This is a genomic window from Pseudooceanicola sp. HF7, assembly GCF_011806405.1.
Lineage (GTDB): Bacteria > Pseudomonadota > Alphaproteobacteria > Rhodobacterales > Rhodobacteraceae > Pseudooceanicola.
In genome coordinates, this window is the sequence record NZ_JAATOW010000001.1 from 1 (window position 1) to 57,671 (window position 57,671).

General features: G+C 66.3%; 49 protein-coding genes (1 of these 49 running past the window's edge). 29 read left to right on the forward strand and 20 right to left on the reverse strand.

Annotated elements, in window-relative coordinates; all coding sequences use genetic code 11:
- From HCZ97_RS00005 to HCZ97_RS00050, 10 genes are all read left to right on the forward strand, one after another.
- On the forward strand, positions 1-1,156 hold a 1,156-nt coding region (locus tag HCZ97_RS00005), incomplete at its 5' end, for a TRAP transporter large permease (protein WP_167686604.1).
- 11 nt (positions 1,157-1,167) lie between these two features.
- Positions 1,168-2,223: an L-idonate 5-dehydrogenase gene (locus HCZ97_RS00010; protein WP_167686605.1), complete on the forward strand. Its 1,056-nt coding sequence runs from the start codon at positions 1,168-1,170 to the stop codon at positions 2,221-2,223.
- 135 nt (positions 2,224-2,358) lie between these two features.
- On the forward strand, positions 2,359-3,303 hold the full coding sequence (locus HCZ97_RS00015) for a LysR substrate-binding domain-containing protein (RefSeq protein ID WP_167686606.1): 945 nt from the start codon (positions 2,359-2,361) through the stop codon (positions 3,301-3,303).
- Between the two features lie 225 nt (positions 3,304-3,528).
- Positions 3,529-4,530: a TRAP transporter substrate-binding protein gene (locus HCZ97_RS00020; RefSeq protein ID WP_167686607.1), complete on the forward strand. Its 1,002-nt coding sequence runs from the start codon at positions 3,529-3,531 to the stop codon at positions 4,528-4,530.
- Between the two features lie 35 nt (positions 4,531-4,565).
- Positions 4,566-5,057: a TRAP transporter small permease gene (locus HCZ97_RS00025; protein WP_167686608.1), complete on the forward strand. Its 492-nt coding sequence runs from the start codon at positions 4,566-4,568 to the stop codon at positions 5,055-5,057.
- Positions 5,054-6,346, forward strand: coding sequence for a TRAP transporter large permease (locus HCZ97_RS00030; RefSeq protein WP_167686609.1), 1,293 nt, complete (start codon positions 5,054-5,056; stop codon positions 6,344-6,346). Before HCZ97_RS00025 ends, HCZ97_RS00030 begins: the two co-directional genes overlap by 4 nt.
- Positions 6,347-6,377: 31 nt before the next feature.
- Positions 6,378-7,520, forward strand: a complete 1,143-nt coding sequence (locus HCZ97_RS00035) for an aminotransferase class V-fold PLP-dependent enzyme (RefSeq protein ID WP_167686610.1) — start codon at positions 6,378-6,380, stop codon at positions 7,518-7,520.
- Entirely contained in the window at positions 7,517-8,023 is a 507-nt protein-coding gene (locus HCZ97_RS00040; RefSeq protein ID WP_167686611.1) for a hypothetical protein, read from the forward strand. Before HCZ97_RS00035 ends, HCZ97_RS00040 begins: the two co-directional genes overlap by 4 nt.
- 193 nt (positions 8,024-8,216) lie before the next feature.
- Positions 8,217-9,002 (forward strand): ion transporter, encoded by a 786-nt coding sequence (locus HCZ97_RS00045; protein WP_167686612.1) that lies wholly within the window; start codon positions 8,217-8,219, stop codon positions 9,000-9,002.
- Positions 9,003-9,418: 416 nt separating this feature from the next.
- Positions 9,419-9,964: an RNA polymerase sigma factor gene (locus HCZ97_RS00050; protein ID WP_167686738.1), complete on the forward strand. Its 546-nt coding sequence runs from the start codon at positions 9,419-9,421 to the stop codon at positions 9,962-9,964.
- Between the two features lie 23 nt (positions 9,965-9,987).
- On the opposite strand, the gene HCZ97_RS00055 is transcribed toward HCZ97_RS00050, so the two are convergent.
- Complete coding sequence (locus tag HCZ97_RS00055) at positions 9,988-10,575, reverse strand: hypothetical protein (protein WP_167686613.1); 588 nt, start codon at positions 10,573-10,575, stop codon at positions 9,988-9,990.
- Positions 10,576-10,790: 215 nt separating this feature from the next.
- Here HCZ97_RS00055 and HCZ97_RS00060 point away from each other — a divergent pair, with 215 nt between their 5' ends.
- Positions 10,791-11,957, forward strand: coding sequence for a S8 family serine peptidase (locus HCZ97_RS00060; protein WP_254871260.1), 1,167 nt, complete (start codon positions 10,791-10,793; stop codon positions 11,955-11,957).
- A gap of 25 nt (positions 11,958-11,982) precedes the next feature.
- Here HCZ97_RS00060 and HCZ97_RS00065 read toward each other — a convergent pair whose 3' ends face one another.
- The 4 genes from HCZ97_RS00065 to HCZ97_RS00080 are packed head-to-tail and all read right to left on the reverse strand — an operon-like array spanning position 11,983 to position 16,601.
- Positions 11,983-12,903, reverse strand: coding sequence for an ABC transporter permease (locus tag HCZ97_RS00065; RefSeq protein ID WP_167686614.1), 921 nt, complete (start codon positions 12,901-12,903; stop codon positions 11,983-11,985).
- Entirely contained in the window at positions 12,900-13,961 is a 1,062-nt protein-coding gene (locus tag HCZ97_RS00070; RefSeq protein WP_167686615.1) for an ABC transporter permease, read from the reverse strand. The genes HCZ97_RS00065 and HCZ97_RS00070 overlap by 4 nt, the downstream gene beginning before the upstream one ends.
- Positions 13,954-15,513 carry an ABC transporter ATP-binding protein gene (locus tag HCZ97_RS00075; RefSeq protein WP_167686616.1) on the reverse strand — a complete coding sequence of 520 codons (1,560 nt, stop codon included), beginning with the start codon at positions 15,511-15,513 and terminating at the stop codon, positions 13,954-13,956. Before HCZ97_RS00075 ends, HCZ97_RS00070 begins: the two co-directional genes overlap by 8 nt.
- Positions 15,510-16,601: a BMP family ABC transporter substrate-binding protein gene (locus tag HCZ97_RS00080; RefSeq protein WP_167686617.1), complete on the reverse strand. Its 1,092-nt coding sequence runs from the start codon at positions 16,599-16,601 to the stop codon at positions 15,510-15,512. Before HCZ97_RS00080 ends, HCZ97_RS00075 begins: the two co-directional genes overlap by 4 nt.
- Before the next feature lie 257 nt (positions 16,602-16,858).
- Between HCZ97_RS00080 and HCZ97_RS00085 the strand changes: the two genes are divergently transcribed.
- A complete protein-coding gene (locus tag HCZ97_RS00085) occupies positions 16,859-17,818 on the forward strand; it encodes a LysR family transcriptional regulator (RefSeq protein ID WP_167686618.1) in 960 nt (319 codons plus the stop codon).
- Entirely contained in the window at positions 17,815-18,861 is a 1,047-nt protein-coding gene (locus tag HCZ97_RS00090; protein ID WP_167686619.1) for an isopenicillin N synthase family oxygenase, read from the forward strand. The genes HCZ97_RS00085 and HCZ97_RS00090 overlap by 4 nt, the downstream gene beginning before the upstream one ends.
- A gap of 449 nt (positions 18,862-19,310) precedes the next feature.
- Here HCZ97_RS00090 and HCZ97_RS00095 read toward each other — a convergent pair whose 3' ends face one another.
- Complete coding sequence (locus tag HCZ97_RS00095; protein ID WP_167686620.1) at positions 19,311-20,801, reverse strand: PLP-dependent aminotransferase family protein; 1,491 nt, start codon at positions 20,799-20,801, stop codon at positions 19,311-19,313.
- Positions 20,802-21,279: 478 nt separating this feature from the next.
- On the opposite strand from HCZ97_RS00095, the gene HCZ97_RS00100 reads away from it, so the two are divergent.
- From HCZ97_RS00100 to glpK, 8 genes are all read left to right on the forward strand, one after another.
- Positions 21,280-22,278, forward strand: a complete 999-nt coding sequence (locus HCZ97_RS00100; protein WP_167686621.1) for an ABC transporter substrate-binding protein — start codon at positions 21,280-21,282, stop codon at positions 22,276-22,278.
- A gap of 87 nt (positions 22,279-22,365) precedes the next feature.
- Positions 22,366-23,166, forward strand: coding sequence for a taurine ABC transporter ATP-binding protein (locus tag HCZ97_RS00105; protein ID WP_167686622.1), 801 nt, complete (start codon positions 22,366-22,368; stop codon positions 23,164-23,166).
- A 5-nt stretch (positions 23,167-23,171) separates the two neighbouring features.
- Entirely contained in the window at positions 23,172-24,425 is a 1,254-nt protein-coding gene (locus HCZ97_RS00110) for an ABC transporter permease (protein WP_254871276.1), read from the forward strand.
- A 32-nt stretch (positions 24,426-24,457) separates the two neighbouring features.
- Positions 24,458-24,964 carry a hypothetical protein gene (locus tag HCZ97_RS00115; RefSeq protein ID WP_167686624.1) on the forward strand — a complete coding sequence of 169 codons (507 nt, stop codon included), beginning with the start codon at positions 24,458-24,460 and terminating at the stop codon, positions 24,962-24,964.
- 35 nt (positions 24,965-24,999) lie between these two features.
- Positions 25,000-26,043 (forward strand): peptidoglycan-binding protein, encoded by a 1,044-nt coding sequence (locus tag HCZ97_RS00120; protein ID WP_167686625.1) that lies wholly within the window; start codon positions 25,000-25,002, stop codon positions 26,041-26,043.
- Positions 26,044-26,059: 16 nt separating this feature from the next.
- Entirely contained in the window at positions 26,060-26,428 is a 369-nt protein-coding gene (locus HCZ97_RS00125) for a hypothetical protein (protein WP_167686626.1), read from the forward strand.
- Between the two features lie 6 nt (positions 26,429-26,434).
- A complete protein-coding gene (locus tag HCZ97_RS00130; protein ID WP_167686627.1) occupies positions 26,435-28,147 on the forward strand; it encodes a hypothetical protein in 1,713 nt (570 codons plus the stop codon).
- Positions 28,148-28,267: 120 nt separating this feature from the next.
- Complete coding sequence (glpK, locus tag HCZ97_RS00135; protein WP_167686628.1) at positions 28,268-29,773, forward strand: glycerol kinase GlpK; 1,506 nt, start codon at positions 28,268-28,270, stop codon at positions 29,771-29,773.
- On the opposite strand, the gene HCZ97_RS00140 is transcribed toward glpK, so the two are convergent.
- From HCZ97_RS00140 to HCZ97_RS00170, 7 genes are all read right to left on the reverse strand, one after another.
- Positions 29,761-30,411, reverse strand: a complete 651-nt coding sequence (locus HCZ97_RS00140) for a glutathione S-transferase family protein (RefSeq protein ID WP_167686629.1) — start codon at positions 30,409-30,411, stop codon at positions 29,761-29,763. The genes glpK and HCZ97_RS00140 overlap by 13 nt on opposite strands.
- Before the next feature lie 7 nt (positions 30,412-30,418).
- The gene (locus HCZ97_RS00145) at positions 30,419-32,107 is read right to left on the reverse strand and encodes a Rieske 2Fe-2S domain-containing protein (RefSeq protein WP_167686630.1); all 1,689 of its coding nucleotides are present in this window, start codon (positions 32,105-32,107) and stop codon (positions 30,419-30,421) included.
- Between the two features lie 342 nt (positions 32,108-32,449).
- A complete protein-coding gene (locus HCZ97_RS00150; RefSeq protein WP_167686631.1) occupies positions 32,450-33,175 on the reverse strand; it encodes a gamma-glutamyl-gamma-aminobutyrate hydrolase family protein in 726 nt (241 codons plus the stop codon).
- Positions 33,172-34,173, reverse strand: a complete 1,002-nt coding sequence (locus tag HCZ97_RS00155; protein WP_167686632.1) for an amidoligase family protein — start codon at positions 34,171-34,173, stop codon at positions 33,172-33,174. Before HCZ97_RS00155 ends, HCZ97_RS00150 begins: the two co-directional genes overlap by 4 nt.
- Before the next feature lie 94 nt (positions 34,174-34,267).
- Positions 34,268-35,986: a sensor histidine kinase gene (locus HCZ97_RS00160; protein ID WP_167686633.1), complete on the reverse strand. Its 1,719-nt coding sequence runs from the start codon at positions 35,984-35,986 to the stop codon at positions 34,268-34,270.
- A gap of 12 nt (positions 35,987-35,998) precedes the next feature.
- Positions 35,999-36,553, reverse strand: coding sequence for an RNA polymerase sigma factor (locus HCZ97_RS00165; RefSeq protein WP_167686634.1), 555 nt, complete (start codon positions 36,551-36,553; stop codon positions 35,999-36,001).
- On the reverse strand, positions 36,550-36,711 hold the full coding sequence (locus HCZ97_RS00170) for a NepR family anti-sigma factor (RefSeq protein ID WP_167686635.1): 162 nt from the start codon (positions 36,709-36,711) through the stop codon (positions 36,550-36,552). Before HCZ97_RS00170 ends, HCZ97_RS00165 begins: the two co-directional genes overlap by 4 nt.
- A 104-nt stretch (positions 36,712-36,815) precedes the next feature.
- Here HCZ97_RS00170 and HCZ97_RS00175 point away from each other — a divergent pair, with 104 nt between their 5' ends.
- Positions 36,816-37,628: a response regulator gene (locus tag HCZ97_RS00175; RefSeq protein WP_167686636.1), complete on the forward strand. Its 813-nt coding sequence runs from the start codon at positions 36,816-36,818 to the stop codon at positions 37,626-37,628.
- Positions 37,629-37,711: 83 nt separating this feature from the next.
- Here the strand turns inward: HCZ97_RS00175 and HCZ97_RS00180 are convergent, their stop codons facing one another.
- From HCZ97_RS00180 to HCZ97_RS00190, 3 genes are all read right to left on the reverse strand, one after another.
- Positions 37,712-37,912: a DUF1328 domain-containing protein gene (locus HCZ97_RS00180; RefSeq protein ID WP_167686637.1), complete on the reverse strand. Its 201-nt coding sequence runs from the start codon at positions 37,910-37,912 to the stop codon at positions 37,712-37,714.
- 264 nt (positions 37,913-38,176) lie between these two features.
- Complete coding sequence (locus tag HCZ97_RS00185) at positions 38,177-39,193, reverse strand: biotin-dependent carboxyltransferase family protein (protein WP_167686638.1); 1,017 nt, start codon at positions 39,191-39,193, stop codon at positions 38,177-38,179.
- Positions 39,190-39,930, reverse strand: a complete 741-nt coding sequence (locus HCZ97_RS00190) for an allophanate hydrolase subunit 1 (RefSeq protein WP_303048685.1) — start codon at positions 39,928-39,930, stop codon at positions 39,190-39,192. Before HCZ97_RS00190 ends, HCZ97_RS00185 begins: the two co-directional genes overlap by 4 nt.
- 135 nt (positions 39,931-40,065) lie before the next feature.
- Here HCZ97_RS00190 and HCZ97_RS00195 point away from each other — a divergent pair, with 135 nt between their 5' ends.
- From HCZ97_RS00195 to HCZ97_RS00205, 3 genes are all read left to right on the forward strand, one after another.
- The gene (locus tag HCZ97_RS00195; protein WP_167686640.1) at positions 40,066-41,031 is read left to right on the forward strand and encodes a TRAP transporter substrate-binding protein; all 966 of its coding nucleotides are present in this window, start codon (positions 40,066-40,068) and stop codon (positions 41,029-41,031) included.
- Between the two features lie 61 nt (positions 41,032-41,092).
- The gene (locus tag HCZ97_RS00200; protein WP_167686641.1) at positions 41,093-41,620 is read left to right on the forward strand and encodes a TRAP transporter small permease; all 528 of its coding nucleotides are present in this window, start codon (positions 41,093-41,095) and stop codon (positions 41,618-41,620) included.
- Positions 41,620-42,921 carry a TRAP transporter large permease gene (locus HCZ97_RS00205; protein ID WP_167686642.1) on the forward strand — a complete coding sequence of 434 codons (1,302 nt, stop codon included), beginning with the start codon at positions 41,620-41,622 and terminating at the stop codon, positions 42,919-42,921. Before HCZ97_RS00200 ends, HCZ97_RS00205 begins: the two co-directional genes overlap by 1 nt.
- Before the next feature lie 149 nt (positions 42,922-43,070).
- On the opposite strand, the gene HCZ97_RS00210 is transcribed toward HCZ97_RS00205, so the two are convergent.
- Positions 43,071-43,583, reverse strand: coding sequence for a winged helix DNA-binding protein (locus tag HCZ97_RS00210; protein ID WP_167686643.1), 513 nt, complete (start codon positions 43,581-43,583; stop codon positions 43,071-43,073).
- Positions 43,584-43,745: 162 nt separating this feature from the next.
- On the opposite strand from HCZ97_RS00210, the gene HCZ97_RS00215 reads away from it, so the two are divergent.
- The 3 genes from HCZ97_RS00215 (at position 43,746) to prfB (ending at position 48,784) form a co-directional block, all read left to right on the forward strand.
- A complete protein-coding gene (locus tag HCZ97_RS00215; protein ID WP_368484296.1) occupies positions 43,746-44,939 on the forward strand; it encodes an N-acetylmuramoyl-L-alanine amidase in 1,194 nt (397 codons plus the stop codon).
- A gap of 108 nt (positions 44,940-45,047) precedes the next feature.
- Positions 45,048-47,573 (forward strand): PBP1A family penicillin-binding protein, encoded by a 2,526-nt coding sequence (locus HCZ97_RS00220; protein WP_167686644.1) that lies wholly within the window; start codon positions 45,048-45,050, stop codon positions 47,571-47,573.
- Between the two features lie 89 nt (positions 47,574-47,662).
- Positions 47,663-48,784, forward strand: a complete 1,122-nt coding sequence (gene prfB / locus HCZ97_RS00225; RefSeq protein WP_167686645.1) for a peptide chain release factor 2 — start codon at positions 47,663-47,665, stop codon at positions 48,782-48,784.
- Between the two features lie 143 nt (positions 48,785-48,927).
- Here the strand turns inward: prfB and HCZ97_RS00230 are convergent, their stop codons facing one another.
- The 3 genes from HCZ97_RS00230 to HCZ97_RS00240 form a co-directional block, all read right to left on the reverse strand.
- Entirely contained in the window at positions 48,928-50,178 is a 1,251-nt protein-coding gene (locus HCZ97_RS00230) for a nitrate/nitrite transporter (RefSeq protein WP_167686646.1), read from the reverse strand.
- 101 nt (positions 50,179-50,279) lie between these two features.
- Entirely contained in the window at positions 50,280-54,431 is a 4,152-nt protein-coding gene (locus HCZ97_RS00235; protein WP_167686647.1) for a translocation/assembly module TamB domain-containing protein, read from the reverse strand.
- Between the two features lie 13 nt (positions 54,432-54,444).
- Positions 54,445-56,259, reverse strand: a complete 1,815-nt coding sequence (locus HCZ97_RS00240) for an autotransporter assembly complex family protein (RefSeq protein WP_167686648.1) — start codon at positions 56,257-56,259, stop codon at positions 54,445-54,447.
- Positions 56,260-56,925: 666 nt separating this feature from the next.
- On the opposite strand from HCZ97_RS00240, the gene HCZ97_RS00245 reads away from it, so the two are divergent.
- On the forward strand, positions 56,926-57,671 hold the 5' portion of the coding sequence (locus HCZ97_RS00245) for a circularly permuted type 2 ATP-grasp protein (protein ID WP_167686649.1). The gene runs 682 nt beyond the window's last position; 746 of the gene's 1,428 nt are visible here — the first part of the coding sequence; its start codon is at positions 56,926-56,928; its stop codon lies off the right edge, out of view.

Below are 57,671 nucleotides of genomic sequence, written 5' to 3' on the forward strand. Positions count from 1 at the left end.
GGTGATCCCGCAGAAGATGTACGCCGGCATGGACAGTTTCGTGCTGCTTTGCATCCCGGGATTCATCCTTGCGGGGAACCTGATGAATGCGGGGGGCATCACCGCGCGGATCGTGCGGCTGGCGCAGGCGCTGGTGGGCTGGATGCGCGGCGGGCTTGGCCTGACGAACGTCGCGGCTTCCATGCTGTTCGGGGGTATTTCCGGCACCGCTGCGGCCGATGCGGCCTCGATCGGGGGGATGATGATCCCCGGCATGAAGAAGGCGGGCTACCCCGCGGACTTCTCCGCTGCGATCACCGCGGCCTCGTCGACCGTCGGCCCGATCATTCCGCCCTCAGTCCCGATGATCATCGTCGGCACCCTGTCGGGCATCTCCGTCGGCAAGATGTTCATCGCCGGCGCCTTGCCCGGCATCCTGATGGGGGTCGCCATGATGATCACGGCCTGGATCATCGCCCGCAAAAAGAACTTCCCCAGGCAGGACTGGCAGGGCTTCGGTGAGCTGGGCCGCGCCTTCCTGGGCGCCTTCTGGGCCGTCGCCATGACCACCTTCATCGTCGGCGGCCTTCTGATCGGCTTCGCCACTCCGACCGAGACTGCCGTCGTCGCCTCCGTCTATGCCTTCGTCGTGGGGGCCTTCGTCTACAAGGGGCTGAAGCTGCGGGACGTGCCGCGCATCGTCGTCGACAGCGCCATTTCCGCCGCCGCGATCCTTGCGCTGGTGGGCTTGGCGAATGTGTTCGGCTGGATCCTCGTGTCAGAGCGCATCCCCCAGACCATCGCCGATGGCGTCCTTTCGATCACCGACAACAAGTTCCTCGTGATCCTGCTGATCAACCTGGTGCTGCTCTTCGTCGGCATGTTCATGGAGACGATCGCCGCGCTCATTATCCTCTTCGCACCGCTGCTGGCGCTTGCGGTGGGCGTGGGCGTGGATCCGCTGCACTTTGCCGTCTTCGCCGTGCTGAACCTGATGATCGGCCTCACCACGCCGCCGGTGGGTGTCTGCCTGTTCATCTGCGCCGACATCGGTCGCGTCTCTCTCTGGCAGGTGACCCGGGCCATCGGCCCCTTCATCCTGACCAACTTCATCGTCCTGATGCTGGTGTCCTACGTGCCGTTCTTCAGCACCTGGCTGCCCTCGCTGCTCAACTGACAGGAGCCCCCATGTCCATTCGTATCGCCCGCCTGCATGGTCAACAGGACCTTCGCGTCGAAACCCTGCCTGATCCCGAACCCGCCGCCGGCGAGGTTGTCGTGGCGATCGGGGCAGGGGGCATCTGTGGGTCGGACATCCATTACTACACCCATGGCGGGATCGGAGAGATGATCCGCGTCCAGGAGCCGATCATCATCGGGCACGAGGCCGCCGGCACGATCACCGCGATCGGTGAGGGCGTGCAGGGGCTTTCCGTCGGGCAACGCGTTGCGCTGAACCCCTCGCATCCCTGCGGGACCTGTACCTTCTGTGAAAGAGGCCAGCACCAGCACTGCCTCAACATGCGCTTCAAAGGCTCTGCCATGTTCATGCCGCATGAGCAGGGCTTCTTCCGGGATCGCGTCGCCATCGGGGCCGCGCAATGCCATCCCATCGCCGACGGCGTCCCCATGGCCGAAGCCGCCCTGTCAGAGCCGCTGGCCGTTTGCCGCCGCGCAGTCACCCGCGCGCTCGATGTCGCGGGCACGCTTGAGGGCAAGCGCGTGCTTGTCACCGGGGCCGGCCCGATCGGGGCGCTCTGCGTTGCACTGGCAAAGCACTTCGGGGCGTCCGAGATCGTGGTGACCGACCTGCAGGACGCCACGTTGAAAGTCGCGGCAGAGGTCGGCGCCACGCGCACGATCAACGTGGCGACCCACGGCAGTGACCTGAAGGATTACGAGGCAGAGAAAGGCCAGTTCGACATCGCCTTCGAATGCTCCGCCGCAGAACCTGCCTTGCGCTCGGCGATCCTGTGCACCCGGCCCTTGGGCACCATCGTCCAAGTCGGGGTGATGGGGGATACCCCGGTGCCCTTCAACCTGCTGGTCTCTAAGGAGATCAACCTGATCGGCAGCCACCGTTTCGACAAGGAATTCGGCCAGGCGGTGGAGCTGATCAACACCCAGGCCATGGTTCTTGGCCCCATCGTCACCCACAGCCTGCCCATTGCCGAGGCCGTGTCCGCGATGAACCTGGCCACCGATCGCGCCAAGGCCGTGAAGGTGCAGATCACCTTCGATTGATGCGCTTTGGCCCTGTTGCCTGATCAACCGGGACCGTGCAAACGCGGTCCCGGTCGATCAGGCTTGACCGGTCGTCTTGCAGCCCTGAAACCTTTGCGCGGCGCAGACGGTCCGGGCTGAGGAGGCTGATCCCCCATGTATCTCAATCCCCTGAGGATATTTCTGGCCATCGTCGACAGCGGTAGCCAGCACGGCGCAGCGCGGGTGCTGGGGCTTAGCCAGCCTGCCGTGACCAAGGCGCTGAAACGCCTGGAGGCCGACCTGGACGTGCGTCTGTTCGACCGCTCGGTCCATGGGGCGGAACTGACCGAGTTCGGACAGGCGCTGCTTCAGCATGCGCGTCTGGTGGATGCAGAGCTGAAGGCGGGGCTGGACACGCTGAACCACATCAAGGGGGAACGGCAGGGCTCCGTCTCTGTCGCCCTGGCGCATATGCCCGCGACGGTGATCATGCCGCGCGCCCTTCGCGGCTTTCGGCTGGACTGGCCCGACGTCCGCCTGCGCATCGCGGCCAGTGTCTATCCCTTCCTGCTGCCGCAGATCCGTGACGGCGCGCTCGATTTCGCGATCTCGCCCGCGCCGCTGGAAAACTGGCCGGAAGACCTGGTTCGGGTGCCGCTGCTGACCACGACCCTGGTGCCGGTCGTCCGCATTGGGCATCCGCTTGCCAAGGCGACAAAACTGTCGGCGCTTGCAGATGCGGACTGGGTGCTGCCGACCCAGGAATGCGCCACCGCGCAGGCGCTCCGCAAGGCGATGCAGGTGGAAAACCTTCCGCGTCCCTCCTGCCTTGTCACCTGCGAGACCTTCACCGGCCTTGTCACCAATATCTCCGCCAGCGACATGGTCGGGCTTGTCCCCAAAGAGATGCTGCATTCCATCTCCGGCGCAATTGGCGTGGTCGAGGTGCCGGTTGGCGAACGCCTGCAGGGGGCGGACCTCTGCCTGATCCGCCGCCGGGCCGGGGTCCTGACCCCCGCCGCCTCCGCGCTGGCCGACCGGCTGGCACGGGCCGCACGCGCTTTGCCGGGCGGAGTCCTGGAAGAGGGCGGGAGCAGGGGACGGGACCCCTCCGTCTAAGATAACATAGGGTTATTACCCTGATTATTAGTTGGCTTGGCGGGGCCCGCCACCCCCTTAAAGTGCCACGAGCTCATCATCGGATCGGACCAACTTCCCGGGCCGTGGCGCCCAGCAAGGACGCTGGCAGGCATGGGCGCAACCGGGCCCGAACCATGAGACAGGCACCTCAAGAACATCCGAGGCACGGCAAGTGCCCGGGTCCAACACAACACGGAGTTCACCTTGAAAACCATCTTCCGCGCACTCGCCATCGCCGGCGCTCTCGCCACCTCAGCCGCCATCCCGGCCCAGGCCCAGGACATCAAGGTCGGCCTGTCCCTGCCCGAGGGCATGGCGGATTTCGACTTCATCAACGGTATGTATGAAACATTTAAATCCGAGGTCGAGGCGAACTCCGACATGGGTGTGGACATCGTCTACGGCGGCGCGTTGGGGGCGCCGAATGACCGGCTGGCGCAGATGCGTCGCGGCGTGATCCAGATGAGCGACGCTGCCGACGGCAATATCGCCACCATCTTTCCCGACATCCAGATCCTGAACATGCCCTACCTGTTCTCCGGCGTCGAACAGGCGCGCGCGGTGCTGGATGGCCCGTTCGGTGAGAAACTGGCAGAGGCCGTGCGCGAAGAGACGGGCATCAAGGTGCTGGGCTGGTGGGAATCGGGTGGCTTCAAGCATTTCAGCGCCAACACCGCGATTGCCACGCCCGCCGACATGGAGGGCCTTAAGATGCGTGTCCTCGGCTCTCTGGCCACCATCCCTGTCGAGGCCCTCGGTGCCTCTGCCGCGCCCGTGGCCTTCAGCGAGCTCTATACCTCGCTCAAGACCGGCGTGGTCGACGGGCAGGACAATTCGCTGACCGTCTTCAACCTGGTGAAGCTTTACGAGGTGCAGCCGCATCTGTCCCTGACCGCGCACACCTATGCTTTCGGCCCGCTGGGCATCAACGACGCCTTCTTTGAGCGTCTGGACGAAGAGCAACAGGGCGTTCTGATGGCCGCGGCAGAGGCCGCCATTGCCTACAACCGCGAAACCTCCAGCGCCAAGGATGCAGCCGCGGCGGCCTTCGCGCGCGAAAACGGGGTCGAGGTGCTGGAGCTTGACGACACGGCCAAGGCCGCCTTTGCCGAGGTCATGCAACCGGTCGCCATCGACTGGCTGCTTGACAACGTCGACACCCCCGCGCTGATCGACGAGGCGCTTGCGGCTGCGGACGCCAAGTGAGCCGCAGACCATTGTTGCGGCCTATGATGCGGATCGTGAACATCGTTGACGGGGCGCTGCGCGCCCTCGTTACACTTTGCCTGATCGGGCTTACCGTGCTGGTCCTCTTCCAGGTGGTCAGCCGGTATGTCTTTGGCAGCGTCCCGCTCTTTGCCGAGGAAACCGCGCGTTTCGCGATGATCTGGATGGCGATGATGGCGGCCGCCCTGGGTGTCCGCGATGCTGCGAATATCCGTATCGACCTGGTCCCGGCTGCCATCGGGCGCCTGTCGCCGCGCGTCCTGCGCCTGCTTGAAGCTCTGCTGGAGTCCGTCTCTCTGACAGTCTTCCTCGTGCTGGCGTGGTATGGGCTGGATGCCATGCTCTTTGCCCATGGACAGACCAGCCCCGGTATGGGAATCCCGCTGTCCTATCCCTATGCGGTGATGCCCATCGCCTTTGTTTGCGCGGCGGTCTTCTCTGCCCTTCGTATTGTCTATGGGCCTGCCGAGCATAGCCCCGAAAGCCAGGTAGGGGGTGCTGAATGACCCCCTCGCTTTCCGTCCTGATCGCCAGCTTCCTGGCGCTGCTGATCCTTGGCCTGCCGGTGGCATGGTCCATGATCGCCGCGGTCCTTGTCTGGACCGTTTTCACGGACAATTTCTACGTGCTGCCGGTCGTGGCGGAACGGGTCTTCCAAGGGATGGACAGTTTCGTCCTGATGGCCGTGCCGCTGTTCATCCTGGCCGGGGAGCTGATCAACGCCGGCCGCATAACCGAGCGTCTGGTTACCTTTGCTAATGCCGTCTTCGGCTGGATGCGCGGGGGGCTGGCCCAGGTCAACGTCGGCGCATCTATCCTGTTCGCGGGCATCACGGGCGTCGCCCTGGGCGACATCGCCGCCCTTGGCCGGATCTTCATTCCGGCGATGGTGAAGCAGGGCTATTCCTCTGCCTATGCTGCGGCAGTGACGGCCTCTTCTTCCATCATCGGGCCGATGGTGCCGCCCTCTCTGGTCGCCGTGATCTACGGCTCGATGACCGACCTTTCCATAGGCGCGCTGATGGCCGCGACGCTCTTGCCCGGGCTGTTGATCGGCGTGATCCAGATGGGGCTGATCGCCTTTCAAGCCCGCCGTCAGAACTTCCCGAGCGTCCAGATGGATCGCAGGCCGCGCGCCATGGTCAGCGTCACCGGCAAGGCGATCCTGCCGCTGATGCTGCCGGTGATCATCCTGGTGGGGATGCTGGGCGGCCTCATGACCCCGACCGAGGCCGGCGCCGTGGCCGCGCTTTACGCCGCGCTGATCTCTCTTGTGATCTACCGTGCCATCAGGATCCGCGACCTCTGGCCGGTCTTCGGACGTTCGGCCCTGTTCTCCGGCCAGCTCCTGATCATCGTCGGCTGCGGCGCGGCCTTCTCCTGGGTGATGGGCATGGAAAACGTCCCGCGGCTGATCGGGGGCCAGATCGAAGGGCTGGGCCTTGGCTACTTCGGGACGATGCTCATCTTCAACGCGGTGCTGCTGGTGCTTGGCATGGTGATCGACCCCACCACGGTGATCATCCTGTTCGGCCCTCTGCTGTCCACCGCCGCGATGCACGCGGGCATCGATCCGCTCCACTTCGGCGTTGTCGCGATCCTCAACCTGAACGTGGGCCTGCTGACCCCGCCGCTTGGTGTCTGCCTCTTCGCCGCCGAACGGCTGGCCGGCTGCGGTCTTGTGCCCCTGCTGCGGGAAATCCTGCCCTTCCTGCTGGTGTCGCTGGTCACGTTGGCCATCGTCGCGGGCTTCCCCGGCCTCAGCCTCTGGCTGCCCAACCTGATGGGCTTCTGAGCCCAGCCAACCCCATGGAGACGACTTTGCCATGACATCCAACACCGATGGCTCCGGCTATTTCCTGTACCATTCGATCGGCATGTATCCCGGCAAGGCCCAGGCCATGGAGCAGGCGCTTTGCAACTATGCCAAGGTCTGGGGCACGCCTGACGACAGCCAGTGGCCGCAGGTCCTGGGCAACCGGCAGCGCTTCATAGACCTCTGGACCGATCTGATCGGCGCCGATGCGGGCACGCTCACTTCGTCGGAGAACGTGACCACCGCGCTCATGAGCCTGATCGGGGGCCTGCCCGAGGATTGCCTGCGCGGGCGCAGCCTGCTGGTTGCCGGGGATTGCTTCCCCAGCCTGCATTTCCTTCTGGCCGGGTTGGCCCCGCGGCTTGGCTTCACCCTGCGCACGGTCCGCCTGCGGCCGGGCGAAAGCTGGGTGCGCGACGAAGACATGATCGAGGCTTGGGACGAAAGCGTCGGCCTTGCCTTGCTGACCTTCGTGACCTCCACGGCCTCGCACCGCTGCGACCTCGACACCCTGGTCGCCCATGGCCGCAAGATGGGCAGCCTGGTCGGGGTGGACGTGACGCAGGGCATCGGGCTGATCCCCTATGACGTGCAGGCACCGATGGTCGACTTCACCGTATCGAGCAGCCTGAAATGGCTGGGAGGCACCTCCGGGGCCGGGATCCTGCATGTGGCCAGGCCCCTGTTGCAGGCCTGTCGTCCCGAGTTGCGGGGCTGGTTCAGCCAGGAGAATCCGTTTTCCTGGGATCTCGATGCCTTCAGCTTTGCACCAGATGCGCGCCGCTTCGACCACGGCACACCCTCCGTGCTGGCCTGTGTCGGATCGGTGCCGGCGCTGGAATGGAACGCGGCGCAGGACGCGCAGGCGATGCTGGACCATAACCGCAAGCTCTCTGGCATGATCCTTGAGGCCGCGCCGGACCTTGGCCTAACCCCCGTCAGCCCGACTGATGACGCCCGCCGCGGCGGGAGCGTGATGCTGCGTCTGCCCGAGGGGCCGGATCCTGCGCAGACCGTCTCTGCCCCGCGCGACAAGGGCCTGTTCACCGATTGCCGCGGGCGGATCCTGCGCCTGTCGCCGGGGTCTGTCACGACCGAGGACGGGGTGATGCGCCTGCTGGCCGCGCTTGCCGGGACACGGGGGGCAGCATGACCCGCAGCGCTTCGGAGCTTTCCCACTGCGTCACGGCGCGGTTCGATGTTGCGGCGGACACGGCGCTTGCCTTTCTGCGGGATCCGATCGCCCTGGGCGCCTGGTCGCTTGGCTGCATGAACACCCGGCCCGATGAAGAGAGCCGGGGCGTCTACAGGGGCAAATCCCTGTTTGATGGGTCGGAAACCCGGTTCTGCATCGATGCGGATCCGGAGCGGCGGATCGTCGACTACCTGCTGGGCACCCCCGGCGAAATGGTGCCTCGGATCTCGATCCGGGTGGTGCCGGCCGATGTCTGCGATCTTGAGGCCACGCAGTGCTACGTCACCATGACGGCATGGCGACCGCGCACCATGGATGAGCCGCGCTGGCAGCAGCTTTGCGCCTGTCACGAGGCAGAGATCCACCTGATCCGCGCCCAGTGCGAAGCCGCCGCAATGGGCGATCCTGTGCAGCCTTTCTCCGCCGATGGTGACAAGGCGCGGGGCCTGTTCGGCCGCTAGAACGGGGCAAGTGAGCGCGCGAATTATGACGTGATCGCAAAGCCTTGCGCGCTGATCAGGCGTCCCGCTTCCGCCTCTCTGCACCCCGTCATACGGCAAGGTTGCGCATAGGGCATGCCTGGGGCTGCAAGAGAACTTGAATCCCCTTGGCACCTTCCGCATAGAAGAGCCTGGCTGCGAAACGGAGTTGGGCATGTCGATCCGAGAGACTGTTGCCAGGAAGCTTGATCTTCCGGCGACGCGAAACTTCATCACCTGCGTGATCCTGTTCAACGCGGTGGTCCTGGGCCTTGAGACATCCGATTACGTGATGGCGCGGGCCGGGGCGCTGGTGGTCCTGCTGGACAGGCTGTGCCTGTCGATCTTCGTGGTGGAGATCGGGCTGAAGATCTTTGCGCGGGGGCGGGCCTTCTTCCGGTCGGGCTGGAACATCTTTGATTTCGTCATCGTGGGGGTCGCCCTGATCCCGGCGACACAGGGGCTTTCGGTGCTGCGGGCGCTGCGCATTTTGCGGCTGCTCAGGATCATCTCCGTCGCGCCGACATTGCGCCGCGTGGTGGAGGGATTCGTCTCTGCCTTGCCGGGCATGGCGTCGGTCTTCCTATTGATGGCATTGATTTTTTACATCGCGGCGGTGATGGCGACGAAGCTTTTCGGGGATACCTTCCCGGAGTGGTTCGGCACCATTCCCCTGTCGACCTATTCGCTGTTCCAGATCATGACGCTGGAAAGCTGGTCCATGGGGATCGTGCGCCCCGTGATGGAGGTGTCGCCCTATGCCTGGCTGTTCTTCGTGCCCTTCATCCTGGTGACCACCTTCGCGGTTGTGAACCTGGTCGTGGGCCTGATCGTGAACAGCATGCAGGAGGCCCACGCCGAAGAAAGCAACGCGGCGACAGATACTTACCGGGACGAGGTCCTGCGGCGGCTGGAGGCGATCGAACGCCGGCTGGCAGAGGCCGAACAGCGCCGAGACTAGGCGCGCGGTGGCGGATGGCGCGGGCCTCCGGGCGCACCGCAGGCCTTTGCATGACCCGATCCGGGGCAGGGCAGAGCGCGCCGTTTGCCCGTCTTTCCGGCCCGTGCAGCGTGGTCCGAAAAGGGGCGAAATGGGGCGTCGGTGGCACGTCTGTATCGTGTCGGTATCACGTCGGTATTACGTCGGTGCGCTCCGCACGGTGGGCTAACGGGCTTTAGAGGGGTTCATGGTCAACTCCGCGCGCGAAGGGGCGGCAGCCTTGCCCTGGGGCGCGTTGGGCGCAGGCCCCGGAGCGGCGGTATACAGGCGCTTGCCTGTCGCCGGGGTTCTGACGTTAAATAGCGTCGCAGGCGACCGGGCGGGGCATCCCGCAGGGGATCATGCCGAAAGCGATCAGGCCGGAAGTGACCAGCGAAATGGACAGCGACACCGAGAGCGACATGGATCTGCTGGCCCGCGCCGCGCGGGGCGATGCGGAGGCCATGCGCGGGCTTTACGAGCGCCACCACGATGCCCTTTTCGCCTTCATCCGGATGCGCTGCGATGACCCTGCGCTGGCGGGGGACGTGGTGCATGACGCGATGCTGGATGTCTGGCGCACGGCGGGAAAGTTCGCGGGCAAAAGCTCTGTCAGGACCTGGATCTTCACCATCGCGCGCAACAAGCTGGTGGACCGGATCCGCCGGTCCTCTCAGCTGTCCTTCACGGACGAGGTGCCGGAGACCGTGGACGACAGCCCTGATGCGACGCAGGTGATCGCGGCCTCTCAGGATGCGGCGCGGCTGCGCGCCTGCCTCGACAAGCTGAAGAAGGTGCAGCTGGCGGTGATCCGGCTGGCCTTCTACGACGAGCTTCCCTACGAGCAGATCGCCGAGATTGAATCCGTCCCCGTCGGCACGGTCAAGACGCGGATCTTCCACGCCAAGAAGGCGCTGATGCATTGCCTTGGCCAGTCTGCCTGAGCCGGGCGCGCGCCGCGCCTGCCTCAGGGCCGGGTGACGGCGTTCACCAGCGCATCGCGGCTGGCAAGCAGCGCCTCTGCGCTATCGCGGGCCCCGGCATCCGTGAAGGATAGCGTGTAAAGACCCAAGGCAGAGGGGCCCTCGATGATCTGCGCGCCGGTCTCCGCCAGAAGGGCCGTGACCTGGGACAGGGGGGCATCGGGGGCGAAGGCCACGCGCAGGGCAGGGCCGGCGGGGGTCACGCTGGCCGGGCGGAAGCCATCGCCGGGCGACAGGCGCGGCACCACGGCGAGCTGCCAGCAGGTGATCGCCACGGCGGCGATGGCTGCGACCTTCAGCAAGGGCAGGATTCGGTTGGTATTGGCGGGCGTGCCGCGCTGCTCCTGCGCGATGGAGGCCGAAAGGCGCTGCCAGCCCTCGGCACGCGCGCCCTCCGGCACCGGCGTCGCGCCCAGCTGGTCGGCGGCGGCGCGCAGGCTGGCAACTTCGGCCTGAAGGGAGGGGGATTGCGCCAGCTCTTCCTCGAAGGCCGCGCGGTCTTCGGGGGCCAGGCGATCCTGCATGTAGGCCAGCAGCCTGTCGTCCCGGTCGCTGTCGGTGTCCATGGTCATTCCCTTTCCTCCGGGTCCGTTTGTTCCAGACATTGGCCCGGAAAAGAAGCACCTATCCGCCGCTGCCCGCGTGACGGCGGGGCGGGATCATGGTCTTTGTCGTGCGGGGGGCGCTGCGGGTTCAAAAATGGGGCCCAAGGGGCGCAGGGTCCGCGCCTGTGGTCTTTTCGCGCCCCGATTTTGAACCGATCCCGAGGACGGAGCGACGAAGTGACATGAAACACAGATCCGCATATCGCGCGCTGTTCCCGCTCTGCCTGGCCGCGCTGGCGCTGGGGGGATGCGCGGGCGACAGCTTGCAGGTGCCGCCGCCCGCGCAGGTCGCGGCAGATGCGGCAGAGGTGGTCGACCCGCGAGAGATCGTCGCGCTGGTCCCGGACCGTGCCGCCGCCGCCCGGCTTCTGTCCGGCGCCAGGGCCGAGGGGTTCACCCTGCGCGAACAGACCGCCCTGGCCGGGCTGGGGCTTGAGATGCTGCGCCTTGAGATCCCGGGGGCGCTGGGCGGGCCCGGGGCCATCGCGGCGCTGGAACGGATCGAGCCCCTGGCGGTGGCCGGGGTGAACCATGCCTATCGCCCGGCGGCCTCTCACGCGCTGGAGTACGCGGATGCGCTGATCGGCTGGCCGGCTGTGCCCTGTCGTGCGCTGGGGCCGATCGGGATGATCGACACCGGGGTGGATGCGGGCCTGCCGGAGCTGTCGGCTGCCGTGATCCACAGCGCGGGGTTCGCGCGCGGCGCCCCGGCGGGCCGCCTGCATGGATCCGAGGTGGCGAGCCTGCTGGCCGATCCCCGCCGCCTGAGTGGTGTCACGCTTTACGCGGCTTCGGTCGTGGGGATGTCGGCGCGGGGGGAGCAGGAGGCCGGGGTGGACAGCCTGCTTGAGGCGCTCAGCTGGCTGGCGGGGCAGGGCGTGCGGCTGGTGAACATCAGCCTGGCCGGGCCCTACAACAAGCTGCTGGATCGCGGCATCGACCGGGCAGAGGCCCATGGCATGACGATCGTCGCCGCTGTCGGCAATGACGGGGCCGGGGCACCGCCGCGCTACCCGGCGGCGCTGGAGAACGTGATCGGGGTGACGGCGGTGGATGCGGATCGCGCGATCTACCGCGATGCGGTGCAGGGGCGGCAGGTGGATGTGGCCGCGCCGGGTGTGGACGTGCTGCTGAAGCTGGACGGGCGTATGGTCTTTGCCACCGGCACCTCGATCGCCGCGCCCTTCGTCACGGCGCGCATCGCCTCGGACCCTGGGCTTTACGATGCCCCGGCCGCGCGGGTGCGCGCCGGGCTGCGGGGGCTGAGCGATGACCTGGGCGCGCCTGGCCCCGACCCGGTTTTCGGGGCGGGGCTTGTGAAGGCGCCGCCCCGGTGCGCTGCGCCCTGAGCTGAGCTGCGGGCCTCTGCCCCTGTCAGTGTTTGTCCTGGCGCAGGTAGGTCAGGCCAAGGGCCGCCGGGGCCCCGCTGCGCGCGCCGCGCCGCATGGAGGCCAGCGCCAGTACGGCCAGGGTCAGCACGTAGGGCAGCATCGCGCCAAGGTAGACCGGGAAATCCACGCCAAGGGCCTGGAGCCGGGGCATGATCGCCTCGGTCCCGCCGAAGAGCAGCGCGGCCCAGAGGCAGCGCAGGGGCCGCCAGCGGGCAAAGATGACCAGGGCCACCACGACCCAGCCGCGCCCGGCCACCATGCCTTCGACCCAGACATGGGCCGAGGCGACCGAGAGGAAGGCCCCGGCCAGCCCGCCAAGCGCGCCACTGGCCAGCACCGCGCCCAGCTGCACGCGCTGCACGTCCACGCCGGAGATATCGGCGGCGGCGGGATCCTCTCCCACAGCGCGCAGGCGCAGGCCGGCGGGGCTGCGGGCCAGGAACCAGGCGATCAGCGCCAGCAGCAGCAGCGAGAGCGGCAGCAGCATGTTCTGCTGGCCGAGGAGGCGGGGCAGATCCGCGCCCCAGGCGGTTTCGGACAGGCGGGGCAGGCCGGGGAAGGGCTTTTGCACGTGGGAGCGCCCGATCACGCCGGTGATGCCCAGCCCGAGCGCCACGATGGCCAGCCCGGCCAGGGTCTGTTCAACCCGGAAGACCACCACCGCCAGCCCGAAGACCAGCGATAGGCCCAGCCCCGACAGGGTCCCCGCCAGCACGGCGGTCCAGGGATCGTGACCGGCTAGGCACAGCAGCGCGCCGGTCATCGCGCCCACGGCCATGAAGCCTTCGGGGCAGAGGTTCAGGATGCCGGCGCGTTCAGAGAGCAGCACGCCCAGGCTGGCCAGCAGCAGGGGCACCACGTAGCCCGGCAGCACGGTCAGCCATGCCAGGATGAAATCCATCATGCCGCCCTCCGGGTTTCGACGCGGAAATCGGCAAAGAGCTGTGCCGCCAGCACAGAGAGCAGCACCACGCCCTGCACCAGAAGGACCATGGCCTCTGAGATTCCGTAGAAGACCTTGAGCACCCCGCCCGCCGTGTAGAGCCCGCCCAGCAGGAAGCTGACCACCAGCACCGCCAGCGGGTTGGAGCGCGCCAGGTAAGCGATGACGATGCCGCTGAACAGGTAGCCCGCGCCGATCGACTGGCTGAGGCGGAACTCCGTCCCGGTGACGATCACCGCCCCGGCCAGCCCGCAAAGCGCGCCGGCCCCCAGCACGAAGCTGCACACGATCAGCAGCACCGGCAGGCCGGCGGCGCGTGCGGCGCGGCGGTTCTCACCCACCGCGCGGGCATAGAAGCCCAGCCGCGTGACACCGATCACCAGCGCCGCCAGCGCCACCGCGCCAAGCGCCAGCCAAAGCCCGGCATGGACCTGGCCCCAGCCCAGCAGCGGCAGCCGTTCCACCGCGTCCAGCGTGGGAGAAGTGGGAAAGCCCGTCGCGGTATCGCGCCAGGCGCCGAACAGCTGGTGCTGCACCCAGAAGAAGGCGATGGAGCCGAGCAGCAGGGTCGAGATCACCTCGCTCACGCCCCAAAGCAGCTTGAGCGCCAGCGGCAGGGCGATCCAGAAGGCCCCGGCCAGCATCGACAGCGCCAGCATCAGCGGCAGGCGCAGCGCGGCCGGGCCGATGTCATGCAGCGATACCCAGGTCGCCGCCATGGCCCCCAGCCAGAGCTGGCCTTCGATCCCGATGTTCCAGAATTGCACCCGCATGGCCAGCGCCGTGCCCAGGCCCACCAGCACCAGCGGGATCATCGCGGTGACGGTCTGGCCCAGGCCCTGGCTTGTCAGGAAGGTCTGCACCACGAATTCCTGCCAGAGCGCGGGAGCCGGCACGCCCAGCCGCACCAGGATCAGCGCGGCCAGCGCCAGGCCAAACACCAGCCCCGCGGCATAGGTCGCGCCCCATAGCCCCAGCGGCACCCGCTGGCGGCGGATCAGCAGCGCGCCCTCAAGCATGGCCCACCAGAAGCGCGCCCAGGCGCTCCGGGGTGACCTCGGCCACCGGCATGGGCGCGCTGAGGCGCCCGTTGTTGATTGCGCAGACGCGCGACGAAAGAGACATGATTTCCTCTAGATCTTCGCTGATGAGCAGGCAGGCCATGCCCCGGGCCACGCCATCGGCAATTGCCTGGTGCACCGCCTGCGTGGCGCGCAGGTCCAGCCCGCGAGAGGGCGAATGGGCCACCAGCAGCCGCGCGTCCGAAGAGACCTCGCGCGCCAGCAGCAGTTTCTGGGCATTCCCGCCCGAGAGCAGCGCGGCCTTGGTGCCGGGGCCGCCGCCGCGCCCCTCGTTCGCGGCGATCAGGCGCTCTGCCTCGCGGCGCATCCGGGCGCGATCCAGCAGCCAGCGGCTGCCGAAACGGCCCGAGGAGACCCCGGTCAGCGCCAGGTTCTCTGCCAGGGTCAGGCCCGGGGCCATGGCGCTGTCGAAGCGGTCGGCGGGGATCACGCGCAGGCCTTCGGCGCGGCGCCGGGCGGGGCTTGCGCCGACCAGGTCGTGCGGGCCCAGCCGGATCGTGCCGGCATCGGGGCGGCGCAGGCCGCTGAGCAGGTCGACCAGTTCGGATTGCCCGTTGCCGCCGACGCCGGCGATGCCCAGCACCTCGCCCTCGGCCAGGTCGAGCGCCAGCCCGTCAAGCGCCGGGCTGCCATCCGCGCGCCGCGCGCTCAGCCCCGCGATCCGCAGCAGCGGCGCGCCGGGGCGGGCGGTGACACGGGGCGGCGTGGGGGGCATTTCGCCCACCGCCAGCCGCGCCACTTCGCCCATGTCGAGCCCCTCTGAGGGGGCGGCATCCAGCACGGTGCGGCCCTGGCGCATGACCGTGATCCGGTCCGAATATGCCGCGACCTCGCGCAGCTTGTGGGTGATCAGCACCACCGCGTGACCTTCCCGGGCAAGGGCGCGCACCAGGGTCAGCAGCGCGCGGGCCTCTTCCGCGGTGAGCACGGCGGTGGGTTCATCCAGGATCAGGATGCCCGCGCCCAGCAGCAGCACCTTCAGGATCTCTGCCCGCTGGCGTTCGGCGATGGAAAGCTCGTCAATGCGCGCGCCGGCATCCAGCCGGAAGCCCAGCTCATCGGCGCGATCGCTCAGCAGGCGCGCGGCCTCTGGCAGGGTGACGTTGTTGCCGGCACCGCGCAGCGCCAGGGCGACGTTCTCTGCCACGGTGAAACTGCCGACCAGGCGGAAATGCTGGTGCACCATGCCCAGCCCCGCGGCCATGGCATCCGCCGGGCCGCGCAGGGGCACATCGCGGCCATCCACGATGACCTCTCCGGCATCGGCGGCATAGACGGCCGTTGCCACGTTCATGATCGTCGACTTGCCTGCGCCGTTCTCTCCGACCAGGGCATGGACCTCTCCCCAGCCCAGCCGGAAGGAGGCGCCCTGAAGCGCGCGGTGTCCGTCAAAGCTCTTGTCGATGCCGCGCAGCAGCAGGGCCGGGGCCCGCCCCGAAGCGGGATGCGCTCCGGGGCGGGCGATGGGGGTCTTCGGCTTCGGGGTCATTCGCCGCTCGGCATGGTCCCGGTGATACCGTCCACGAAGAAGTCCATCGTCCAGAGCGCATCGTCGGGCAGGACGTCGCCTTCCGCGACCACTTCGGTTCCGTCACGGGCCATGAGGGGGCCGGCGAAGGGCTGGAGCTCTCCGGCGATGATCTGTGCCTTGGCCTCTGCGACCTTGGCGCGGGTCTCTTCGCTGACGGAGGGGCCGAAGGGCGCCAGGTCCACCACGCCAGAGGCAAGACCGGCGAACCAGCCCCATTCCTCGGGCTGCCAGGTGCCGTCGATCACTTCCTGGATGCGCGGGGTCAGGTAGGCCTCCCAGTTGAACACGACGGAGGTCAGGATGCCTTCGGGGGCGGCCGCGGACATGTCGATCTGGTAGCCGATGGCGCCGGCCCCGCGTTCCTCTGCCGCGCTGAGGGCGGAGGCGGCGGACAGGTCGGTGGCGATCACGTCAGCGCCCTGGTCCAGGATCGCTTCGGAGACCTGGCCTTCCTTCACCGGATCCCACCAGGAGTTGGTATAGACCACGGTGGTGTCGATGCCCGGTTTCACCGCCTGGGCGCCGCGGGCGAAGCCGTTGACGTCCCAGTTGACCACGCCCACCGGGAAGCCGGCCAGCATGCCGATCTTGTCCGCCTCCGAGGTATCGGCCGCCGTCATCCCGGCCAGGTACCAGGCTTCGTAGGTGCGGGCGTAGAAGCTTTCCATGTTGGCGCCGTTATGCACGCCGGAGGCGTTGAAGAAGGCGACATGGGGATAGGCCTGCGCGGCCTCGAACATGGCTTCGGAATAGCCGTAGGTGGTGCCCACGATGATGTTGTAGCCGCGCTGGACGTAAAGATCGATCGCCGCCCGCAGGCGCGTTGCCTCTTCGGGGATGTTCTCTGCCACGGCGATATCGAGGTCGAGGTCCTCTGCCAGGGCCGCGCGGCCCTTGTCGATGGCTTCGTTCCAGCCGCCGTCCTGTGCCACGGAGGCATAGATGAAGGCGACCTTCGGTTCCGATGTCAGCTCGAAGGCGCTGGCCGCGACGGGCAGCGAAAGCGCCAGGAGGCCAGCCGGAAGAGCGGCGCGCAATGTGGTCATGAAGAATGTCCTTTCCCTAGGGGGTCCCTGTTTGGTTCGTCTGGCGTCCAGCCCGGGGGATGGTCCGGTGCCGTCTCGGGGCGGTCTTGTGCCGGGCCGCCGGGCTGAGCGCTTTTTGGGCGTTTTGCCGTCCCGCCGGTCGAATCCGGTGGCGGGCAGACAAGGTTTGCTTGCCTGATCCAAAGCCATATGTTCAGAAAAATGGACAGAATTTCCGTCATGAACGGATTAAAAGACAAGAATATGGACGATTGCTGATGAATTTTCAGGCGCTGAGCACCTTCCTGAAGGTGGCGGAGACGGGCTCTGTCTCCGTGGCGTCGCGGCTGCACGGGCAGGCGAAATCCTCCATCAGCCTGAAGCTCAAGCAGCTTGAGGAAGAGGTGGGGGCAGAGCTGTTCACCCGCCGTGGCCGCGCGCTGGAACTGACGGATGCGGGCCGGGTGCTGGTGGAGCGGGGCCAGCATATCCTGTCGCTCTGCGATGACACGGCGGCGGCGGTGGCCTCCATGCAGGACGAGGCGGCGGGGGTGCTGCGGGTCGGCGCCTCTGGCGAATTCGGCACGGCGCTGAATGCGCAGATGCTGCAGGCCTTCCGCGCGGTGCATCCCAAGATCCAGCTGGACCTGGTGTTCTTTTCGCCCTCCGTCTTCCTGGACATGAGCCGGCAGAAGGTCTTTGACGCCGTGCTCTCCTTCGAGGATGTCTCAGGCCCCGGCGCGGAAGAGCTGACGACGCTGCGCTACGCCCTGCACGCCAGCCCCAGCTACCTTGAGGCCCATGGCATGCCCACCGATGTGGCGGACCTGGCGCGCCACAAGGGCGTGATCTACCGCGATGCGGAGGGGCTGCGCCCCTGGCGGCTGAGCGACGGCACCCGCAGCGAAGAGATCCTGCCGCCCGCCGATATCGTCACCAACGATTACTGGACCACCAAGTATTTCGCCGTCGCCGGGGCCGGGCTGGCCCTGCTGCCGGCCTTCTTTACCGAGTTGGAGGTGCGCGAAGGCCACCTGGTGCCGGTGCTGCCGGACTGGCGCAGTGAAGAGCGCAGCATCACCCTGCGCGTGCCGGACCCGCGCTATGTCGCGCCCAAGACCCGTGCCTTCATCGCCTTCTGCAAATCCTACTTCCAGCCCGGCTTCGACTTTGCCGGGCCCCGTTACTTCGTGGAGGCGCTGCGCTTTCCCGACCCGACCAAAGGAGAAAGAGAATGACCTCACTGACCACCGGAAACGGACCGCGCCTGCTGAAGGGCAGTGGCCTGGACGCGGAACGCGTGCCCTTCGACAGCCTGCCCGTGATCGACCTGGCGCCGATCTTCGGCGAGGATCCGGAGGCCAAGCGCGCCCTGGCGGTCGCCCTGCGCCGCGCCTGTTCGGAAGTGGGCTTCTTCTACGTCAAGAACCACGGCGTGCCCCAGGCGGTGATCGAGGGCGCCTTTGCCACCGCGCAGCGCTACTTTGCCCAGAGCACGGAAGAGAAGATGGCGATCCATGTCGCCAAGTCGCGCAACAACCGCGGCTATGCCGCGCTGCTGGAAGAGAACACCGATCCGACAGCGCGCGGCGACCTGCATGAAAGCTGGGATATGGCGCTGGAAGTGCCCGCCGATGACGCCGATGTGCTGGCCGGCAAGGTGCTTTACGGCCCCAACCAGTGGCCCGAGGGCGACGCCGCCTTCCGCGCCGACGTGGAGTCTTACTACGACGAGATGCTGCGCCTGTCGCGCGCGCTGCTGCATGCCTTCGCGCTGTCGCTGGAGCTGGAAGAGGCGCATTTCGATCCGCTGGTCGAAAAGCCCCTGGCGACCCTGCGCCTGCTGCACTACCCGCCCCAGGAAGGCGAGGTGGACGAGCGCCAGATCGGCATCGGCGCGCATTCGGATTACGAGTGTTTCACCATCCTGGCCCAGGACGATATCCGCGCCCTCCAGGTGCTGAATTCCGACGGGGACTGGGTCAGCGCGCCGCCGCTGCCCGGGCATTTCGTGGTCAATATCGGCGACCAGATGGCGCGCTGGACCAATGACCTGTTTGCTTCCACCGTGCACCGGGCGATCAACCGCTCCGGGGTCGAGCGGTATTCCATCCCGTTCTTCTTCGGCCCCAGCTACGATTCCGTGATTGAGCCGCTGGAGAGCTGCGTAGACGACGCGCATCCGGCAAAATATGCCGCCGTCACATCGGGCGCCTATATCAACGGGCGCTTCGCCGAAACGCTGGCCCATTACGACCCGACCAAGGAACTGGCGGACTGACGCCTGACTGCGCCGGGATGTTTCCCGGAAGACGACCGGGAGCCGGGGAAGGTCCCCCGGCTCCTGAGAGCCCTTCACGGAAGAGGCCTACAGGCGCAGGTTCTCGCGCGCCTCCACGCGGGGTTCTGGTCAATCCCACCACCCATGTCCGCAGCGCCCCCGCGCTCCTTCTTCTTGCCGGCAAACTCCGGGGGAGACGTCCGAGAGGGGCATCGAGCCCCGCTCGGGCGTCGGGGGCAGAGCCCCCGGCGGCGCTTGCAGTGAGGTGCAGGCCCCGGCCTGAGCGCAGCGAGGTTGGCAACCCGCCTGATGAACATTGTCGTAACCGGTCGCGCGGCTCTTGGTCGTCGCGGGGGCAGGAGCTCTGCCCCTCTGCGCGTGCCGCGCATTCACCCCGGAGTTTTTCGGCAAGAAGAAGGGGCAGGGGCGCGCGATTTGGCGGCTGGGGGTCAGCCGCTTTCTTGCAGGGCGGCCTGGAAGTTCTGGTCGATGGCCTGGGCGATATGGGCGACGCCTTCGTCGATGCGCGCGGAGGGGATGGAGGAATAGGCGAGCCGGTAGTAGCGCTTGCTGTCCTCTCCGTCGGCAAAGAAGGCCTCTCCGGGTTCGATCAGGACGGAGTGTTGGCGCAGCTCCATTGCCAGCCGGGTGGTATCCACCAGCGCGGGGGCCTTCATCCAGAAGGACGAGCCGCCGAAGGTTTCGGGCGCGGCGGGGGTGAGGCCGTGGGTGCGCAGGCTTTGTTCCATGATCGCGCGGCGCTTACGGTAACTGCGCGCCATGCGGGTGATCTGGGCATCGAAATGGCCGAGGGACAGAAAGTAGGCCGTGGTGCGCTGCATGTGGCTGGGCGGGTGGCGCAGCACCATGGAGCGCAGGGCGCGGGCCTCGGTTATGAAGGGTTCCGGCGCGACGATGAAGCCAAGCCGCAGGCCCGGGAAGATCGATTTCGAAAAAGAGCCCATGTAGACGACCGACCCGGCCCGATCCAGCGACTTGAGCGCGGGGGAGGGGGACTTGAGGAAGGACATCTCGAATTCGTAGTCGTCCTCGACGATGACGAAGCCTTCGCGTTCGGACCGTTCGAGCAAGGCGCGGCGGCGGGCCAGCGGCATGGTGGCATTGGAGGGGCAATGGTGCGAGGGCGTGGTAAAGACCACGTCCGCCCCTTCCGGGATCCTGTCCGGGGGCAGCCCGTCCTGGTCCACGTCCACGACCTCCAGGTTGCAGCGTGACTGGCGCAGGATATGGCGCAGGCCGGGGTAGCAGGGATTTTCCAGTACCGCCTTGCGCCGCTGGGTCAGCAGCAGCTGCGCCGTCATCCAGAGCGCGTGCTGGGCGCCCATGGTGATCAGGATCTCTTCCGGGCGGGCGGTGATGCCCCGGCGCGGCAGGATCTGGCGCAGGATGAACTCCAGCAGCATCGGGTCATCGCGTTCGTAGTGGTCGGTGGCCAGGGTGTCGAAATCCTTGCGCCCGACCGCCTTGAGCGCGCAGGCGCGCCAGTTGCGGTGATCGAACAGGCCCGCGTCGCTTTGCCCGTAGATGAAGGGGTACTTGTAATCGCGCCAGTTGGCGGGCCGCACGATGGGCAGCGTATCGGAGAACTTCTGGCTGATCTTGCGCCCCCAGTCGACCTGTGGCCCGCCCGGGCGGTCTGACACCGGCAGGACGGGGCGCTGGGGCGCGGCCTCTGCCACGAAGAAGCCCGAGCGCCCGCGCGAGGTCAGGTATTCGCTGGCCACCAGCTCCGTATAGGCATTGGTCACCGTGATCCGCGCCACGCCCAGGTGATCGGCCAGCTGGCGGGTGGAGGGCATCTTTTCGCCGGCCAGGCAGCGGCCCGAGAGGATCGCTTCGGAGACGATCTGCTGGATCTGCTGTTGCAGCGTGGTTTCGCGGTCACCGGAAAGAAAGAAAGTCTCGGCGGGAATGGCCATGTGGATCTATCACCCTGTCTGTCTGGTCCTATCCTTGCAGGCTTTCACGGGAAAGGCGATGGGCGGCGATATGACCACCGCAGGCAGAGTGGGGCGTGTTGATTTAGCGGGCGTCTGGTTGGCAGGCGGGGCGGCTTAAGGTGTGAAATTGGCCGGACCGGCTTGCGGTGCAGACCGCTGGGGCGGGCGCGGAAAAGGGCGCGAAAGCCGGGAAAAGGCGGCCCCCATCGGGGATCGCGCGGGGCTGCGCTGCCTTTGCCGTGCCTATTGCTGTGGCAGTTTTAGGGCCAGAAACCATCCATGCTTAGGTCCAGAAAGCCGGCCCTGTTGTCAGCTTTAAAGGGCTGTCCTTAGCTATTTGCAAGACGGAGCGGGGGCGGCCGGGCGCGACTGGCGCATGGCTCCCCCTTTGCGAAAACAGGATGACCTGCCGCGAGTCCGGTCGAAGAGCCGGGCCGACACCAACAAGGAGAGAGATATGAAACGAACCATCACCACGCTTCTCGCCGGGACGGCGATGCTGCTGGGCACCCAGGGGGCGCAGGCCGATATCACCGTCGGTTACTTCCTCGAATGGCCGATGCCCTTCCTGGCGGCCAAGGCCGAAGGTCTTTACGACGAGGCCCTGGGTGAGACCGTCAACGGGGTCAGCTTCGAGACGGGCACCGCGATGTCGGCGGCCATGGCCTCTGGCGACGTGCAGATCTCTGTCAGCCAGGGGGTGCCGCCCTTCGTGGTCGCGGCCTCTGCGGGGCAGGCGATCCAGGTGGTGGACGTGGCCGTGAGCTATTCCGAAAACGACAACTGCGTCGTGGCCACGGAGCTTGAGATTGACAAGACCACGGCAGCGGACCTGGAAGGCAAGACCGTGGCGGTGCCGATCGGAACGGCGGCGCATTACGGCTTCCTGCGCCAGATGGATCATTTTGGCGTGCCGCTGGACAGCCTTGAGATCGTGGACATGGCGCCGGTGGACGGGGCCGCGGCGCTGGCCCAGGGCGCGGTCGATTTCGCCTGCGGCTACGGCGGTGGCCTGACCCGCATGAAGGAACATGGCAACGTGCTGCTGACCGGCGCGGAGAAGGAAGAGCTGGGCATCCTGGTCTTCGACGTGACCTCTGCCCCCACCGATTTCATCGCCGAGAACGAGGAACTGGTGTCCAGCTTCCTCAAGGTGACGGCGGAGGCCAACGCCAAGTGGGTCTCCGGTGCGGGCGGAGAGGCCATGCTGGCCGCCATCGCCCAGGAATCCGGCATGGATCCCGAGGCCACCGCCGCCGCGATCGAGACCTTCACCTTCCCGACCGTGGAACAGCAGCTGTCCGAAAAGTGGCTGGGCGGCAATGCGCAGAGCTTCATGAAGGGCGTCGCGGATGTCTTCGTGGAAGCGGGCTCCATCGACAGCGCGCTGGACAGCTACGAGGGCTCCGTCAACACCGCCCCGCTCGCCGCGATCGCGGACGACGTGCAGGGCTGATCCCCCGTCGGGGCGGTGCCGCGCGCATCGCCCCGACCCGGCGCACATCTTCATCACATGTCAGATCAAACGGGGGACCAGGCCAGTATGGATGGGCTTCAGATAGACAATATTTCCATGCGGTTCGACCTTCCGAACGGCAAGCACGTCCAGGCGCTTGAGAACGTGTCCCTTTCGCTGGAGAAGGGAGAGATCCTTTCCGTCCTTGGTCCCTCTGGCTGCGGCAAGTCCACGCTGCTCAACATCCTTGCCGGGTTCCTGGCGCAGACCTCTGGCCAGGTGCTGATGAACGGCAAGGCGATCTCCGGCCCCGGGCCGGAGCGCGGCATGGTCTTTCAGAAAGGCGCACTGTTCGAATGGATGAACGTGCGGCGCAACGTGGATTTCGGCCCCCGCATGAAGGGGATGCCGGAGGTGGAGCGCAACACCATCGTGGAGAACCTGCTGGATACGGTGGGTCTGCGCGACTTCAAGGAAAAGGCGGTTTACGAGCTGTCGGGCGGCATGCAGCAGCGGGTCGCCCTGGCGCGCTGCCTGGCCAATGACCCGGACGTGATCCTGATGGATGAACCGCTGGGCGCGCTGGATGCGCTGACGCGCGAAAAGATGCAGGGGCTGATCCTGAAGCTCTGGAAGGAGACCGGTAAGACCGTGATCCTGATCACCCACTCCGTGGAAGAGGCCCTGTTGCTGGGCGAGCGCCTGCTGGTCATGGCGCCGCGTCCGGGCCGCATCCACAAGGAATATCGCCTGCCCTTCGCCGAACGCGCCGTGGGCGCGGATCTGCGCGAGGTCAAGAAAAGCCCCGGCTTCGCGGAAACGCGGGACGAGATCCTGTCGATGATCTGGGAAATGGAAGAGGAAATCATGGGCGGAGCGGAAGCATGACAAGCCTGGTCTTTCTTCTTGTCTACGTCGTGCTGGTGGCCGCGGCCGCCTATATCGTGGGGGCTATCCGCCGCATGATGACGCCCACGGCCGATTTCACCTCTCTCAAGACGGTGACCTTCGGGGATGAGGCCGCGGTGCGCCCGGACCGGGCGGCCTCTGTCATATCGGTTCTGGTGATCTTTTTGATCTGGGGCGCCTTTACCGGGTCGAAATGGGTGCCGATCCACGTGCCTGGCCCCTTCATGGGCGAAACCGCCTTCAGCTACGTGGCGCAATCCCCGAGCGGAGAGACCGCAGAGGGCCGCGTCACGGTGCTGGTGACAGAAGCCGGGGCCGAGGCCGAGCCGCCAGAGGTCGCGCCCACCAGCGGCTTCGTTCAGAACGACAGCGCGGTGACGGCTGCCTGGCGCTCTGTCCTGATTTCCGCGCAGCGCAATGACGGAGAGGACGCAAGGATCATCAGCGTGGAGGGCAGGCCGATCCAGCCCGGAGAGACGGTCAGCGTGCCCGATGGCACGGTGACCATGACCAATCGCGGCTCGCTCAACTTCCAGCCGGGCAAGGGCCTGCAGATGGAGCCGATCTGGATGCCGCCACCCGAAGCCGTGGTGACGCGCTTCGTGGATATCGCGCAGAACGGGTTCCAGAACACGCCGCTCTGGTCGCACCTGGGCTGGTCGATCTGGCGGGTCTTCGCGGGCTTCCTGCTGGGCTCTCTGGTCGGCATCCCGCTGGGCTATGCCATGGGGCTGTCGGGCTGGGTGCGCGGCTGGTTCGATCCGATCGTCGAATTCATGCGCCCGGTGCCGCCGCTGGCCCTGATCCCGCTGGTGATCATCTGGTTCGGCATCTGGGAGACCGGCAAGATCGTCCTGCTGTTCCTTGCCGCGCTCTGGGTGATGACCATCGCGGCGCGGGCCGGGGTTTCCGGTGTGAACCTGGCCAAGGTCCACGCGGCCTATTCGCTGGGGGCCAACAAGCGCCAGATCCTGCGCCACGTGATCCTGCCCAATTCCCTGCCAGAGGTCTTTACCGGCGCGCGGGTCGCCATGGGCGTCTGCTGGGGCACGGTCGTCGCGGCAGAGCTGGTCGCGGCCCAGAAGGGGGCGGGGATGATGATCATCGCGGCCTCCAAGTTCCAGCAGACGGATATCGTGCTGATGGGGATCGTGCTGATCGGGCTGATCGGCTTTGGCATTGATATCCTGATGCGCATTGCGGAAAACATCTTGGTCCCCTGGAAAGGGCGCGGCTGAATCAATCGAAAGAGATTGTTGAAAGGGGGGCTTTGGCCCTCCCTTTTTCTTTTGGGATCGTTTTTGTTGACAGGTCGATTTGCAACGCGCAGAATTTCCGAATTATCGCGGAGATTCCTTTGCCCAATTCCATTGATAAAGATAATCCCGAATTCAGCCCGTATTTCAAATACGCCCAATTGCAGGCCGGCGTGGCAAAAGCACTGCAAGAGGCCGCGCCGGGAGGGGAATTGCGCCAGCTTCTGGACGAGGCGCAACAGCAATTCCCAAACGCCTCCATTCGCTACAGCCGAAACCTGGAACTGACCTGGCGGCCCGGTGGTGCGGGGCCGGCGCGCCTTGGTCTGCGGCTCTGGATCACGGCCCTGGGGCGCGGATTGCGCCGCTTTCTGGGCCAAGGCGCGGCGCCGCAGGACAGCGCGGGCAACGCCCGGGCGGCCCACGCCCTGCGCGCGCTGGAGCCCAGGCTTCAAACCTATGCCGCGGCCATTCCGGGCCTGCGCCACATCCGGATCGAGGCCAGCCAGACGCAGGACTGACGGCCCGAGAGAACTGACATGACCAGGAGAGCACCTTGGCCCTGAGATACCCGATGCCCGATCACCCGACACCGCGCGAAGACGTGGCGGCCGTGCAGCGCATGCTGATCGGCCTGGGCTATCGCGGCCTGACCCAGCCGGAAAGCAAGGCCCAGGCCTCGGTCGCGCAGCCGATGGTCTTTCGCCTGCGCGATGACGGGATCTACGGCCCGGTGACCGAAAGCGCGGTGGAGGCCTTTCAGGAGGACGAGGGGATCCTGACCGATGGCGTGGTCGGCTCTGTCACCATGGGCTTCCTGGAAGAGGCCTGGGCCCGGCGCGCCAATGAACTGAGCTCGCCCGCCGCCGGTGGCTTCCTTGTGGAAGACAGCCGCGCCGTGATGGGACAGCAGGAGCGGCTGCGGCTGGAGCGGGTGGCGACGAACACCCCCGAACGCGTCGCCAAGATGACCAAGCGCGAAGAGGAATATGCCGGCTACCCGCATTTCAGCCTGCGCGCGGATGCCGCCGAAGCCTGGTGCCGGGTGCGCGATATCGTCAATGATCACGGGGGGATACTGACGTCTTCCGGGGGGATCCGGGGGCTGTCCACGCGGGTGTCGCCGGGGCGCAGCGCGACCTCCATGCATTACGTGGGGCGGGCTGTCGATCTGCAGATCTATTCCGGCATGGTCGATCCGGAGAATGATCCGCTTGTCATCACTGGCCCCGATGCGGAGCGTTTCTGGACCGTTTGGGTGCGGGTGAAATACAAGAAGGACCTGGGCCAGGATCTTGAGCTGACGGGTGTGTCCACGGACCGCGTGCGGGACGGGTCGCTCAGCACGAGCGGTCGGTTCATCAATCTGACCGCGCTATTCGCGGAACATGGATTTGAACGCATCCGCTGCCGCAAGAGCTTTCTGAAAGGCGGTATGCGGATTGGTGCGGAGTTCTGGCATTTCCAATACGAAAAGGGGTTGGTTCCCGGAGTCAGCACCTTCGGCGCGGAATTGAAACGGCTCTACCCGGTATCGGCCTTGGAAAAGACGCCGCCCTGGAGCTATCGCGATTGGACGTTCGGCATAAACTGGAATTGAAAGGGAGGAGGGCGAAATGACCAATCCTAAAAAGACCCTGGAAGAGAAGATCAGCGGCTTTGTTAAAGATATCCTGTCGGTCGACGTGGTGACCCTGACGGGGGATCTGAACCTGAACGTCGACGGCGTGGTTACCGAAGGCGCGATCGATCTGAAGGAATTACACAAGCGTATCGTGGGCAAGCTGGGCGGAGAGCTCAAGGTGGCCGCTTTCACCCATGTCGACCTGGATGGCGACACGGTCCAGTTCTCGATGGAGACGGCGACAGAGGAGGACGGCCTGCTGCTGGATCACCACCGCGAAACGGTGAAGGACGTGCAGGCGGCGCGGGCGGCCTTCCTTGATGCGGTTACGGGCATGATCCCGGACAGGGATATGGGCTGAGCACGGATGGCGGACGGCTCTGACGCGATGCTGGCGCTTCTGGCGCGCACGCAGGCGGATTTTGCCGGCCAGGCGGCGCGCAGCGAAGCGCCCGAGACCCAGGCGGGGGAGGTCGTGCCGGAGCGGCTCGAGGTGCTGCGGGACCTGCAATATACCGTGGGGGCAGAGCCGGTTGCGGCCCAGGAGCGCCTGCTGGCAGAGGCGCTTGAGGTGCCGGAGTTCCGCGATGTCCTGCGCCGCCCCGATCAGCGCCGCGCCACGCCGGATGCCATCGGGGTGGATGCGCTGTACGAGCTGCTGTCGGACCTTCTGTCGCTGGATGGCGGGCCGGATGCGCGGCGGGCGTTCTCACGCCGCCCCGAGGCGGGCGAGCTGAGCCCCTGGAGCCGGCTGGTCAAGGCGCGGCTGCGCCGGCTGGGCCTGCTGATCGACCCGGTGCCGATGCAGCCCTGGGGCAGGGACGATGACACCGCGCTGGCCTACCTGGCGATGCTGATACGCGGCGATGAAGACACCCCCGGGCCGGAGCGGCGTGACCTCTGGCAGGTGGCGCATGAGGTGCCGGGGCCCCAGGCGGCGGAGTGGATCGGGATCTCTGGCGATGCGGCGCTGATGCTGGACATGCTGCGCAGTAGCCCGAAGTGGCGCGATCGCTGGTTCGTGGCCCGCAATGGCGGGGATAGCCAGCTGGCCGGGCAGGATTGGGACCGCCTGTCGATAGAGCCGGACGGCTCCTTCCATCCGCCGCGCCTGTGGCGCATTCGGCCCCGGAACCCGCGTGCACTGGATCCCGAAGCGCAGCTGAAGGACATGGGCAACGGCCTTGGGATCCGGCTGATCAAGATCCGGCTCTGGCAGCTTGGCTATTATGACGGCGATCTGACGGGCACGCATTTCGGCACCGGCACCCGGCAGCTTTTCATCAGCCTTGGCGATGCGGATGAGCTGCCCGATGCCCATGGCCATCTTGAGCATTTCCTGGCCGGGCTGGGAGAGACCGTTTTCGCCATCAATCCCCATTGGCTGCATTTCCGCATGATCCGCTCCATCGATGCGGCGCGGGAAGCGGGGGCAGAGGTGCCCGATACGGCGCTTTACGAAACCCTGGCTGCCAACCGGATCACGCCGCAGGATGCGGATGCGCTGCGCGCTGAAACCGCCGCGCTGCGGGCCAGCCAGCAGGACAAGCAGCCGCCCCGGATCTTCCGCACGCCCCTGCGCATGATGCGGCTGGCCTATCACGCGGTGCGGCGACGATTGAGCCGCCTTGGACGGCGGATATCAGAGCTGACCGCGCCGCTGCGCAACCTGCTACTGGCCCCCGTTGCCGGGTTCCGGCGGCTGGCAGAGCGATTGCAAAGCGCCCTGCGCCAGTTCACCCATTTCGTCATCGGCCAGCCCGTGGGCGTGGGGCAGCTGGACAAGGGCCGGATCAGCGCGATTTCCGCGCGCTTCTGCCTGGACCGCGATGCAGAGGTCATTGCCTTGGGCGCGACCGAGCACCGCGCCGCCCTGTTGCCGGCCTATCGCGCTCACCTGACCGCGCTGAGCGACTCCCTGGCGCTTGGCCTCAGGCTGGGGGTCACGGTGATCGCCGTGGTCACGGCGCCGCACCTGGGCTTCCTGGCGCTGGTGAAGCTGGCCTTCCAGCTGCTGGGCATCCTGCGCGATGCGGTGGCGGTGCGCACCGGCCAGCCGCTGGTGCGCCGGGCCGGCTAGCGCAAAACGGCCAACGGGGCCCCATCGGCAGGCAGGCGGGTGGAAAAGCCGGGATCGGGTCTTGCCAAGTGGCATTGTGCTGGCCAATTTGGCCCTTCTTGCATCAGGGAGGGGAGGCCCATGGGTTATATTCTGGCGGTAGACCAGGGGACCACGTCGTCCCGCGCGATCATCTTCGACGAAATGCTGACACCGGTGGCCTCTGCCCAGGAGGAGATCCCGCAGCATTTCCCGGAATCGGGCTGGGTGGAGCATGACCCCCAGGACCTCTGGTCTTCTGTCGCGGCGACCTCGCGCGCGGCGATCGAGAAGGCGCAGTTGGATCCCGCGCGGATCGTGGGCATCGGCATTACCAACCAGCGCGAAACCACCGTGGTCTGGGATCGCAAGACCGGCCAGCCCGTGGCGCGCGCCATCGTCTGGCAGGACCGGCGCACCGCGTCGCTCTGCGCGAAACTGCGGCAGGAACCGGGCTTTTCGGAGATGGTGGCAGAGACCACCGGGCTTCTGGTCGATCCCTATTTCTCAGGCACCAAGCTGAAGTGGATCCTTGAGAATACCGAGGGCGCGCAGGCCAGGGCAGAGGCCGGGGAGCTGGCCTTTGGCACCGTGGACAGCTGGCTGATCTGGAAGATGACCGGCGGGCGCGTCCATGCCACGGATGCCACCAATGCCTGCCGCACGATGCTGTACGATATCACCACCGGCGACTGGTCGCCCGAGATCTGCGCGGCCCTGGGCATTCCCATGTCCATGCTGCCGGAAATCCGCGATTGCGCGGATGACTTCGGAGAGGCGCGCGCGGATCTTTTCGGCCGTCCGATCCCGATCCTGGGCGTGGCCGGGGATCAGCAGGCAGCGGCGATGGGCCAGGCCTGTTTCCAGCCGGGCATGATGAAATCCACTTACGGGACGGGCTGTTTCGCGCTGCTCAATACTGGCGACCAGCTGGTGCGCTCGCAGCACCGGATGCTGACCACCGTGGCCAGCCGCCTGGATGGCAAGGTCAGCTATGCGCTGGAAGGGTCGATCTTTATCGCCGGGGCCGTGGTGCAATGGCTGCGCGATGGGTTGCAGATCATCCGCGATGCACGGGAAAGCGAGCCGCTGGCGCGCCAGGCCGACCTGGCCCAGGGCGTGGTGCTGGTGCCGGCCTTCACTGGCCTTGGTGCGCCCTATTGGCAGGCAGAGAGCCGTGGCGCGATGTTCGGGCTGACCCGCAGCACCGGCAAGGCAGAGATCGCCCGCGCCGCGCTGGAAAGCGTGGGCTACCAGACCCGCGACCTGGTGGAGGCCATGCAGGCCGATTGGGAGGGTTCCGGCGCGGTGGCGCGCCATGGCACGACCCTGCGCGTGGACGGGGGCATGGCGGCCAATGACCTGGCGATGCAGTTCCTGTCAGATATCCTGGGCGCCCGCGTGGACCGCCCGAAGGTGCTTGAGACCACGGCGCTTGGCGCGGCCTGGCTGGCAGGCTACCGATCCGGCCTGTGCCCCGATCCCGAGGGCTTCGCGGCCTCCTGGGCGCTTGAGCGGGAATTCAGCCCCCAGATGGAGGGCGAAGAGCGCGCCCGCCGCTACAGTCGCTGGAAAAGCGCCGTCTCTGCAGTCACTCAGTTTTCCTGAGGGGCGGCCGGGCTGGTCGGGAAGACACCGGACATCGGGATGAAGCCGGGGATGCGCTTCACCCGGTCCAGCCAGCGGCGGGCGGCCGGGTAATCGGCCAGCGCAATCTCTCCTTCCTCGGCCAGGGCGACGGCGGGGAAACAGGCCAGGTCCGCGATGGTGGGGGCAGGGCCCGGCACCAGCCAGTCCCGGCCCTGGCGTTCCGCGAACCACAGGTGTTCATCCAGGATCCGCATCAGGCGCCGGCCCTCCAGCCGGGCCGATCCGGCGTCCAGCGGCATGAACATCCCCAGGGCCCGCCGCGCCACCCCGGCAGAGGCATCCAGCTTGCCGCCGAAATCCAGCCACTGGGCGCATTGCGCGGCGCGCATCGGATCGCCTGCCGGATACCAGGTGCTGGTCGGATCATGGGCCAGCGCCAGGTAGGTCAGGATCGCCTGCGGCTCTGCGATGACCTGCCCTTCGACCTCGAGCACGGGCAGGGTGCCGGCGGGGTTGATGGCCAGGAAGGCGGGTGTTTGCACCTCCAGCCCGGGATATTCATCGACAGAGATGCTTTCGACGGACAGGCCCAGCACGCTCAGAAAGAAGCGCACCTTGTAGCATTCGCCGGAGAGTTCGTAATTGTAGAGCTTCATGGTGTCCTCAGAGATCCAGCACAAGGCGTCCGGACTTGGCACGGGAAACGCAGGTGGCGATCTTCGTGCCACGGGCCTTTTCCGTTTCGGAAAGATAGACGTCCTGGTGATCCGCCTCGCCCTCAAGAAGGGTGGCGATGCAGGTGCCGCAGGCCCCCTGTTCGCAGGAGGAGGGCAGCTCCACCCCGTTTTCGCGCAGGACCTCCAGGATCGTGGTGCCCGCCGGCACCGTGAGCGTCAGGGCAGAGCGCGCCAGGTCGATGGTAAAGGAAGAGCTGTCGTCTATCGTTTTGGTATTGCTGAAATATTCGAAATGCACAGTCTCATCCGGCCAGCCTTGGCGCGCGGCGGTGTCCCGCGTGGCCTCCAGCATGGGCGCGGGGCCGCAGACATAGACATGGCGGGCAAAGCCGGGGGTGGCCAGGATTTCGGACAGACTGGCCTGGGTCTGTTGCGGATCAAGGCCGATGTGCTGGTGCACAGCCTCTCCAAGTGCCGCGCGGCGCTCCGCGAAGGGCACATGTGCCTCTGAACGGGCAAAGATGTGCATCTCATAGGGCAGGCCCTGGGCGGCCAGCGCCTGGGCCATGGCCAGCATCGGGGTGATGCCGATCCCGCCCGCGATGAGCAGCGTCCTGAGCGCGTCGCGGCGCAGCGGGAAGTTGTTGCGCGGCGCAGACAGCGCCAGCACGTCGCCCTCCTGCACATCGCCGTGCAGGCAGGCTGATCCGCCCCGAGAGGGGGCTTCAAGCTTGACGCCGATCTCGTAGAAATCGGTCTCTCCCGGGGCGTTCACAAGGGAATATTGCCGGGTCATGCCGTTGGGCAGAGAGATATCGACATGGGCGCCGGGTTGCGGTGTGGGCAGCGCGCCGCGCAGGGGTTCCAGCCGCAGGGCGCAGATGCCCTCGGCGCTTTGGGTCTTGCGGGTGACGCGGGCGCGCAGCTCTGTCCTGGGGCCCTGGCGGCTGCGGGCCGGCATCTCTGCCAGCTCTGGATCCACGGGCGCATAGACCGGGGCAAAGGGCGCGGGCGCGGGGGCCTGCCGTGCGGCGGCTTCGATGCCGTCGCGCAGCTCAGACAGGCGGCGGTTCCAAAGCTGCATCTGGGCCAGCTCAGGCGTGCCGGAGAGCAGGGGGCGCAGCACGGTCTTGCCCGCATCGGCCGGTTGCAGGAACAGCCAGAGCCCGGCCTGCGCGTCATGCAGGCAGACGTCAGAGGCGCCCTGCGCGTCCAGCGCTTGCGCGGCCATGTCCCGGCAAAGGCCCAGCGGCGCATCGACGGGCAGGGGGCGCAGGGCCGTGGTCTGGTCGGGCAGCGCGGGCAGATCGGCCTGGGCTTGCGGGTCGATGGCGGCCCAGACCAGGCCATGGGCCTCGGTCACCGGGTAGGTGTGATTGCAGATCGTGCGGGCCGGGGCATCGGCGGGATGGGCCGGGATATAGGTGCAGCCGGCGGTCCGGTTCGCATAGCGCCAGCCGTGGTAGATGCAGCGCAGCTCCCGCCCTTCGTTCAGCCCGATGGACAGGCGGACGCCCCGGTGCAGGCAGCGGTTTTCCCAGACGTTGACATGGCCGTCATCGGCCCGCCAGATCGCCAGTTCCTGGCCCCAGAGCTGCCCGTGGTAGACATGGCGCAGCGGAAGGTCGTGACTTGAGGCAACGGGCAGCCATTGCGCGGGGTCCGGGGCGGTCATCTGGGCGTCCTCGTGAAGCTCTCTTGGTCAGACCGTCTTTGGCGGCCTGTCCGCCTATCTGTCGGAGAGCCCGGGGCTTGGTCAACCGCAAGCGCGCCACCGCCCCGGCGTCAGGCGGGCGGGCGACCGGCAAAGCGCCACAGGATCGGGCAAGAGGGAGATGCAGAAGGGGGGGTGAAAACGTAAACGCGCCAGAGAAGGGGGACACTTCTCTGGCGCGAAAAGACCGTCACGAGGTAAGTTCACGGCCCAATTCCGATGCTGGGGATGTCCGGGACAGACGCATCGGGCAAGGTAATAACGATACCTATTTGAAAAGGTTCCGCCGCTCGGCAGGAATTTTCAACAGATTTCTTCCGGCTTCATGTCCTGTGTGACTTCTTTGGCCTGTCCACGCCCCTCAGAGCGGGCGCGGGCGGCAGAAGTGAGGGCCTTGAACAGGCGTCTTTGGCGTTTTGCATAGGGAATGTGCTCTGGATGCCATTGCACGCCAAGCGCGAACGGGTCCGAAATCCGCTCCACGGCCTGAATCATGCCGGCTTCGTCCCTTGCGGCGATTCGCAGCCCGTCGCCCAGACGGTCCACGGCCTGGCTGTGCAGCGCGTTCACGCGCATCGGTTGTGTTCCGGCAATGCGGGCAAGGTGGGTTTCCTTGCAGACCGCGATCCGGCGGCGGGGCAGGACGGTGCGGTAGCGGCGCGAGGAATAGACCTGGAACGCGTCCTGGTGAAGGGTGCCGCCCTGCACGATGTTCAGCATCTGGGCGCCGCGGCAGATGCCCAGGACCGGGATGCCACGGTCCAGCGCGGCTTCGATCACGGCCTTTTCCATGCGGTCGCGGGCCGGGTCCAGCGTGACCCTTGCCACGATCTCCATGTCGTAGAGACCCGGAGAGATATCATCGCCGCCGCCGATAACGATGCCGTCCACGCGCTCAAGGTCGATGTGGTCTTCTTCGACCCATTTCAGGGCCTTCGCGCCGGCCAGCCGCAGGTTCAGCCAGATCAGCGGAAAGATCCGCCAGCCTGATTTGCGCGAAACGGTGACGCCGACGACGGGCCGGCTCAAGAGATCCACCTGCGCCAGCCGCCGGCCAGCCGGTCATGCCCGTTCGCGCGCAGGATGTCAGAGGCCGTTTCGGCCCAGTCCGAGGCCGTGCTGGTCAGCTTGCGCCGGTGTTCGATCCAGGCACCGCAGAGCCGGTCCAGCGTGGCGCGGTCTTCGGCCAGGGTTTCGATCGCGACCCAGTTGGCCCATTCGCCGGTGATGCTCCATTTAGGGTCCTCGATGCGGCAATCGGGGAAGCGGTAGTGATAGGCGGGCCGGGCAGAGATGGCGCTGTCCTCTCCGAACTGCTGGCGGATCAGGTCGGGGTCGATTTCCGCGAAGATCGGGAGCATGTCCAGGGCGTGGTTCCGGGAAGGCGCATGCTCAAGATAGATCCGGGCCAGCTCGCGCACCGTCTCCGGCGGGCCGCCGGCCAGGTCGTCGCGCAAGGAACGCGGATAGCGGTCCACGAAGGGCAGCAGGCGGCGGGAAATGTCGATCGGGTAGGAGCGGCGCAGCACCGGTTCCGTCATCGCGAAGGCGGTCAGCACGGCCCAGAGATGCGTGACCTTGGGATGGATGATCTGCACGTTCAGATGCACGCCGTAGCCCAGCAGGATACCGTGTTCGGTGCCAAAGGCGCCCTGTTCCTCGAAATGGATGAGAAGCGCGTCAAGATCGGGCAGGTGCACCGGATCGAAGGGAGAGGTGACCAGCTCTACGGGGACCAGGTTGCGGGCCAGGTCCAGGGCGGCACGGCCCAGGTCGCTGGTGTCGGCCTGCTTGCGATAGGCGGTGTCGATGTAAATTTTGCAAGAACCGAAGGGGGTCTCGCTCACCCGCATGTCGGGGCCGTCTTTCTGAAGCTCTCCGCCGAACTCCTGCACCAGGATCTCTGCCGAGCGATCCTCTGGCAGCCCGCCATATTCGACCTCTACCCCGACCTTGCGCACGGAGCCATCGGTGGCCTTGGGCGTGGGCAGGGCGGGGGCCTTCGTGCTGGGGGCGTTCTTGTCCATGCGGGATAGCCTTTCCTCTGGCCTTGTTTGTCAAAAGCCTGACCCCGACGGCTGCAAAAGGCAACCGACGGGGGCAGGACGTGCGACAGGGGCCTCAGTAATCCAGCGGTTCGGGCTGGAAGGTCATGACCTCGAACGAGATGGCGGCGCGGTATTCCTTTTCCGTCTCCGAGGTCTCGACGGTGCTGCCAAGCTGGGTGGCAAAGGCGCGGATCAGCTGGTTGCCCAGGCCCGTGCTTTCCCCTTCCCGGCTTTCCGGTTCGCGGTGGCCCTTGGAGTTGACCATGACCAGCTCTGCCCGGTGATCCTTCTGGGTCAGGTGAAGGGTCAGCCAGGGTTCGCCCGTGTCATTGGCCGTGTACTTCGCGGCATTTGCCATCAGTTCGGAGGCCAGCAGGGACAGCGGCACCGCTTGGTCGGGGTAGAGGATCACGTCCTCCACATCGATCTTGACGCGGATCCGGTGCCCCGACGAGGCGCTGGCCTGCAGCGTCTGGTTCGCCACCTCGCGGACAAGGTTGCCCACGTTCACCTGCCCCTGGCTTTCCACCTGGTGCAGGTTGCGGTGGATGGAGGCCATGGCCAGCACCCGGTCCTGCAGGCGCGTCAGGATCGCCTTGGTTTCCTCCGAATGGGCGCGGCGGATGTTCATGTTCATGATGGAAGAGATGAGCTGAAGGTTGTTCTTCACCCGGTGGTGGACCTCTTTCAGCAGCACGTTGCGCTGGCGCACAGCGTTCTCAAGCTCTGCCTGGTCCTGCAGGATCGTCTCTGCCATCAGGATGAAGTCTTCTTCCATGTTGCGCAGCTCATCCGAAGACCGCGCCATGGTGCGGTGATCCTCGAAGGTGCGGACGCGTTCGAAGCGGCGCATGCGGCGGCTGAGCTGGCGGATATGGCGGCCTGCCATGCGGTCGATGGCGATGAAGCCCACGACGACGGAGGCGATCCACATGAGCACCGGGAACAGGATCACAGGAGCCTGGACCTGTTCGGTCATGTTGGACACGGAGGGCCAGATCCCAAGCGCAAAGACCTTCTGGTCGACAACCGGCACCACCACGTAAAGCTGGTCCTCGCCCAGGCGGCTCTGGCCGGAGAAGACCACCGGCGCCATGGAGGCGATGTCCTCAAGCGTGGCGCGGATCGGCAGGATCTGTTCAGATTGCCCGAAACCGGTCGTGGCGGTCAGGATCTCTCCGGCCGCGTTGAAGGTCATCAACTGCTCAGGCGTTGTCGCCGTCTCTGGCAGTTTTTCCAGTTCCAGCACCGAATGGGGCACGGAAATCAGGACATAGCCTGCGTATTCCCCGCCGAAATACACCGGCTGGGAGACGAGAAGCACCGAGGTGTGGCTGATCGCGCCATCCTTGCTGACCAGAACCGAAGGGGCCTGTTCCTTGATGATCTTCAGGTGGTTGGCACGCTCTGACACGTCAATGCCCACACCTTCGGAGGCGCATTCAAGCTGACCGTCGATCGGAATGAACGCGGCCAGGCTGAACTCTGGCTGTTGCGCGTTGAAATCCTGCATCATGGCCCGGCAGTTCGCGGCATCGTAGCCGTTCACCTCTACGGCGCGCGCCAACCCGGAGGCGGCGCCATAGGCCTGTTGCAGGATTCCGCGCTCGTTCTCCACACTCTGCTGGGTCAGCGCGAGGAGCGACAGGCGTGTCACTTCCTCGGATTGGGTGCTGACCTGGCTGGTCTGGTAGATGGCAATGAAGCCAATGGGCGCAAGCGCAAGGGAGAGTATGCCCGCAATCCTGAAACTCAGACTGCGTCTCCAAGGTGTTTTGGCAGTATGTGGCATTAGGGTGTTTCGTCAGCGGGCCGTCATAGGCTTTGCATTGACCACGGCCATCGTCGCGCGGTCCGTGAGTTCCATCGTTTCGTCGTCGTTGAGCTGGAGTATCTCCGACAGGCGGGCCCGTCCGCGGTTCGCGCGGCTCTTGATCGTACCGACGGCGACGCCACAGGTGGCGGCCGCTTCCTCGTAGGAGGCGCCAAGCGCACCCACCAACATCAGCGCTTCACGCTGTTCGTCGGGCAATTGGTCGAAGGCGCGCTTGAAGTCGGCCATCTGCAGGCGGCCGTCATGCGCGGGCTTCTCCGACAGGGAGGCCGCAAAGATGCCATCGCTGTCCGACACCTCACGGCGGGTCTTGCGAAGGCTGGAATAATACGTGTTCCGGAGGATCGTGAACAACCAGGCGCGCAGGTTGGTCCCGGCTTCGAACTTCTCAATGTTCGTCCAGGCCTTGACGATGGCATCCTGCACAAGGTCATCCGCAGTCGCCCCGTTCCGGGTCAGACCCAGGGCAAATGCGCGCAACGCCGGCAGATGATCGACAAGTTCATCGCGGGGGGATGCGCTCATTTACTGGTCTCCTGGCTGGTCGCGGACTGATCCTGCGTTTTCAGTTGCTCAAGCAGGTCCTTGAACCTGTCGGGAATGTCCTCTTCCAACGTTGACCGGAAGACTTTCCTGAGATTCTCGTCGATCCCGCCGCTCGTTTTTGGTTTCGAGTGACCCAATTTCCTGATTCCTTTCCAGCTCCGGAGATTTTCTTACTGCTAGCGGAACCTAACGCGGCATGCTGGAGTTAGGTTCCCAGGAATTCGAGAAAACAGGGGATAAAATGTCACTCTCTTCCGGCACCACGGATCTTTCGGCGCTCATCGGGGCGCACCTTCCCTTTCTTCGCCGGTATGCACGTGCCCTGACCGGTTCGCAAAGCTCCGGCGATGCCTACGCGGCCGCCACCCTTGAAGCCATCCTTCAGGACCGCTCGGTCTTTGAGACCGGGATTGGCGACAAGGCGGGGCTCTTCAAGGTTTTCCATACCATCTGGGCCAGCTCCGGCGCTCCCGTCGCGGTCGAAGCCGAAGGGGCAGAAGCCCTTGCCCAGAAACACATGGCCAAGCTCAGCCCGAACACGCGCGAAGCGCTGCTTCTGCACACCATCGAGGATTTCAATACGTCCGAGGTCGCCGCGATCATGGACACTGACACCTCCGAAGTTGAAACGCTGCTGTCCACCGCACGTCAGGAAATGTCCGATGCAGTCTCCGGTCGTGTCCTGATCATCGAGGACGAGGCGATCATCGCCATGGACCTCGAAGCGCTTGTCGCCGAGATGGGCCACCGCATCACCGGCGTGGCCCGCACCCACACCGAAGCCGTGCAACTTGGCAAGTCGGAGCGCCCGGACCTGATCCTGGCAGATATCCAGCTGGCCGATAACTCCAGCGGCATCGACGCGGTGAACGAGCTGCTGGGTGAGCTGGGCGAACGCCCGGTGATCTTCATCACGGCCTTCCCGGAACGGCTGCTGACCGGCGAACGCCCGGAACCGGCCTTCCTGATCTCCAAGCCTTACCGCGAAGACCAAGTGCGCTCTGCCGTGAGCCAGGCGATGTTCTTTGCCTCGACGGAAACGCTCAAGGGCTGATCCCTTGGCAGGTGGCGGCGCAGTGGCGCCTCCCTTCATCAGCACGAAAGAAACGCCCCGCCGCTTCGGTGGGGCGTTTCTGTTCATGCTGATCGTTCCATGCTGGCGCGATCGCGCCGGTGTCGGCTCTTCATCAGGCTCCCGACAAGTGCGGACAGCCCAAGGATGGCGAAGAACACGCTGAACAGCTGTGCGATCTCCGTAGAGGCGACGGCGATCCCGGTGAAACCGAAAATCCCGGCGATGAGCGCGACAGCGAGGAAAACTTTGGCCCATAGTTGCATGGTGGCATTCCTTTCGCTGTCGTCACGCCCCTTTCAGGGCCTGTTGCAAAAAGAACGCCACGGTAAGCCAAGGGGTTCCCGGCAATGATCGCATGCGCGGCCTTATGCGCGTCACAACTGCGGCATCTGGAGGTGGAGCGCGAAGTTTATCCCGTAACTCGTTGAAGGGTTTGGTAATTTCAGGAAGCCACTCTTTGCAAATAAAGCTTGCAGCTTTTGCAAATCGGCCATGCAAGCGGCTGAGCGGGGCAGGAAGCGGCCCCGTCAGTCCAATTCGCGCCCGGCCGTGACGCCGCTGACAAGCTGATAGGACAACAGGTCCGGAATATCGGCCGGATCCCGGACAAGCGGGCTGACCTTCCCGGCAAGCGCCCGGATCATCTCGCTCTCTGGTGTCCAGGCCTCTTCGGCGCGGTCCCAATCGGTGAAGCGGAAGCGCAGCACGGCGCCATTGCCGGCCTGGGCCATGCGCGCCATGTCCGCCGGATGCACCGATCCGATACGCGGATAGCCCCCGATCGTCTGGCATTCGGCCAGCAGCATGAAGGGCGTGCCGTCCCCGGTGATCTGAAGATCCCCCGCCTGGATCGGTTCCGAGGCCAAGCCCCCCGCGTCCAGGTGCCAGTCGGCGTGATCCTCCGTCAGCAATTGCATGGCCTGCCGGTTGCTGCGCGTGCCGCGGGTAAAGCTGGCCGCCGCGAAGGCCGCGCGCTGTGCCTCTGAGAAGAGATCGGTTTGCGGGCCGGCCAGAACACGGATCACACCACCGTCAAAGCGCGCCTCGGCGCGGATCAGGCAGGGCGGACGGGCAGGGGCGGGATCCTCGCCCACCGGCAACTCTGTTCCGGCCTCAAGCAGGCTGCCGATCCGAACCGCAAGATGCGTGGCGCGACTGGCCAGCACGGGCCGCGTGGCGATCCCGCCGGCGGGGGTGAGGTAGCCGGTCGTCCCGGACTCGACTGGGCCGATCTTCAGCATGTCGCCCGGCTGAACCGGATGGGCCGCATGCCAGGCAAGGGGCCGGCCGTTGAGCGTGGCGCGCATCGGCGCGCCGGTCAGGGCCAGGCGCATGGGCGCATCGACCGTGAAGCTGCCGCCCATCCCGGGCATCTCGATCCCCGCCAGAACCTCCGGACTGCGCAGCAGGGCCGCGGCCTCGAACAGGGCCAGGCGGTCCAGGGCGCCGCCGCGCGACAGGCCCTGCGCCCCCAGTCCCGGACGCCCCAGATCCTGCACGGTCAGGCCGGGCCCGGCGGTCTCAATTCGCAGGTGCGCGCTCATGACAGGACCTCCAGGCGGCCACCGGCGCTGCCGCCTTCGCGGGTCAGCGCCTCTCTTTCAGACAGGGAAATGCGGTGGAAGCGGAACATGTCCCCGGCGCGCAGGGGCATCGGGTCCTCTGCCTCTGGCTGGAAGGGGCGGAAGGCCGTGCGGGCGATCTGCAGCCAGCCGGTGGGCGATGGATTGGCAAAGAGGACAAGTTGCCGGATCGCCACCGTCAGCGCGCCCGGCGGCACCTCCTTGGTCAGCTCCGTCTGGCGCGGGAAGTCCCATTCCATCGGCAAGAGCCCAAGGTAGGGCTGCCCCGGCGCGAAGCCGATGGCGATCACCCTTGGCCGCGCGTCCAGGATCTGTTGCACCGCCTGCTCCTGTGACAGGCCCGTCTGTTCACAGGCACGGCCCAGGCCTACCCCATCCGCGCCATCGAAGCTGACCGGCACATGCCAGATGCGTGTCGCAGGCTCTTCGGGCAGGGCCAGCCAGTCGCGGCTGGCAATCAGGTCTTCCAGCACTTCCGCGATATCGGGGCGGGCGCAGACCTCGCGGTCGAAACGCACCTGGACCGAGGCAAGGGCCGGCAGGATTTCCGTCACGCCCGGGGTTTCCCGGGCTTCCTCACCAAAGGCGCGCGCGGCGCGATTGGCCCCTTCCGTGAAGACAGAGTCAAACCGGACAAGAAAGCCATCCATCCCCAAGGGGCGAAGCTGCGGGAAACGTTCTGCCTGCGGATCAATCAATTTCTTCGGCCATTCATCTGGGAGTGTAGGTTTCTCTTGACCTGATTTGCAAAACGTCGACAAATTGTCAACGTAATGTCACTGAAACCTCAGGGTGACCGACAGAGTCGCCTAAATTACCGACAGGAGATCCCGATGATCCGCTTTGCAGCAACGGCCGCCACCGCAATGGCAATTGCCGCCCCGGCCCTGGCCGAAACCTGGAACATGCCCGTGCCCTACGGCGATTCCACCTTCCACACGGTCAACATTCGCGAATTCGCCGCCGACGTGGCTGAGGCCACCGATGGCGCGCTCGAGATCGAGGTGCATTCCGCCGGCTCGCTCTTCCCCCACGCCGAGATCAAGAACGCCGTGCGCTCTCGCCAGGTGCCCATCGGGGAATTCCTGCTGTCGCGCCTGTCCAATGAGGACGCGGCCTTCGGCATCGACAGCCAGCCCTTCCTTGCCACCTCCTATGACGAGGCGATGACCCTCTGGGAAGCGCAGAAACCCGTGGTAACGGAGCTGATGGAAAAGCAGGACCTGATGCCGCTCTTCTCCGTGCCATGGCCGGCCCAGGGGCTTTATACCAACGGCAAAATCGCCACGGTCGATGACCTGTCCGGCCTGCGCTTCCGCGCCTACAACGCCGCGCTGGAACAGCTGGCCACGCTGGCCAAGGCCGCCCCGGTCCAGATCGAGGCCACCGATATCGCCCAGGCCTTCTCTACCGGGCAGGTGCAGGCGATGATGACCTCGCCCTCCACCGGCGCCAATTCCACCGCCTGGGATTTCGTTGATACCTACACGGCTGTCGATGCCTGGCTGCCCAAGAACGTCGTCGTGGTGAACAAGCGCATGTTCGACCGCCTGCCCGAAGACGTGCAAGCCGCCGTGATGGAAGCCGCCGCCGCCGCCGAAGCCCGCGGCTGGGAGATGTCCTCCGAGGAAGCCGAGGCCAAGAAGGCTGTCATGGAAGAAAACGGCATGGCCATCGTCACCCCCACGCCGGAGCTGATGGATGGTCTGAAGGCCATCGGCGGCACGATGATGGAGCAATGGAGCGCCTCTGCCTCGCAAGAGGGCAAGGCCATCCTGGATGCCTACCAGGCCGATTGATCGCAACAGATGATCCAGGGCCTCGCCATCGGCGGGGCCCGTTTTCATGAAAGGGGCGGCCATGATCCGGCGCGCATTCGATACCTTGTACCTGGCCGGCGGCATCTGTGCGGCAGGGGCGATCCTGGCCATCTGCCTGCTGGTCTCCGCCCAGGTGGGGCTGAACATCCTGGCACGGCTTGGCGGGCCGGGCCTGTCCTACACGATCCCGTCCTACGCGGATTTCGCCGGCTTCTTCCTGGCGGCGGCCAGCTTCCTGGCCTTTCCCTATGCGCTGCGCATGGGCGCGCATATCCGGGTGAACCTGGTGATCTCGCGCCTGCCGCAAAGCTGGACCTGGGCGCTTGAGCTTTTCACCCTGGCGCTAGGCGCCGCGATTTCCGCCTATGCGGCCTATTACGCGGTCGCCTTGACCCATGAGAGCTGGGATTACGGTGACATGTCGACGGGCATCGTGGCGGTTCCGCTGTGGATTCCGCAGCTGGCGATGGATGCCGGACTGATCCTGCTGACCCTGGCCTTCCTGCAGACCTTCGTGGAAAGCGTCCTGGCGGGCAGGCCCGTCATCGTCGACGCAGGAGAGGCCTGATGTCGGATCCCCTCATCTTTTCCATCCTGCTCGGCGTGCTCATGGTGCTGCTGGCCGCAGGCCTCTGGGTGGCCGTGGCGCTGATCGCCCTGGCACTGGTGGCGCTCGTCTTCTTCGCCAATGCTCCGCAGGGCCTCGTGCTGGCCACCACGCTCTGGGGGCATTCACACAGCTGGTCGCTGGCTTCGCTCCCGCTCTTCATCCTGATGGGCGAGATCCTTTTGCGCTCCCGGCTCTCGGGCGACATGTTCTCCGGCCTGGCCCCCTGGCTGGGCCGCGTGCCGGGCCGGCTGCTGCATGTTAACGTGCTGGGCTGCGCGATCTTCGCGGCCGTCTCGGGCTCCTCTGCGGCCACGGCAGCCACGATCGGGCGCATGTCCGTGCCGGAACTGACTGAGCGCGGCTACCCGGAAAAGCTCATCATCGGCACGCTGGCGGGCTCCGCCACGCTGGGCCTGCTGATCCCGCCCTCGATCATCCTCATCGTCTACGGGGTGGCGACGGAACAAAGCATCGCCCGGCTCTTCGTGGCCGGGGTGCTGCCGGGCGTCATGCTCGTGGCCCTCTTCGGCGGCTACGTGGCGCTGCGCGCGCTGATCGCGCCCGATGACATCCCCGAAGAGCCCAGGCGCTTCACGCTGCGCCAGAAACTCGCCGCCTCGCGCCGCCTGATCCCGGTGATGCTGCTGATCATCGGAGTCATAGGGTCGATCTACACGGGCGTTGCCTCTCCCACGGATGCGGCGGCGGTGGGCGTGCTGCTCGCCACGCTGCTGGCCTTCCTCTCCGGTGGGTTCCGCTGGCGGGATTTCTTCGACGCGCTGCTGTCGGCCACCCGGACCTCGGCCATGATCGCCTTCATCTTGCTGGGGGCGGCCTTCCTGGCCATTGCCATGGGCTTCACCGGCATCCCTCGGAACCTCGCGTCCTGGATCGGCTCCATGGGGCTTTCGCCCGCCGCGCTGCTCTGCGTGCTGACGGTGTTCTTCATCATCCTGGGCTGCTTCCTCGACGGGATCTCGGTGGTGGTGCTGACCACCTCCATCATCCTGCCCATGGTCGAGGCCGTTGGGATCGATCCGCTCTGGTTCGGCATCTACCTGGTCCTCGTGGTGGAGATGAGCCAGATCACTCCGCCGGTCGGCTTCAACCTCTTCGTGATACAGGGGCTGACGGGGATCGATATCCTGCGGGTCGCCAAGGCCGCGCTGCCCTTCTTCGGGCTGCTGTTGCTGGGGGTGCTGCTGATCTCGCTCTTCCCGCAGATCGTCACCTTCCTGCCCCAGGCCATGGCGGGCTAAGGGGGCCAGCCCCCGTCACCTGCGGTGACTCCCCCGGAGTTTACGGCAAGAAGAAGACCGGGCGCGTTCTGCATTCTTCTTGCCGGGAAACTCTGGGGGGAACCTGCAAAACCCTTTTGCAGGTGGGGGGCAAGGCCCCCCTTCCACCCTCAAAGAGAGGCAGCCGCCCGGCTGGCCTGGTCATATTGTCCCGAGAGCGCGCGCAGGGCTGCCGCGATGCGGCGCAGCTCCTCCCCGTTGAAGCCGGTGGTGGGCAGGGCGCCCAGCAGGCATTGTTCCCGCACGCGGCGGTAGGTGTGGCACAGCTCCCGCCCCTTGGGCGACGTGCTGTAGAAGACTTCCTTGCCGCGTTTTTCGCTTTCCAGCAGCTCGAGCTTGAGAAGCTTGCGCAGGGCGTAGTTCACCACATGGGTGTCCTCGATGTTGAGCAGGAAGGCGATATCGGAGAGGCGCTTTTCCCGGTCGCGGCTGTTGGTGTTGTGCAGGACCAGGATTTCCAGCGGAGAAAGCTCCGGCATCCCGGCGGCGGACATGCAGCGCTGCATCCAGCGGGTGAAGGCGTTGTAGGCGATGATCAGTCCGTATTCGTATTCCGACGCCTCCCAGCCCTCGCCATCGGCCAGGTGTCTTGAAGAGACGATGCGGCGGGAATTCTCGACCATTGTGCGTCCTTTTTCTGACGATTTATCGGCAAATTATCAGCAATTCGCGCCCGGACCTAGCCCTCTTCGGGCGGGGGGCTCGATCCGGGGCGGAATTGCGATATGATCGGCGCGAAACACCCCGGCGGAACGAGGGTGCGCGAGGCGGGATTGAGACAGGTCGTGAGATCGCTGGTCCGGGGGCTCTGGCTTCTGGGAATGATGCTGATGGGGCAGGGGGCACTGGCGCAGGCGCAGCTTGAGCCGGCGGCCAGCCGGATTCGCGATCGCGGGGAGGCGCTGGAGGTCACCCTGCAGCTCAGCGCCCCGGTCCCGTGGCGAATCTTCACGCTGGATGCGCCGATGCGGGTCGTCTTCGACTTCGGCCAGGCCAGCCTGCCCACCGCCGCCGATCGCCGGTTGCGGCAATCGGACCGGGTCACGGCGCTGCAGATGGGGCCGGTCCAGCCGGGCTGGTCGCGCCTGGTGCTGGAGTTGAACGTCCCCATGGCGCTGGAAAGCGCCGGCATGACCACCGCAAGCGGCAAGGGGCGTCTGGTGGCCCGCTTTGCCCCGACCAGCGCCGCGGCCTTCGCCAGGGGCACCGGCGCCGGGCCGGACCCGGACTGGGCCCGGCGCCGCCCCTCCCAGAGTCTTGGCGCCCCGGAAAAGGGCGGCCCCCTGCGCATCCTGCTCGATCCCGGCCATGGCGGCATCGATCCGGGGGCAGAGCGGGACGGCGTGGTGGAATCCCACCTCATGCTCATTTTCGCCCAGGAGGTGCGCGCCGAACTGGTCAAGGCGGGCTACCAGGTGCGCCTGACCCGGCAGGATGATTCCTTCGTGCCGCTGGAAACCCGGGTGGCGATGGCCCATGACCTGGGGGCGGATCTGTTCATCTCTCTCCATGCCGATGCGCTGGCAGAGGGGCGCGCCTGGGGCACAACCGTGCATACCCTGTCGCGCAGCGCCACGGACGAGGCCTCGCGCAAGCTGGCCGAACGGCATGACCGGGCCGATCTGCTGTCCGGCGTGGATCTGAGCGACAGCGACGATGTGGTTGCCGATGTTCTGATGGACCTGGCCCGCATGGAAACCCAGCCGCGTAGCGAGGCCTTGGCAGATGCCATTGTCGCCCAGCTGCGCCAGGCCGGCCTGCCGCTGAACACCCGACCGCGCCGGGCGGCGGGCTATTCGGTGCTGAAGGCCCCGGACATCCCGTCGGTGCTGGTGGAAACCGGTTTCCTCTCCTCGCCGCGTGACCGGCGCAACCTGGTGAACCCGGTCTTTCGCGCGCGGCTTGCGCAGTCGCTCGCCGGGGCCGTCCAGGCCTGGCAAAGCCAGGATGCCGCGCTGGCCGGGCTGCGCCGCCGCTAGGGCGTCTCGGCCAATTGCGGCACATGACCGATCCGAGAGCGCCTTGTGTTTTGACCGGCCCTGCCGGGCGCACTATATACTCCGCTCAACGAGAGAGGCCCCTCATCCGTGATTAGATTCGTCCTCGCCTTCTTCGGAGGCATCTTTACCTTCCTGACCCTTGGTCTGGCGGTCATTGCCCTGTCCATCGGTGCGGTCTTCTGGATCTATGGCCAGGACCTGCCCAGCCACGATGCGCTGCAGCGTTACCGGCCGGAAATGATCAGCCGGATCTATTCCTCCGAAGGGCGCATCATCGATGAATTTGCCCGTGAGCGCAGGCTTTACGCCCCGGCGGACGAGATCCCGGGCCTGGTGAAACAGGCCTTCATCTCTGCCGAGGACAAGAACTTCTACACCCATGCCGGTTACGACGTGCGCGGGATCGGGGTGGCGATCTTCGAAGCGATCCGCACGCGCGGCCAGACCCTGCGCGGGGCCTCCACGATCCCGCAGCAGGTCGCCAAGAACATGTTCCTCTCCGGCGACCGCAAGATCGAGCGCAAGGTGAAAGAGGTCATCCTGGCCTCGCGCCTGGTGGATTCGATGTCCAAGGACAAGATCCTTGAGATTTACCTGAACGAGATTTTCCTGGGCCAGAACTCCTATGGCGTGGCCGCGGCCGCCCAGACCTATTTCAACAAGCCGCTCGACCAGATCGACGCGGCAGAGGCGGCTGTGCTGGCCTCCATGCCCAAGGCGCCCTCTGACTACCACCCGGTGCGCCAGCACGACCGCCTGCTGGAACGGCGCAACTACGTTCTGGGCGAGATGCACCAGAACGGCTACCTGGACGACGCGGAATACCAGGAGGCGGTGGCCGAACCGATCCGATCCGTGCAGGGCGGCGATTACCCGGCCTTCCGCTCCACCCTGCCGCCGCGCGATTACTTCACCGATGAGATCCGTCGCCAGCTGTCGGACGATTTCGGTGAAGAGGAGTTTTTTACCGGCGGCTACGCGATCCGCGCCACCATCGACCCGGAAATGCAGCAGGTCGCCTCGCGCGCGCTGCGTCACCGGCTTGAGTGGTTCGATCGGAACCTCGGCCAGTGGCGCGGGACCGGCAAGACGCTGCCGGAAGATGTGCTGGACGATGAAGCCGCCTGGCGTGACGCCCTGCACGGCGAACGCGTGCCGCGTGACATCGACCTGGGCCACAAGTGGCTTCCGGCGGTCGTGCTGGACGTGGCCGACCAGAGCCTGACACTGGGCATCGAAGGCGTGGCCAGCGATGACCCCCGCGGCAACAGCGTGCCGCGCTCTGATATCCACTGGCTGCGCGGCGACTTCTTCGACAACTTCGAGGTCGGCGACGTGATCCTGGTGCGCGAAGTGACCCGCGATAGCGATGGCTCCTTCGTCAACTGGTCCGTCCGCCAGGTGCCCGAGGTCGAAGGCGCCTTCATGGCGATGGACGTGAACAACGGCCGCGTGATCGCCATGCAGGGGGGCTTCTCCTACCAGCATTCGGTGTTCAACCGCGCCACCCAGGCGCAACGTCAGCCGGGCTCTTCCTTCAAGCCCTTCGTCTATGCCTCGGCGCTGGACAGCGGCTATTCCCCGGCGACGATCGTCGTCGACGCCCCGATCGAGATCAACACGCCGGACGGTGTTTGGCGCCCCAAGAACTCCTCCAACAAGTATTACGGCCCCACGCCGCTGCGCACCGGGATCGAACAGTCCCGGAACCTGATGACCATCCGCCTGGCGCAGGAAGTTGGCATGGATGTCGTGGCCGGATATGCCGAACGCTTCGGCGTCTATGACGACATGGGCCCCTACCTGGCCAACGCGCTTGGGTCAGAGGAAACGACGCTGTTCAAGATGGTCTCTGCCTACGCGATGTTCGCCAATGGCGGCGAGCGGGTTGAACCCACGCTGGTCGACCGGGTGCAGGACCGCAACGGCCAGACGATCTATACCCATGACGAACGCATCTGCACCGATTGCTACGATGCCAACCTGCCGGCCGGCGAAAGCCCGATCATCGTCTCCAACCGCGACCGGGTGATGAACGCGATCACCGCCTACCAGCTGACCTCCATGATGCAGGGCGTCGTGCAGCGCGGCACGGCCTCCAGCGTGGTGAACCTGCCCGTGCCGACCGCGGGCAAGACCGGCACCACCAACGATGCGCGCGATGCCTGGTTCGTCGGTTTCACCTCCAACGTCGTGGCGGGCTGCTACATCGGCTATGACAACCCCCGTCCCATGATGGGCGGGCGCGGCTACGGCGGCACGCTTTGCGGTCCGGCCTTCCAGGAGTTCATGTCGGAAGCGATCAAGAAATACGGTGGCGGTGCCTTCGACGTGCCCCCGGGCGGCCACTTCATCAAGATCGACCGCTTCACCGGCGCGCGGCTGCCCAACGACGCCTCCGGCGCAAACGTGGTGGCGGAATACTTCCGTAATGGCGAAGAGCCGATCTTCGGCATGGCCTTCGACGGTGGCTTTGCCATGGGGCAGAACCTGCCGCTCTTCGATGAGGCCGCCGTTGCCCAGGGCCGCCAGGTCACGACCTCGACCGGGGAAACCACCACGATCGGCCCGCAGGCCGATTTCGGCACCGTTTCCTCGGGCGGTCTCTACTGACCCATCCCGCCGCGTGATGGCCCCTCCCTTGCTCGCGGGCAGGGGTTGGGCTATCACGCGGCTCTGATATTCAACGTGAAAGGTGGCCCATGCGCGCCGAGGCTCAGAACATCGTTGCCGAGATCGAGAAATCCCTGGAGCTTCTGCGCCAGCGGATGGACTGGGAGACGGTCCAGCACCGGCTGGAAGAGTTCAACGCCCGCGTCGAGGATCCCAACCTCTGGGACGATCCCACCCGCGCCCAGGCCCTGATGCGCGATCGCCAGGCGCTGGTCGATGCCATGGCCGTGCACGACAGCATCCAGCAGGACCTTTCCGACAACGTCGAGCTGATCGAGCTGGGCGAGATGGAAGAGGATGACGAGGTCGTCGCGGACGCCGAGGGCGCGCTGCGGGCCCTGCGCGACAAGGCCGCGGAGAAAGAGCTGGAAGCGCTGCTGAACGGCGAGGCCGACAGCAACGACACCTTCCTTGAAATCAACGCCGGCGCCGGCGGGACCGAGGCCTGCGACTGGGCCGCGATGCTGCAACGGATGTATGTCCGCTGGGCCGAAAAGCGCGGCTACAAGGTGGAACTGCAATCCGAAGAGGGCGGTGCCGAGGCCGGGATCAAGTCCTGCGCCTACAAGATTTCCGGCCATAACGCCTATGGCTGGCTGAAGTCCGAATCCGGCGTGCACCGGCTTGTGCGGATTTCCCCCTTCGGGAAGGGCACGCGAGAGACCTCCTTTGCCTCCGTCTGGGTCTACCCGGTCGTGGACGACAATATCGAGATCGACGTGAACCCCGCCGATATCCGGGTGGATACCTACCGCTCCTCCGGGGCAGGCGGCCAGCACGTGAACACCACCGACTCCGCCGTGCGGATCACCCACCACCCGACAGGCATCGTCGTGACCTCTTCCGAGAAGTCTCAGCACCAGAACCGCGACATCGCCATGAAGGCCCTGAAATCGCGGCTCTACCAGATGGAGCTGGACAAACGGAACGCGGCCATCAACGAAGCGCATGAGAACAAGGGGTCGGCGGGCTGGGGCAACCAGATCCGCTCCTACGTGCTGCAGCCCTACCAGATGGTGAAGGACCTGCGCACCCAGCACGAGACCTCCGATACCTCGGGCGTGCTGGACGGGGACCTGGATGCCTTCATGGCCGCGACGCTGGCTCAGCAGGTGGCGGGCAAGTCCCGCGCCGAAGCCGCAGCAGATTGATATAAGGGGCCGCTGGTGAAGCGGCCCTTTTTGCTTCCGGCCCCTGCAAACAGCCTGGACACCGCGCGCAAGCGGCGACCGGGACCGGGGGGCAGATCCCCCCGCACCCCCGCCGCCAGCGGCACCGGCCGGACCCTTCGGGGCTAGCGCCGCCCCTGGGCCAGGGCGCGCGACTGCGGCAGGCGGTAGAGCAGGGCCATGGCAGCGATCCCCACGAGCGGGCCGGGCACCAACGCCAGGAAAGCCCATTGCCAGGACCCCAGCCAGCCGGCCACCAGCGGGATCAGCTGGATCGCCGGAATGGTCAGCGCAAAGCCGATCCCCAGTTGCAGGGTCAGCGCGGTGCCGGCGAGCTCCGGCGGGGCCAGCTCCGACACGGCGGTGGAGAACTGCGCACTGTCCCCCAGCACCGTCGCGCCCCAGAGCAACGCGACCCCGGCCAACAACCAGCCCGGCCCGTGGAAGGTCAGCCCGATCAGCGCGGCGCAGGCCAGCGACAGCACCATGAAGCCGATGGTCGTCAGGCAGCGTCCGATCCGGTCCGAAAGCCAGCCCGCCACCAGGCTGCCCGGCGCCCCCATGGCGATCGCCAGGAAGGCCAGCATCGCCGGTGAGCCGAAGGGAAAGGGTGCCAGCCCCGCCGCACTGGCCGCCGTGCCGAAGGCCAGCATCCAGGCCCAGGCCGCGTAAAGCTCCCACATGTGTCCGAAGTAGCCGAGGTTGGCGAGCATCACGGGCCGGTCCCGCAGGATCTGCAGGGTCTGGCGCGGGTTGAAGACCGCGCGGGGAAAGGCAAAGGGCCCCTCGCGCACCACCAGCCCGAAGATCAGGACAGACAGGCCCCCCGCCGCGCTGGTCGCCATGACCACCACCTGCCACTCCAGTCCGAATGTCAGGGCGCGCACAAGGTGGGGAAGGGCAGAACCAAAGCACAGGCCCGCCACCAGCAGCCCCATGGCCAGCCCGCGCCCGGCGATGAACCAGGTCGCCATGAGCTTCATCGCGGGGGGATAGACCCCGGCCAGGGCGACCCCCGTCAGGAAGCGCAGGGCGATGGCCGTGCCCGGACCCGGGGCCGCCAGCAGGCCAAGGTTGGCCAGCGCCGCGAGCAGGGTAGAGGCCGTGATGAGCCGCGTCATCCGCATGATATCGGGCAGGTTCACCAGGCTCGCGGCCACCGCCCCGGTGACAAAGCCCAGCTGCACGGCGATGGTCAGCCAGGCGCTGGTGCCGGGGGTGAGCGACCACAGCACCACCAGTTCCGGCGCGATGGCCGTGGCCGAAAACCAGGTCGCCATGACCCCGACGACGCCAAAGCCGATCAGGCCAAGCGCCCGCCAGCGGCCCGGGGCCGGGGTCGCTCTGCTGCTGTGAAAGGGGGAGGGCGCGCGCATCTCAGTCTTTCGGCGCCGTTATGCGGGCGGGCGCATCAGGCGCATCACGGGCACCTGTCATCCTTGATATGCCGCGCGGGACGGCCCCGCGCGGCATCAGATCAATAGTCCTTCTGGAAGAAGATCCCGAAGCGGGTTTCCCCGTCCGAGGTAGCCTCTGCCTGGGTGGTGATATTGTTCGTCAGGTCCAGGTTGATCGAGAGCGAGGTCTCTCCGTCGCCGGTCACCTCGGTTTCCGTGTAGACGTTCTCGGACAGGTACTTCCCGGCGGTCAGGCTGGTCTGGCCGTCCTCCGTGGTGGACAGGTCCAGCTCATCCAGCCCGGTTTTCTCCCGGATGCGGTTCATGATGCCGCCATCGCCGCTGCCGGTCAGGACCGCCACGGCCGTGGCCAGCTGGGCCGCCTGTAGGGCCGAGATCTGGTCGATCCCCTGGCCGAAGAACAGCTGGGAGACGACCTCGTCCTCGGGCAGGTCGGGATCGGATTTGAAGACCACCGTCGGATCGGTCGGTGTGCCGTCGATCGTGATGGTGAAATCGTATCCATTGTTCTCGGCGGTGGCGACGAAGTGCAGCACGGGAGAGAAATCACCCGCGATCTGCACCCAACCCTCGGTGAAGTTGAGCCGCTTCAGCACCAGGTCCAGCCGCCCGCGTGACAGGTTGAACTGGCCCACGGGTTGCGGGTTGGCCGTGGTGCCCCCGATCCGCAGCGATCCGCGCATCTCTGCGTCGATGCCTCGGCCCCGGATGAAGACGGCGGTATCGGTCTCCAGCAGCAGGTCCAGCCCAAGCCCGACAGAGCTGCCGCCGCCACCCCCGCCAGAGGCGCCGGGTTCCTGCACCAGGCCGGCCCGCTTTCGGGTGATGAAGCTTCCCGAAGGCTCTGCCACATGGGTGATGTCCGGGATCGCTTCCGGCCCGCCCAGCCCGGTAGAGGCCAGCCGAAGCTCGGTACCCGACAGACCCACACGGCCAGAGATGGTGCCGCCGCCGGTCAGCCCGCCGTTGATGGCGATATTGCCGTTCAGGCGGGTGGTAGCGGCATTGCCTTGGGTGAAGATGAAGTTGTTCAGCGCCACCTTGATGCCCGCGTTGAAGGGCGGGGCAAGGCCAATCGGCCCGGTGATGCGGATCTGCCCGCCGGTCCCGGGCGCAACGGTGACATTCATCGTGGCCTGCCCGCCGGCGACGGAGACCGTGCCGCCGATCCCGTCGATGACCTGCCCCAGGGTGGGGGCAACCAGCCGGACATCCCCCAGCGTGACCTGGCCGTTCAGGGCCTCAAGCCGGGGCTGTCCGCGCATGGTCAGGTTGAACCGGGCAGAGCCGGTGACGGAGCGCGGTGCCAGGAAGCCATTGGCCAGCCCGACGGGCACGTTGCCGGTGATCGCCAGGTCCACAGCGCCGTTCGCCAGCCCGGCCTTGCCGCTGACACGGGCCTGTGCGCCGCCGGGGCCATCGGCATTCAGCGACACGTTGTACCCGCCACCTGATGCCGGGCGCGTGTTGCCCCGCACGGTGAGCGGGCCACGCAGTTCCGGCACCAGCCGGGCCATGTTGTCCAGCTGGGCGTTGAAATCCAGCGTCGGGCCGCGGCTGTCGATCACGCCGGTGGTATTGGCCTTGATCGCCACGGAGGAAAAGCTGGCTTCCTCCACCTTGATGTCGCCATTGACCTCGCGCTGGACGGCCAGCCGCAGGGTGCTGTCGCCTTCGAAAAGCGCGTCGATCATGTCATTGCCGATCCCGACGGACTGCCCCTTGCCATCGGCCTCCACCCGGTAGCGGCCGCCACTGCCGGTCAAGCGGGCGCTGACATCCAGCGGCCCGGCCTGTTCGCCCAGCGGCGCGGCCACGTTGGGCAGCGCCAGGGTAAAGCGGAGGTCCACGGTATCGCCATCGGTCACGGTGCCGTCGATATCCGCACTGATCCCCGGAGAGCTGACCATGGCCTTGTTCACGGTGATCTTGGGGCCGTCCACGGTCACATCCGCATCCACCACGACCCGGCCCTGCAACAGGTTGTCCAGCGGCTCGATGCCCGTGCCGATGCGATCGCCGCCGCCTTTTAGCACGGCGTGGATCACCCCGGCATTATCGGTGCGCACGGTGCCGTTCAGGTTGACCGGCCCGGCCTCCGTCCCGGTGAAGACACCGGAATTGTCGAGCCGCGCGGTGACATCCACGGTCATCGCCTTGGGGTCGAGGTCGCCAGAGGCCTGCACGCGCAGCTCCCCGGTCTCGATCCGGGAGGCATGGAGCACGGGCGCGCCTTCGGTCGGCAGGCTCAGGTCGAAGTCCAGGTCCAGCGCGCCGGCCAGCAGGTCGTCCACCACGTCGATGCCGGTCTTCAGGTCCTGCCCGCCGCCCGCGCCGGTGATGCGCATCTCCTCCGGGGTCTGGCTGATCGCGCCGCTGAAATCGACGCCGCCGCCCCCGGTGCCGGTCACCACGCCCACGTCGGGCATGCTCAGCGCATAGGTGATCTCTCCGTCATTGCTGGCCATGCGGCCCTTTGCGGTCAGTTGGACGGCCTCGTTGCCCAGATCCAGCGTGTTGATGGTGATGCCCGTCTGGCCGCGCTCGATATCCACGTCCAGCGCCACCGGGGTGGCCAGGACCGCATCGGCCTGTTCGATCCCCACCTTCAGCCCGGTGCCGGAGCCCTTGGCGACCAGGTGCACGTCGCCCGCCGGCACCTTCAGGTCCAGCACGACGTCCAGATCGGCCGCCCCGGCCAGCTCCATCCCGGCCAGCTGATCAAAGGCCGACAGGTCGGAAACCTGCGTCTTCGCGGTCACGTTGACCAGGGCCTGCTTGTCCGCCGTGTCAAAGCTGGCAGAGCCGTTCAGCGCGATGGCCTGGTTTTCAAAGACCAGGTCGCGGATCTCCAGCGGGCCATCACCGAAGGCCACGCTGGCAGAGCCGGTCGCACTGTCGCCAAGCGCCTTGGCCACGGCGGGATCGTCTGCCGACAGGCCCGAGGCCTCGAAATCGATGTCGACCTGGCCGGCACCGTTTGCGGGCAGCGCGCCGCCGATATCCAGCGCCAGGATCCGCGCGCTGAAGCCTTCGGCCGCGGGCGCAAGCGCCTCGATCCGGCCGCTCACCTGGTCGGACTGGCTGCGGTCGAAGGACAGGTCCAGCTTTGCGCTGGCCAGGGAAATCCCCTGTCCAAAGGGCAGGTCCACGCGCTCTTCGCCTTCCGGATGGGTGATCCCGCCGGTCAGCTTGAAGGCCGTGGGCTGGCGGTCGCTGTCCAGCGACAGGTTGCCCTCCAGGTTGAGCGCGGCAGAGGTCACGCGCAGCAGCTCAAGATCCACCGCGCCATCGCCCGCCATCGCGCCGGTGGCGATCAGGCCGATCTCTGTGCCCAGGAACTCGCGGTAATCCTGCCCCGCCAGCGCGGTCAGATCGCCGCCCAGCTTGACGGAGAACTCACGCCCGCCGTCGTTGCGCCCCACCAGGGTCACATTGCCGCTCAGGCGTTCTTCGCCATCCGTTGACAGCAGCATCTCTGCGCTGAAATCATCCAGCGGCCCGTCCCCCTGGATGCGCGCATCGACAGAGGGGCGTCCGGGCAGGTCCATCAGGTTGGCCAGCAGACCGCCCTCGGGTTCGTTGACGGAGACATCGACAGAAAGCCTCTCGTCCTCGGGGGTGAAGGCCGCCTTGATGGCAATCTGGCCGGGCTTGTCCTGGCGCTCCAGCTCCAGCTTGGTGTCCAGCCCGCCATCGGCAAGCGTCAGGTTGCCATCCAGCGACAGCACCGCCGCCTGGCCGATCACCGGTTCCTTCATGTCGAAGGAGTCGATGCTCAGCTCCTTCACGATCACCCGCAGGGGCAGGTCGGGAATGGAAAAGCCAGAGCTTTCCGGGGCGGGAGCGCCGCTGTCCATGTCAGAGGACGGGGGCAGGCGGTAAAGCGTGATGTTTTCCGCGCTCAGCTCGTTGACCCGCAGCTGGCGGCGGAACAGGGCCGCGCGGCTCCAGTTCAGCACCGCGTTGTCCAGCTCCAGCCAGACGCCTTCGCTGTCGGCGATGGTCAGCTTTTCCAGCGTCGCAGTGCTGGAAAGCGCACCCCGGAAGCCGGTGATGCGCACCTCGCGGCCCGCATCGGACAGGGCGTTCTGGATCATGCGGGTGATGAAGCCCGCGCCGTCCTCGTCGCTGTCATCCTGCGCCATGGCGGGAGCGGCTGGCAGCGCCAGCGCCGTCAGCGCCAGAAGGGTAAGTATAAATTTCCGCATGTCTCTGATCCCCTCAGAAGGCCTGGCCGATACCGATGTAGACGGCAAAGCTGTCATCATCGCCGGTGACCGGCACCGCCACGTCCAGGCGCACCGGACCGATCGGGGTGAAGTAGCGCATGCCCAGCCCGGCACCGCCCTGCCATTCCCCCCCGGTGAAATTCTCTGCCCCGGAAACAAAGCCGTAATCCACGAAAGCCACCGCGCCGATGGTGTCGGTCAGCTTGCTGCGCAGCTCGGTGCTGATCGCTGCATAGGACCGCCCGCCCGTGGTCACGCCGTTCTCCGTCACGCCCAGGGACTTGTAGCCCTGGCCACGGACGGAGCCGCCACCCCCGGAATAGTACAGCCAGTCAGAGGGCGTATCGATGATCGACGGCCCCACGACAGAGCCAAGCTGAAGCCGGTTGGCGTAGACGAAGCGTTCCGTGCCAAGGGGCAGGTAGGCGCGCAGGTCGGCTTCGCTGCGCAGGCCGGTGGAATCGCTCTCGTTCAGCCCGACAAAGGGGCTGAGGGTCAGCTTGGTGTAAAAGCCCTTGGTGGCGTTGAACTCGTCGTTGCGCTTGTCCCAGGTCAGCCCGCCGCTAAAGGTGGCGTGGAAGAATTCCCGCTCGCCCAGGTCATCGACGGAATAGTTGTAGCGCAGCCCAAGCTCCAGCGTGCCGGTCAGGTCGGGCGTGATGTAGCGATCCAGGCCTACGGTGCCTTCCACCGCATCGGTGCGATAGGCGGGCTCGTCTTCCCGCGTGGCCTCGATGCCAAAGACCAGGTCCATGTCGGGGTGGGCAAAGGCGGGATAGGTCAGCGTCGTGCTCAGGGTGTAATCCACCCCGTCCGCGCCGCCGTCCACCGCCTTGCCGATCCCGGCGATCTCCCCGTCAAAGCGCAGCCGCTCGGAGCCGCCGAAAAGGTTGCGGTGGATCCAGTAGCCCGTCAGCGTCAGACCATCGGTGCTGGAAATCTCCGCCCCTGCGCCCAAACGGCGCTTCTTGGCATCCGTCACGTTGATCGTCGTGCCCAGCGTATCGCCGGCAGAGGCATGGTCATCCTCCACCACCGTGGCCGAGGAGAACGCCCCCGCGCGGCGCAGCCGGTCCGCGGCCCTGCGGACCTCTGCCGGGTCAAAGACCTTTTCCTGCGGGATCCCGGCGATGGCGATGATGCGCTCCGGGCGCACGTCGCTTTCCAGCGACCCTTCGCCCAGGCGCGGCACGCCAAAGGTCAGTCGCGGCCCCGGCGTGACCCGGAAGACGGCAGAGACATTGTCGGTGCGGTGATTGGCGGTGATCTTCTGGCTGTCCAGCTCTGCCAGTGCGTGGCCGGCAGACCGCCAGTCGCGCACGCCGGCGGTTGCGGCGGTGCGCATCACGCTGGTGCGCGCGGTGGCACCGGGCACGAAGCCCTCCGGCGGGGCGATGCCCTCGGGCAGGGGGGCGATCTCGGCCTCTGAAAAGGTGAACAGCGGCCCCGGGGTCACGTCGATGACGATCTTGTTGACCGTGACGTTCCTGGCCAGCACCGACACGTCAGAGGCCTGCTTGCCATCGACCTTGATCGACACCGTCGGCCCGAAATAGCCCTTGTCGTAAAGGGCCGCGACCATGCGTTCGTAATCCGCCTGGGCCGCCGCGATCAGCTCCTGGCTGTTGGTGGTCTTCTCGACGTCCACCGCGCGCACGGACAGCGATGCCTCCCGCAGGGACTTCAGCAACTCCTCGTCCGTGCCGGCGTTCAGCACGACCTCCGCCGCGATCAGGGGCGAGAGCGGGGAGAGGGTGAGCAGGCAGCCGAGCGTTGCCGCTCCGGCAAGGGACAGGGGCTTACGCATCTTGCTGCGGATCCTCCGGCGTTGGCGGCCCCCAGGGCCGGGCCGGCGCCGCATTGCGCCCGTACCGCCTGGGGTTGGGTCTGAACCAAGGGTAAAGAGGTGGGGCCATCTTGGCTAGCGCGGATGCGGCGAAACCCATGCCACTACGGCGAAATACTGCCTTTGTGCCACAGGTCAAACGGACGCTATTTCCCCAACGGCACAAGGCGCTACGCGCGGGAGTATTTCGGGGTGCGCCGGGGCGGCGAGGGCAGGTCAAAAGAGCCGGCCAAGCGGGCCGGGCCGGGCGCCCGCCAGGGCCCTGTTCGGGGCCTGCCGAAGGTCGCGCTGGACGCCTCCGCCGACGCCGGGCGCACTGCAAGGAAACCCGATGAACAGGCTAGCTTTTTCACGCACCCGTGATACCGTCCCCTAAACCCTTGTGGCTTTGGCGGAAAATTCCCCGGGGCCCGCTTCATTCATCGAAGCGTGTTTTCGTGGACGTCATGTCAGAACGCGCTAGGGTCTATGTGGGGACGCAAGAAAATTGTGCAGCACCGCAGGAAAGCGATTTGCATTTCGGAGCTTTACGCCGAAGCGCTCTCGCATCCGGGCAACGGCTCTGCAACGATCCGGGTAAAAGAGCCCGACGGCCGAATGCCGGAGGGGACAGGACTGAGGGTGGACATGGTCGAACGGAAGTTCTTTGACGAAATGGGGCCGGATGAAGCGCAGGTGCGCGCCCCCTATGCCGAATATGCCAATTGGTTCGAAGGAGAGGATCCCCGTTCACTGCTGAAGAAATCCGCCGAGGCAGAGACCTTCTTTCGACGCGTCGGGATCACCTTCAACGTCTACGGACAGAAGGAAGCGCAGGAACGGCTGATCCCCTTCGACATCGTGCCGCGCATCATCGCCGCCCAGGAATGGCGCCAGCTGGAAAAGGGCATCGAACAGCGGGTGCGCGCGCTCAACGCTTTCCTGGCCGATATCTACAACAAGCAGGAAATCCTGCGCGCCGGGCGGCTGCCCGAACATATCATCGCCCAGAACGAGGCCTTCCTGCCCCAGATGATGGGCATGACGCCCCCGGGCGGAGTCTACACCCATATCGTGGGCACCGACCTGGTGCGCACCGGGGAAAACGAATTCTACGTGCTGGAAGACAACGCGCGCACGCCCTCCGGCGTCTCCTATATGCTGGAGAACCGCGAAACCATGCTGCGCATGTTCCCAGAGCTCTTCACCCGCATGAAGGTCAAGCCGGTCTCCAGCTACCCCGCGGAACTGCGGCGCTCGCTCTCGGCCTGCGCACCGCCGAACTTCGATGGCGACAAGCCCTCGCTCGCGGTGCTGACACCGGGTATCCACAACTCGGCCTATTTCGAACACAGCTTCCTGGCCGACCAGATGGGCGCCGAGCTGGTCGAGGC

Excerpts from the sequence above, each read along its gene's own strand:
- HCZ97_RS00065 (WP_167686614.1), bottom strand. The coding sequence starts at position 12,903 with ATGATGGATTTCATCCTGGCATGGCTGACCGTGCTGCCGGGCTACGTG.
- HCZ97_RS00140 (WP_167686629.1), bottom strand. The coding sequence starts at position 30,411 with ATGAAGCTCTACAATTACGAACTCTCCGGCGAATGCTACAAGGTGCGC.
- HCZ97_RS00195 (WP_167686640.1), top strand. The coding sequence starts at position 40,066 with ATGATCCGCTTTGCAGCAACGGCCGCCACCGCAATGGCAATTGCCGCC.
- glpK (WP_167686628.1), top strand. The coding sequence starts at position 28,268 with ATGGGTTATATTCTGGCGGTAGACCAGGGGACCACGTCGTCCCGCGCG.
- HCZ97_RS00045 (WP_167686612.1), top strand. The coding sequence starts at position 8,217 with ATGTCGATCCGAGAGACTGTTGCCAGGAAGCTTGATCTTCCGGCGACG.
- HCZ97_RS00200 (WP_167686641.1), top strand. The coding sequence starts at position 41,093 with ATGATCCGGCGCGCATTCGATACCTTGTACCTGGCCGGCGGCATCTGT.
- HCZ97_RS00050 (WP_167686738.1), top strand. The coding sequence starts at position 9,419 with ATGGACAGCGACACCGAGAGCGACATGGATCTGCTGGCCCGCGCCGCG.
- HCZ97_RS00160 (WP_167686633.1), bottom strand. The coding sequence starts at position 35,986 with ATGCCACATACTGCCAAAACACCTTGGAGACGCAGTCTGAGTTTCAGG.
- HCZ97_RS00155 (WP_167686632.1), bottom strand. The coding sequence starts at position 34,173 with ATGGACAAGAACGCCCCCAGCACGAAGGCCCCCGCCCTGCCCACGCCC.
- HCZ97_RS00175 (WP_167686636.1), top strand. The coding sequence starts at position 36,816 with ATGTCACTCTCTTCCGGCACCACGGATCTTTCGGCGCTCATCGGGGCG.
- HCZ97_RS00095 (WP_167686620.1), bottom strand. The coding sequence starts at position 20,801 with ATGGCCATTCCCGCCGAGACTTTCTTTCTTTCCGGTGACCGCGAAACC.
- HCZ97_RS00100 (WP_167686621.1), top strand. The coding sequence starts at position 21,280 with ATGAAACGAACCATCACCACGCTTCTCGCCGGGACGGCGATGCTGCTG.
- HCZ97_RS00080 (WP_167686617.1), bottom strand. The coding sequence starts at position 16,601 with ATGACCACATTGCGCGCCGCTCTTCCGGCTGGCCTCCTGGCGCTTTCG.
- HCZ97_RS00040 (WP_167686611.1), top strand. The coding sequence starts at position 7,517 with ATGACCCGCAGCGCTTCGGAGCTTTCCCACTGCGTCACGGCGCGGTTC.
- HCZ97_RS00035 (WP_167686610.1), top strand. The coding sequence starts at position 6,378 with ATGACATCCAACACCGATGGCTCCGGCTATTTCCTGTACCATTCGATC.
- HCZ97_RS00210 (WP_167686643.1), bottom strand. The coding sequence starts at position 43,583 with ATGGTCGAGAATTCCCGCCGCATCGTCTCTTCAAGACACCTGGCCGAT.
- HCZ97_RS00010 (WP_167686605.1), top strand. The coding sequence starts at position 1,168 with ATGTCCATTCGTATCGCCCGCCTGCATGGTCAACAGGACCTTCGCGTC.
- HCZ97_RS00030 (WP_167686609.1), top strand. The coding sequence starts at position 5,054 with ATGACCCCCTCGCTTTCCGTCCTGATCGCCAGCTTCCTGGCGCTGCTG.
- HCZ97_RS00185 (WP_167686638.1), bottom strand. The coding sequence starts at position 39,193 with ATGAGCGCGCACCTGCGAATTGAGACCGCCGGGCCCGGCCTGACCGTG.
- HCZ97_RS00240 (WP_167686648.1), bottom strand. The coding sequence starts at position 56,259 with ATGCGTAAGCCCCTGTCCCTTGCCGGAGCGGCAACGCTCGGCTGCCTG.
- HCZ97_RS00165 (WP_167686634.1), bottom strand. The coding sequence starts at position 36,553 with ATGAGCGCATCCCCCCGCGATGAACTTGTCGATCATCTGCCGGCGTTG.
- HCZ97_RS00125 (WP_167686626.1), top strand. The coding sequence starts at position 26,060 with ATGACCAATCCTAAAAAGACCCTGGAAGAGAAGATCAGCGGCTTTGTT.
- HCZ97_RS00180 (WP_167686637.1), bottom strand. The coding sequence starts at position 37,912 with ATGCAACTATGGGCCAAAGTTTTCCTCGCTGTCGCGCTCATCGCCGGG.
- HCZ97_RS00060 (WP_254871260.1), top strand. The coding sequence starts at position 10,791 with ATGAAACACAGATCCGCATATCGCGCGCTGTTCCCGCTCTGCCTGGCC.
- HCZ97_RS00075 (WP_167686616.1), bottom strand. The coding sequence starts at position 15,513 with ATGACCCCGAAGCCGAAGACCCCCATCGCCCGCCCCGGAGCGCATCCC.
- HCZ97_RS00085 (WP_167686618.1), top strand. The coding sequence starts at position 16,859 with ATGAATTTTCAGGCGCTGAGCACCTTCCTGAAGGTGGCGGAGACGGGC.
- HCZ97_RS00105 (WP_167686622.1), top strand. The coding sequence starts at position 22,366 with ATGGATGGGCTTCAGATAGACAATATTTCCATGCGGTTCGACCTTCCG.
- HCZ97_RS00145 (WP_167686630.1), bottom strand. The coding sequence starts at position 32,107 with ATGACCGCCCCGGACCCCGCGCAATGGCTGCCCGTTGCCTCAAGTCAC.
- HCZ97_RS00230 (WP_167686646.1), bottom strand. The coding sequence starts at position 50,178 with ATGCGCGCGCCCTCCCCCTTTCACAGCAGCAGAGCGACCCCGGCCCCG.
- HCZ97_RS00090 (WP_167686619.1), top strand. The coding sequence starts at position 17,815 with ATGACCTCACTGACCACCGGAAACGGACCGCGCCTGCTGAAGGGCAGT.
- HCZ97_RS00130 (WP_167686627.1), top strand. The coding sequence starts at position 26,435 with ATGGCGGACGGCTCTGACGCGATGCTGGCGCTTCTGGCGCGCACGCAG.
- HCZ97_RS00015 (WP_167686606.1), top strand. The coding sequence starts at position 2,359 with ATGTATCTCAATCCCCTGAGGATATTTCTGGCCATCGTCGACAGCGGT.
- HCZ97_RS00070 (WP_167686615.1), bottom strand. The coding sequence starts at position 13,961 with ATGCTTGAGGGCGCGCTGCTGATCCGCCGCCAGCGGGTGCCGCTGGGG.
- HCZ97_RS00055 (WP_167686613.1), bottom strand. The coding sequence starts at position 10,575 with ATGACCATGGACACCGACAGCGACCGGGACGACAGGCTGCTGGCCTAC.
- HCZ97_RS00205 (WP_167686642.1), top strand. The coding sequence starts at position 41,620 with ATGTCGGATCCCCTCATCTTTTCCATCCTGCTCGGCGTGCTCATGGTG.
- prfB (WP_167686645.1), top strand. The coding sequence starts at position 47,663 with ATGCGCGCCGAGGCTCAGAACATCGTTGCCGAGATCGAGAAATCCCTG.
- HCZ97_RS00235 (WP_167686647.1), bottom strand. The coding sequence starts at position 54,431 with ATGCGGAAATTTATACTTACCCTTCTGGCGCTGACGGCGCTGGCGCTG.